The 55,409-nt window shown below is 67.5% G+C and carries 59 protein-coding genes and 1 pseudogene (1 of these 60 running past the window's edge); 39 read left to right on the plus strand and 21 right to left on the minus strand.

Going from position 1 to position 55,409, the window contains the following annotated elements:
- A pseudogene (locus E1261_RS02990) lies at window positions 1-517 on the plus strand (oxidoreductase); the annotation flags it as partial.
- Window positions 518-528: 11 nt separating this feature from the next.
- The gene (locus E1261_RS02995; RefSeq protein ID WP_132401403.1) at window positions 529-1,020 is read left to right on the plus strand and encodes a metallophosphoesterase family protein; all 492 of its coding nucleotides are present in this window, start codon (window positions 529-531) and stop codon (window positions 1,018-1,020) included.
- Window positions 1,021-1,167: 147 nt separating this feature from the next.
- Here the strand turns inward: E1261_RS02995 and E1261_RS45075 are convergent, their stop codons facing one another.
- The gene (locus E1261_RS45075; RefSeq protein WP_165952334.1) at window positions 1,168-1,323 is read right to left on the minus strand and encodes a hypothetical protein; all 156 of its coding nucleotides are present in this window, start codon (window positions 1,321-1,323) and stop codon (window positions 1,168-1,170) included.
- Window positions 1,324-1,443: 120 nt separating this feature from the next.
- Between E1261_RS45075 and E1261_RS03000 the strand changes: the two genes are divergently transcribed.
- From E1261_RS03000 to E1261_RS03010, 3 genes are all read left to right on the plus strand, one after another.
- Entirely contained in the window at window positions 1,444-1,977 is a 534-nt protein-coding gene (locus E1261_RS03000) for a hypothetical protein (RefSeq protein WP_238175978.1), read from the plus strand.
- Between the two features lie 88 nt (window positions 1,978-2,065).
- Window positions 2,066-3,304 (plus strand): exonuclease domain-containing protein, encoded by a 1,239-nt coding sequence (locus tag E1261_RS03005; RefSeq protein ID WP_132401409.1) that lies wholly within the window; start codon window positions 2,066-2,068, stop codon window positions 3,302-3,304.
- Between the two features lie 9 nt (window positions 3,305-3,313).
- Window positions 3,314-3,847 carry an orotate phosphoribosyltransferase gene (locus tag E1261_RS03010; protein WP_132401412.1) on the plus strand — a complete coding sequence of 178 codons (534 nt, stop codon included), beginning with the start codon at window positions 3,314-3,316 and terminating at the stop codon, window positions 3,845-3,847.
- Here E1261_RS03010 and E1261_RS03015 read toward each other — a convergent pair.
- From E1261_RS03015 to E1261_RS03030, 4 genes are all read right to left on the minus strand, one after another.
- A complete protein-coding gene (locus E1261_RS03015) occupies window positions 3,807-4,475 on the minus strand; it encodes a DUF6000 family protein (RefSeq protein WP_132401415.1) in 669 nt (222 codons plus the stop codon). The genes E1261_RS03010 and E1261_RS03015 overlap by 41 nt on opposite strands.
- A gap of 38 nt (window positions 4,476-4,513) precedes the next feature.
- Window positions 4,514-4,762: a hypothetical protein gene (locus tag E1261_RS03020; protein ID WP_132401418.1), complete on the minus strand. Its 249-nt coding sequence runs from the start codon at window positions 4,760-4,762 to the stop codon at window positions 4,514-4,516.
- A 24-nt stretch (window positions 4,763-4,786) separates the two neighbouring features.
- Window positions 4,787-5,275: an FBP domain-containing protein gene (locus E1261_RS03025; protein WP_132401421.1), complete on the minus strand. Its 489-nt coding sequence runs from the start codon at window positions 5,273-5,275 to the stop codon at window positions 4,787-4,789.
- A gap of 87 nt (window positions 5,276-5,362) precedes the next feature.
- Window positions 5,363-5,755 (minus strand): SRPBCC family protein, encoded by a 393-nt coding sequence (locus tag E1261_RS03030; protein WP_132401424.1) that lies wholly within the window; start codon window positions 5,753-5,755, stop codon window positions 5,363-5,365.
- Window positions 5,756-5,957: 202 nt separating this feature from the next.
- On the opposite strand from E1261_RS03030, the gene E1261_RS03035 reads away from it, so the two are divergent.
- A complete protein-coding gene (locus tag E1261_RS03035) occupies window positions 5,958-6,452 on the plus strand; it encodes a hypothetical protein (RefSeq protein WP_132401427.1) in 495 nt (164 codons plus the stop codon).
- A 100-nt stretch (window positions 6,453-6,552) separates the two neighbouring features.
- Here the strand turns inward: E1261_RS03035 and E1261_RS03040 are convergent, their stop codons facing one another.
- A complete protein-coding gene (locus tag E1261_RS03040) occupies window positions 6,553-7,107 on the minus strand; it encodes a hypothetical protein (RefSeq protein WP_132401430.1) in 555 nt (184 codons plus the stop codon).
- A 186-nt stretch (window positions 7,108-7,293) separates the two neighbouring features.
- Between E1261_RS03040 and E1261_RS03045 the strand changes: the two genes are divergently transcribed.
- Genes E1261_RS03045 through E1261_RS03060 form a run of 4 tightly spaced genes read left to right on the plus strand, consistent with a single transcriptional unit; the run spans window position 7,294 to window position 10,102 of the window.
- A complete protein-coding gene (locus tag E1261_RS03045; protein ID WP_132401433.1) occupies window positions 7,294-7,848 on the plus strand; it encodes a hypothetical protein in 555 nt (184 codons plus the stop codon).
- Between the two features lie 14 nt (window positions 7,849-7,862).
- Window positions 7,863-9,107 (plus strand): sensor histidine kinase, encoded by a 1,245-nt coding sequence (locus E1261_RS03050; protein WP_238175987.1) that lies wholly within the window; start codon window positions 7,863-7,865, stop codon window positions 9,105-9,107.
- Window positions 9,082-9,738 (plus strand): response regulator, encoded by a 657-nt coding sequence (locus E1261_RS03055; RefSeq protein WP_132401439.1) that lies wholly within the window; start codon window positions 9,082-9,084, stop codon window positions 9,736-9,738. Before E1261_RS03050 ends, E1261_RS03055 begins: the two co-directional genes overlap by 26 nt.
- Before the next feature lie 4 nt (window positions 9,739-9,742).
- On the plus strand, window positions 9,743-10,102 hold the full coding sequence (locus E1261_RS03060) for an MmcQ/YjbR family DNA-binding protein (protein ID WP_132401442.1): 360 nt from the start codon (window positions 9,743-9,745) through the stop codon (window positions 10,100-10,102).
- Here E1261_RS03060 and E1261_RS03065 read toward each other — a convergent pair.
- Complete coding sequence (locus E1261_RS03065; protein ID WP_165952335.1) at window positions 10,099-10,767, minus strand: maleylpyruvate isomerase N-terminal domain-containing protein; 669 nt, start codon at window positions 10,765-10,767, stop codon at window positions 10,099-10,101. The genes E1261_RS03060 and E1261_RS03065 overlap by 4 nt on opposite strands.
- An 81-nt stretch (window positions 10,768-10,848) precedes the next feature.
- On the opposite strand from E1261_RS03065, the gene pgm reads away from it, so the two are divergent.
- The gene (gene pgm / locus E1261_RS03070; protein ID WP_132401448.1) at window positions 10,849-12,474 is read left to right on the plus strand and encodes a phosphoglucomutase (alpha-D-glucose-1,6-bisphosphate-dependent); all 1,626 of its coding nucleotides are present in this window, start codon (window positions 10,849-10,851) and stop codon (window positions 12,472-12,474) included.
- Here pgm and E1261_RS03075 read toward each other — a convergent pair.
- Window positions 12,471-12,854: a DUF3037 domain-containing protein gene (locus tag E1261_RS03075; protein WP_132401451.1), complete on the minus strand. Its 384-nt coding sequence runs from the start codon at window positions 12,852-12,854 to the stop codon at window positions 12,471-12,473. The two genes, pgm and E1261_RS03075, sit on opposite strands and share 4 nt — an antisense overlap.
- Window positions 12,851-13,588, minus strand: coding sequence for a HipA family kinase (locus E1261_RS03080; protein ID WP_132401454.1), 738 nt, complete (start codon window positions 13,586-13,588; stop codon window positions 12,851-12,853). Before E1261_RS03080 ends, E1261_RS03075 begins: the two co-directional genes overlap by 4 nt.
- A 210-nt stretch (window positions 13,589-13,798) precedes the next feature.
- Here E1261_RS03080 and E1261_RS03085 point away from each other — a divergent pair, with 210 nt between their 5' ends.
- A complete protein-coding gene (locus tag E1261_RS03085; protein ID WP_132401457.1) occupies window positions 13,799-14,851 on the plus strand; it encodes a carboxylate-amine ligase in 1,053 nt (350 codons plus the stop codon).
- On the opposite strand, the gene E1261_RS03090 is transcribed toward E1261_RS03085, so the two are convergent.
- Window positions 14,852-16,633, minus strand: a complete 1,782-nt coding sequence (locus tag E1261_RS03090; protein ID WP_132401460.1) for a glycerophosphodiester phosphodiesterase family protein — start codon at window positions 16,631-16,633, stop codon at window positions 14,852-14,854.
- Window positions 16,634-16,838: 205 nt separating this feature from the next.
- On the opposite strand from E1261_RS03090, the gene E1261_RS45080 reads away from it, so the two are divergent.
- On the plus strand, window positions 16,839-17,006 hold the full coding sequence (locus E1261_RS45080) for a hypothetical protein (RefSeq protein WP_165952336.1): 168 nt from the start codon (window positions 16,839-16,841) through the stop codon (window positions 17,004-17,006).
- 9 nt (window positions 17,007-17,015) lie between these two features.
- Here E1261_RS45080 and E1261_RS03095 read toward each other — a convergent pair whose 3' ends face one another.
- The 3 genes from E1261_RS03095 to E1261_RS03105 all read right to left on the minus strand — a co-directional run bounded on the left by E1261_RS03095 (window position 17,016) and on the right by E1261_RS03105 (window position 19,691).
- Window positions 17,016-17,762: a hypothetical protein gene (locus tag E1261_RS03095; protein WP_132401463.1), complete on the minus strand. Its 747-nt coding sequence runs from the start codon at window positions 17,760-17,762 to the stop codon at window positions 17,016-17,018.
- 670 nt (window positions 17,763-18,432) lie between these two features.
- The gene (locus E1261_RS03100) at window positions 18,433-19,038 is read right to left on the minus strand and encodes a hypothetical protein (protein WP_132401466.1); all 606 of its coding nucleotides are present in this window, start codon (window positions 19,036-19,038) and stop codon (window positions 18,433-18,435) included.
- 212 nt (window positions 19,039-19,250) lie between these two features.
- Window positions 19,251-19,691 (minus strand): pyridoxamine 5'-phosphate oxidase family protein, encoded by a 441-nt coding sequence (locus E1261_RS03105; protein ID WP_165952337.1) that lies wholly within the window; start codon window positions 19,689-19,691, stop codon window positions 19,251-19,253.
- An 82-nt stretch (window positions 19,692-19,773) separates the two neighbouring features.
- On the opposite strand from E1261_RS03105, the gene E1261_RS03110 reads away from it, so the two are divergent.
- From E1261_RS03110 to E1261_RS03125, 4 genes are all read left to right on the plus strand, one after another.
- Window positions 19,774-20,268 carry a MarR family winged helix-turn-helix transcriptional regulator gene (locus E1261_RS03110; RefSeq protein WP_165952338.1) on the plus strand — a complete coding sequence of 165 codons (495 nt, stop codon included), beginning with the start codon at window positions 19,774-19,776 and terminating at the stop codon, window positions 20,266-20,268.
- A gap of 181 nt (window positions 20,269-20,449) precedes the next feature.
- On the plus strand, window positions 20,450-20,854 hold the full coding sequence (locus tag E1261_RS03115) for a hypothetical protein (protein ID WP_238175979.1): 405 nt from the start codon (window positions 20,450-20,452) through the stop codon (window positions 20,852-20,854).
- A gap of 146 nt (window positions 20,855-21,000) precedes the next feature.
- Window positions 21,001-22,113: a GNAT family N-acetyltransferase gene (locus E1261_RS03120; protein ID WP_132401475.1), complete on the plus strand. Its 1,113-nt coding sequence runs from the start codon at window positions 21,001-21,003 to the stop codon at window positions 22,111-22,113.
- Window positions 22,085-23,035: a potassium channel family protein gene (locus E1261_RS03125; protein ID WP_132401632.1), complete on the plus strand. Its 951-nt coding sequence runs from the start codon at window positions 22,085-22,087 to the stop codon at window positions 23,033-23,035. The genes E1261_RS03120 and E1261_RS03125 overlap by 29 nt, the downstream gene beginning before the upstream one ends.
- A gap of 895 nt (window positions 23,036-23,930) precedes the next feature.
- Here E1261_RS03125 and E1261_RS03130 read toward each other — a convergent pair.
- The gene (locus tag E1261_RS03130; RefSeq protein ID WP_132401478.1) at window positions 23,931-25,070 is read right to left on the minus strand and encodes an LLM class flavin-dependent oxidoreductase; all 1,140 of its coding nucleotides are present in this window, start codon (window positions 25,068-25,070) and stop codon (window positions 23,931-23,933) included.
- On the minus strand, window positions 25,067-26,383 hold the full coding sequence (locus E1261_RS03135) for an MFS transporter (RefSeq protein ID WP_132401481.1): 1,317 nt from the start codon (window positions 26,381-26,383) through the stop codon (window positions 25,067-25,069). The genes E1261_RS03130 and E1261_RS03135 overlap by 4 nt, the downstream gene beginning before the upstream one ends.
- A gap of 160 nt (window positions 26,384-26,543) precedes the next feature.
- Between E1261_RS03135 and E1261_RS03140 the strand changes: the two genes are divergently transcribed.
- The 15 genes from E1261_RS03140 to E1261_RS03210 all read left to right on the plus strand — a co-directional run bounded on the left by E1261_RS03140 (window position 26,544) and on the right by E1261_RS03210 (window position 41,715).
- Window positions 26,544-27,545: a LacI family DNA-binding transcriptional regulator gene (locus tag E1261_RS03140; RefSeq protein ID WP_132401484.1), complete on the plus strand. Its 1,002-nt coding sequence runs from the start codon at window positions 26,544-26,546 to the stop codon at window positions 27,543-27,545.
- Window positions 27,542-28,435: a carbohydrate ABC transporter permease gene (locus E1261_RS03145; protein WP_132401487.1), complete on the plus strand. Its 894-nt coding sequence runs from the start codon at window positions 27,542-27,544 to the stop codon at window positions 28,433-28,435. Before E1261_RS03140 ends, E1261_RS03145 begins: the two co-directional genes overlap by 4 nt.
- Before the next feature lie 14 nt (window positions 28,436-28,449).
- Complete coding sequence (locus E1261_RS03150; RefSeq protein ID WP_132401490.1) at window positions 28,450-29,283, plus strand: carbohydrate ABC transporter permease; 834 nt, start codon at window positions 28,450-28,452, stop codon at window positions 29,281-29,283.
- Between the two features lie 21 nt (window positions 29,284-29,304).
- On the plus strand, window positions 29,305-30,576 hold the full coding sequence (locus E1261_RS03155) for an ABC transporter substrate-binding protein (RefSeq protein WP_132401493.1): 1,272 nt from the start codon (window positions 29,305-29,307) through the stop codon (window positions 30,574-30,576).
- Window positions 30,576-31,718 carry an ADP-ribosylglycohydrolase family protein gene (locus E1261_RS03160; RefSeq protein ID WP_132401495.1) on the plus strand — a complete coding sequence of 381 codons (1,143 nt, stop codon included), beginning with the start codon at window positions 30,576-30,578 and terminating at the stop codon, window positions 31,716-31,718. Before E1261_RS03155 ends, E1261_RS03160 begins: the two co-directional genes overlap by 1 nt.
- Window positions 31,715-33,004, plus strand: coding sequence for an ADP-ribosylglycohydrolase family protein (locus E1261_RS03165; protein ID WP_132401498.1), 1,290 nt, complete (start codon window positions 31,715-31,717; stop codon window positions 33,002-33,004). The genes E1261_RS03160 and E1261_RS03165 overlap by 4 nt, the downstream gene beginning before the upstream one ends.
- Entirely contained in the window at window positions 32,994-33,893 is a 900-nt protein-coding gene (locus E1261_RS03170) for a ribokinase (protein WP_132401501.1), read from the plus strand. Before E1261_RS03165 ends, E1261_RS03170 begins: the two co-directional genes overlap by 11 nt.
- Window positions 33,890-35,893 carry an SUMF1/EgtB/PvdO family nonheme iron enzyme gene (locus tag E1261_RS03175; RefSeq protein WP_132401504.1) on the plus strand — a complete coding sequence of 668 codons (2,004 nt, stop codon included), beginning with the start codon at window positions 33,890-33,892 and terminating at the stop codon, window positions 35,891-35,893. The genes E1261_RS03170 and E1261_RS03175 overlap by 4 nt, the downstream gene beginning before the upstream one ends.
- Window positions 35,890-37,077 (plus strand): CaiB/BaiF CoA transferase family protein, encoded by a 1,188-nt coding sequence (locus E1261_RS03180; protein ID WP_132401507.1) that lies wholly within the window; start codon window positions 35,890-35,892, stop codon window positions 37,075-37,077. Before E1261_RS03175 ends, E1261_RS03180 begins: the two co-directional genes overlap by 4 nt.
- Window positions 37,078-37,092: 15 nt before the next feature.
- Window positions 37,093-37,914, plus strand: a complete 822-nt coding sequence (locus tag E1261_RS03185) for an HpcH/HpaI aldolase/citrate lyase family protein (protein ID WP_132401510.1) — start codon at window positions 37,093-37,095, stop codon at window positions 37,912-37,914.
- Window positions 37,915-38,128: 214 nt separating this feature from the next.
- Window positions 38,129-38,383, plus strand: coding sequence for a type II toxin-antitoxin system Phd/YefM family antitoxin (locus E1261_RS03190; protein ID WP_132401513.1), 255 nt, complete (start codon window positions 38,129-38,131; stop codon window positions 38,381-38,383).
- Entirely contained in the window at window positions 38,380-38,631 is a 252-nt protein-coding gene (locus E1261_RS03195; RefSeq protein ID WP_132401516.1) for a type II toxin-antitoxin system RelE family toxin, read from the plus strand. The genes E1261_RS03190 and E1261_RS03195 overlap by 4 nt, the downstream gene beginning before the upstream one ends.
- Window positions 38,632-38,696: 65 nt before the next feature.
- A complete protein-coding gene (locus E1261_RS03200; RefSeq protein ID WP_132401519.1) occupies window positions 38,697-40,292 on the plus strand; it encodes a phytoene desaturase family protein in 1,596 nt (531 codons plus the stop codon).
- Complete coding sequence (locus E1261_RS03205; protein WP_132401522.1) at window positions 40,289-40,690, plus strand: TIGR03668 family PPOX class F420-dependent oxidoreductase; 402 nt, start codon at window positions 40,289-40,291, stop codon at window positions 40,688-40,690. Before E1261_RS03200 ends, E1261_RS03205 begins: the two co-directional genes overlap by 4 nt.
- 11 nt (window positions 40,691-40,701) lie before the next feature.
- The gene (locus E1261_RS03210; protein ID WP_132401525.1) at window positions 40,702-41,715 is read left to right on the plus strand and encodes a DUF4037 domain-containing protein; all 1,014 of its coding nucleotides are present in this window, start codon (window positions 40,702-40,704) and stop codon (window positions 41,713-41,715) included.
- On the opposite strand, the gene E1261_RS03215 is transcribed toward E1261_RS03210, so the two are convergent.
- The gene (locus tag E1261_RS03215; RefSeq protein WP_132401528.1) at window positions 41,703-43,445 is read right to left on the minus strand and encodes an ABC transporter ATP-binding protein; all 1,743 of its coding nucleotides are present in this window, start codon (window positions 43,443-43,445) and stop codon (window positions 41,703-41,705) included. The two genes, E1261_RS03210 and E1261_RS03215, sit on opposite strands and share 13 nt — an antisense overlap.
- A gap of 96 nt (window positions 43,446-43,541) precedes the next feature.
- Here E1261_RS03215 and E1261_RS03220 point away from each other — a divergent pair, with 96 nt between their 5' ends.
- Both E1261_RS03220 and E1261_RS03225 read left to right on the plus strand, forming a co-directional pair.
- Window positions 43,542-44,159, plus strand: coding sequence for a TetR/AcrR family transcriptional regulator (locus E1261_RS03220; RefSeq protein ID WP_132401531.1), 618 nt, complete (start codon window positions 43,542-43,544; stop codon window positions 44,157-44,159).
- Between the two features lies 1 nt (window position 44,160).
- A complete protein-coding gene (locus E1261_RS03225) occupies window positions 44,161-45,396 on the plus strand; it encodes an RNA polymerase sigma factor (RefSeq protein ID WP_132401534.1) in 1,236 nt (411 codons plus the stop codon).
- On the opposite strand, the gene E1261_RS03230 is transcribed toward E1261_RS03225, so the two are convergent.
- Window positions 45,364-46,632, minus strand: a complete 1,269-nt coding sequence (locus tag E1261_RS03230) for a peroxidase family protein (RefSeq protein WP_132401537.1) — start codon at window positions 46,630-46,632, stop codon at window positions 45,364-45,366. The two genes, E1261_RS03225 and E1261_RS03230, sit on opposite strands and share 33 nt — an antisense overlap.
- Window positions 46,633-47,550, minus strand: coding sequence for a bacteriocin fulvocin C-related protein (locus E1261_RS03235; RefSeq protein WP_132401540.1), 918 nt, complete (start codon window positions 47,548-47,550; stop codon window positions 46,633-46,635). It abuts the gene before it with no gap.
- A gap of 169 nt (window positions 47,551-47,719) precedes the next feature.
- Here E1261_RS03235 and E1261_RS03240 point away from each other — a divergent pair, with 169 nt between their 5' ends.
- Window positions 47,720-49,036 (plus strand): acyl-CoA dehydrogenase family protein, encoded by a 1,317-nt coding sequence (locus E1261_RS03240; protein WP_132401543.1) that lies wholly within the window; start codon window positions 47,720-47,722, stop codon window positions 49,034-49,036.
- Window positions 49,036-50,247, plus strand: coding sequence for an acyl-CoA dehydrogenase family protein (locus tag E1261_RS03245; RefSeq protein WP_132401546.1), 1,212 nt, complete (start codon window positions 49,036-49,038; stop codon window positions 50,245-50,247). Before E1261_RS03240 ends, E1261_RS03245 begins: the two co-directional genes overlap by 1 nt.
- A 40-nt stretch (window positions 50,248-50,287) precedes the next feature.
- On the opposite strand, the gene E1261_RS03250 is transcribed toward E1261_RS03245, so the two are convergent.
- The gene (locus E1261_RS03250; RefSeq protein ID WP_132401549.1) at window positions 50,288-50,545 is read right to left on the minus strand and encodes a site-specific integrase; all 258 of its coding nucleotides are present in this window, start codon (window positions 50,543-50,545) and stop codon (window positions 50,288-50,290) included.
- 271 nt (window positions 50,546-50,816) lie between these two features.
- Window positions 50,817-51,347 carry an AAA family ATPase gene (locus tag E1261_RS03255; RefSeq protein ID WP_132401552.1) on the minus strand — a complete coding sequence of 177 codons (531 nt, stop codon included), beginning with the start codon at window positions 51,345-51,347 and terminating at the stop codon, window positions 50,817-50,819.
- Between the two features lie 230 nt (window positions 51,348-51,577).
- On the opposite strand from E1261_RS03255, the gene E1261_RS03260 reads away from it, so the two are divergent.
- From E1261_RS03260 to E1261_RS03270, 3 genes are read left to right on the plus strand one after another with little or no spacing between them, the layout of a single operon-like run.
- Window positions 51,578-52,396, plus strand: a complete 819-nt coding sequence (locus tag E1261_RS03260; RefSeq protein WP_132401555.1) for a tryptophan 2,3-dioxygenase family protein — start codon at window positions 51,578-51,580, stop codon at window positions 52,394-52,396.
- On the plus strand, window positions 52,393-53,508 hold the full coding sequence (locus tag E1261_RS03265) for an aminotransferase class V-fold PLP-dependent enzyme (protein ID WP_132401558.1): 1,116 nt from the start codon (window positions 52,393-52,395) through the stop codon (window positions 53,506-53,508). The genes E1261_RS03260 and E1261_RS03265 overlap by 4 nt, the downstream gene beginning before the upstream one ends.
- Window positions 53,505-54,527: a methyltransferase gene (locus tag E1261_RS03270; protein ID WP_132401561.1), complete on the plus strand. Its 1,023-nt coding sequence runs from the start codon at window positions 53,505-53,507 to the stop codon at window positions 54,525-54,527. The genes E1261_RS03265 and E1261_RS03270 overlap by 4 nt, the downstream gene beginning before the upstream one ends.
- A 2-nt stretch (window positions 54,528-54,529) precedes the next feature.
- On the opposite strand, the gene E1261_RS03275 is transcribed toward E1261_RS03270, so the two are convergent.
- Window positions 54,530-55,409 carry the 3' portion of an ATP-binding protein gene (locus E1261_RS03275; RefSeq protein WP_132401564.1) on the minus strand. It continues 1,709 nt past the right edge of the window, so 880 of the gene's 2,589 nt are visible here — the last part of the coding sequence; the start codon falls outside the window, past its right edge — the gene reads right to left on this strand; the stop codon is at window positions 54,530-54,532.

Here is a 55,409-nt window from a genome sequence, read left to right on the forward strand (position 1 = left end):
GGATCGGAGTGATCGGGCCGGGGCCTGGGTGGCGCGAGCCGCTCTGGAACCGTCGGAGCCGATGCTGGTTCCGGACACGCCCGAGCTGCCGACGGCGGTGGTCGATGTGCGTGATCTCGTCGCCTGGTTGCTGGACCTCGCAACCGAGGGCAGGACCGGCACGTTCGATGCCGTCGGTCCGGTCGTGCCGTTCAGTGAGTGGATCGAGCTCGCGCGGGAGATCGGCGGTCACACCGGACCAGTCGTGCCGGCGAAATCGGAGTGGCTCGAAGAGCAGAAGGTTGAGCCGTACATGGGGCCCGAGTCGCTGACGATGTGGATGTTCGACCCGGAGTATGCCGGTTGGTCCTGCCGGAGCGGGGCTGCGGCGCTGGCGGCGGGACTCGTGCATCGGCCACGGCGTGACTTCCTGGTCGACACGCTTGCCTGGGAGCGCGAGCTGGGGCTGGAGCGGGAGCGTCGGGCCGGCCTGAGCCTCAGCAAGGAGAAGGAGTTGATCGCGGCCCTGGAGCAGTAGAGGGTAGGAGGATGCGGCTGGTGCTGATTTCGGACACCCATCTGCCGGTGCGGGCGAAACGGCTGCCTGATCCGGTGTGGCAGGCGATCGACGAGGCCGATGTGGTGATTCACGCCGGCGACTGGGTGAATGTCGCGCTCCTCGACGAGCTGGAGGCGCGAGCCGCCCGATTGATCGGCTGCTGGGGCAACAACGACGGTCCCGAGCTGCGTGCCCGGTTGCCGGAGGTTGCGCGGGTAACGCTCGACGGGCTGGCCGTGGCCGTCGTACACGAGACTGGTACGTCGAAAGGTCGCGAGGAGCGCTGCGAGCGGGTGTACCCGGGAGTAGACCTGCTCGTCTTCGGGCACAGCCACATCCCGTGGGACACCACGACCCCGCGGGGAATGCGCCTGCTGAATCCGGGATCGCCGACGGATCGGCGGCGGCAGCCGTACTGCACGTTCCAGACGGCCGCCATCACGGCCGGCCGGCTGGAGAAAGTTGCCCTACACAACCTTTAGCCGAAACGCTTGATCACGACCGTGAGCCCTGCCCCGGCGTAGGATCTGGGCATGGCTTCGGCCGGGCGCGGAGGGGTGTCGCCGTACCACCGAGTTACGGCGTCCTCGCGCCCGGCCGATCGTCGTACCGGGTGCTGAGCTGCTGGATCAGGCGTGCGCAGCGTGCTTCACGCGCTCCTTGAGGCGGTCACGCACCTCTTCGGGCGTGTAGGCGCGACGCTTCCGCTCGCCCCGTGCGATCACCACGCCCGTAGCGGCCACGCCGACGAGCCCCGCAAGTCCTACGACCTTCCATACCTTCATGGCGACTAATCTAGCGACGTGGAAAGCCGGATTTCACTGGATGACGCTACGGATCTGACACGAACAGGTGACATTTGGCTGTTCCGCGGTGAGAGTGCCGCCGATCGAGCGATCCAGACGATGACGAACAGCCCTGTCAACCATGTCGGGATGGCGATCGTGCTCGACGATCTGCCGCCGCTGATGTGGCACGCGGAGCTCGGGAAGTCGCTGCCGGACATGTGGACCGGTACGCACCAGCGCGGTGTGCAGCTGCACGACCTGCGCGACTCGGTCACGGTGTGGGCGCGCAAGTACGGTCAGCGCGGCTGGCTGCGGCAGCTGGATCACCCGGTCACGCACGACATGGAGGACGCCGTACTGCGGACTGTCGCGCGCCTGGACGGTACGCCGTTCCCGTCGACGGCTCGGCTTGCTTCGCGCTGGGTGCGCGGGCGGATCCCGGCGCTGAAGCGCGGCCGGCGCGAGCTCGAGCTGGAGTTCGCGTACTGCGCCGAGGTCGTTGCGGTCACGTACGAGGAGATGGGACTGCTGATGCCGGGGAAGCGGCCGAACTGGTACGACCCGGGCCGGTTCTGGAGCGGTGACGAACTCGCGCTGATGCACGGCGCGAAACTCGGCGCCGAGATCGCGGTCGACGTCCCCGCCGAGTGAGTGCCCGCGGAGTGAGTGCACGGAAACTGTCGGTGGCCTCTGACAGGCTTGTTGTGGGTCGGGAGAACCGAGCTCGAGGAGGCCCGCGATGTATGCCGTGATCGACACTGAGACCACCGGCCTGTTGCCGAGCCATCGGCACCGGGTGATCGAGATTGCGGTTGTCCTGCTGGACGCGCGTGGGCAGGTCGAGGACGAGTGGGTCACGTTGCTGAATCCGCAGCGCGACCTCGGACCCCAGCACATCCACGGGATTCTCACTGCCGATGTGCTGGAGGCGCCGGAGTTCGTTGCCGTGGCGCGGCGGTTGGGAGAGCTGCTGGCCGGGCGGATGGTGGTCGGGCACAACGTCGAGTTCGATCTCGGATTCCTGCGGGCGGAGTTCGCTCGGCTCGGGTTCGTGGTGCCGCTGTTCACCGAGCGCTCGATGTGCACGATGGCGCTCGCGGGGCATCTGTATCCGGGAGCGAAGCGGACGCTCGGTGCGTGCTGCGCTGCGGCTGGGATCTCACTCGAGGGCTGGCACTCGGCGCTGGCCGATACGCGGGCCACGGCTGAGCTGTTTGGCCGGTATTTACAAGAGTTTCCGTCCCCGCCGCCCTGGCAGTGGGCGTACGAAGAGGTTCGCGGTTGGCGCTGGCCGGAGTTGCCGAAGCATGAGTTCACGCCGACTGTGCGGCCGGTGCATGCCGGTGGCCGGCACGGGTGGATGAGTCGCCTCGTCGACCAGTTGCCGCGGGTTCCGGAGCCGCCGCAGGCCGACTCCTACCTGGCGCTGCTCGACGGCATCCTGGCGAATCGGGAGATCACCGCGACCGACGCCGATCAGCTGGTGCAGGTCGCGACCGAGCTCGGGCTGACGCGGCTGGAGGTCCAGGATCTCCACTGTGACTACGTTTCCGGGCTTGCCGAGGGGATGTGGGCAGCCGGTGGGCTCACGCCGGAGCGGCGCAGCGATCTCGACCGGGTCGCGGTGATGCTGGGGTATCTCGAGTCCGATGTGGACGATGCCTTGCTCCGCGCAAGCTCGGGCCGGTACGTCGTGCCCTCGCGTCCCGGTGCGAACGGGTTTCCGCCGGGAAGCACGCTGGTGTTCACCGGCGACATGATCGAGCCGCGCGAGGTGTGGTGGGATCGCGCGGTCGCAGCTGGGTTCGCCCCGCAGGAGGCCGTGCGGCCGGACACGACGTTCGTGGTCGCGGCCGACCCGGACAGCCTGTCGGTGAAGGCACGAGCAGCCCGGGAGTACGGCGTACCGATCGTATCGGTGGATGCGTTCCGGCGACTGCTACCGCCTCCGGAGGAGAGACAGCAGCACGCGAGTTAGGGTGCGCACGTGGAGACTGCTGAGCTGGGGCGACGGATCTATCAGACTGCGCATTTGACCGGCGAGTTCCTGCTGCGGTCGGGACAGGTGACGGGGGAGTACTTCGACAAGTACCGCTTCGAGGCCGACCCGATGCTGCTCGACGAGGTCGCAGCGGCGATGGTCGCGCTGGTCCCTGCCGACACCGAGGTCCTGGCTGGCCTTGAGATGGGCGGCATCCCCGTGGTGACCGCCCTCAGCCGGCACACCGGCCTGCCCTGCGCCTTCGTCCGCAAACGCGCGAAGGAGTACGGCACCCGCCGGCTCGCCGAAGGAGCCGACGTGGCGGGCCGCCGAGTGACGATCGTGGAAGACGTGGTCACCACCGGCGGCCAGATCGTCCTCTCCACCCAAGACCTCCGCACAGCAGGCGCCACCATCACCCACGCCGTCTGCGTCATCAACCGCAACCCCACCACGCCCGACCCGCTGACCGAAGCCGGCCTGACCCTGCACGCATTGCTTACCCCCGCCGACTTAACCTCCGGCGAACACCTCGGCTGAACCACCACCACCATCGCGGACCGGCGAATTCCCAGGTCTTGAAATCTTCCTCCGCCAGTACCTGTCGACGGATACCTGGATCACCGCCGGTGGCGAGGGCGACATCGGATCGCACCCAGTCCAGGTCGTCGGCCCAAGCGCCGTCCTCGTTCCCAGGCCAGCGTTCCCAGGGCCCGTCGGTCGCGATGAACCGTTCGGAGTAGTCGGTGCCAAGTTGTTCGTCGAGATACCGCAACGTGCCGAGCGCCAAAGGCTGGCACTCGGTGATCGCCCACTCGGGTTCCTCGAGTGGCAGCGTGAGCGCGTGGTCCAGGTAGGCGACGAGGATCTGAGCGTCCTCCTCGGTGCCTAGGCTGGCCAATGCCCGGCAGTAGTCCCCGCGTAGCCTGTTCGGGCCCTCGCCCAGGAAGTCACGCCTGATCGTCGGGCGAAGGTCTGATCGGCGGCCGGCGGCGATGAACCAGGTCGCCACCCTGCCTGCTTTCAGCCCGCTTTCCAGCATCGCGTCCAGGGCCTCGGCCGGTATCCGGCGGCCGGTCCTTCGCAGTCGCCATTGGAACCAGCGTTGCTGCCACCGGGGCATCGCCTCGGCCCAGGTGAAGCCATACACCGAGTAGCGCCGCCGCATCCACCGCCAGGCCAATCGCTCCCGGCGGTCCTCGCCGTTCAGTCCTCGGCTTCTTCTATTTCGAAGCGGAGTTGTTTGCCGGAGCGGATGCGTTCGATGGCGGCCAGGCAGGCGGCTTCGCTCATGTGGACGCCGATCTCGGCGAGTTTGTGCAGGAGGACGCGGGCGGCGTCCTCGGCGGAGCGGGCGCTGGACTCGTTGATCGCTTCGATCGTGGTGGCGGTGAGACGCTCACGGATGTCCGGGTGGGCCTCGTGAATCTCGTGGGTGATCCTGAACTCCGTCATGGGATCAGCGTAGTGCCCGGACGGTCAGGTGAGGACTCGCGAAACGAAGGTGTCCAGGCGGTCGGCCAGGCGGTCGATGCGGCGTTCGGGGGAGATGGTCTCGCCTTGCGGTACGTCGAGGTCGCGGAGGCCGCGGAGGTAGAGGGAGCAGGCCAGATCGGCGCAGATGTAGGTGCCGACCGTGTTGCCCTCGCGGCCGGGTTTGCCGGCGCGGCGGGCGGCGAAGAGGGCGACGTCGGTGATCTGGTGGGCGGTGTTGCAGAGGTCGCAGAGGCCGGTGCCGCGGCGGGGTTTGGTGCTCGCCTGGGTGTTGAGTGCGATCCCGGTGACGCCGCCGTCCCGTTGGACAACGAGATAGCCGCGGTTCGGGGCCTTCGGGTCACGCCAGCCGAGGAAGTCGAGTGACTCCCACGGCAGCTCGGTGAGCCCCGGCGGCGGGGTCATCGCCTTGACCAGGCTCCTGGTCGAATTGACGAACGAGCCTCTGATCTCGTCGATGCTGAGCGGTTCCACCTCGGTCCTTCCGTTGATCCGGCCATCCATCAGACCTGGCCGGGCCCACCGCTCGCAACCGAAATACCGAGATAGTTGCCAATGGCATCAACCGTCGAGATAGCCCGTACTGCGGGTGTCGTCGTGGTTGCGGAGATCGACGCCGAAGTCGACCCAGGCCTTCAGCCGGAGCAGGATCGAGACGTCGTCGCTGAGGTGCGGACCGTCCTGGCCGATTACCGTGAGGTCGGTCCCGCCGTCCTCGTCGGGGGTGAGATTGAACGTGAGGACGCGGTCGTCGTACCAGGTGAAGCGGTAGCGGCGGTCCTGGACGGCCTCCTCGATCCGGGCCTGCGTCGTACTGCCGTCGGGGAAGGTGAAGCTGATGGTGCCGTCCGACTCGGGCGCGTCGGCCCAGTACCGCGAGCGGCCGCCCGGTGTGCTCAGGGCGCGGTAGACGTCACTCGGGCCGGACTTGAAGTGGAGTTTCCACGTGGGCAAACCGGAACACCTTTCACGGGGCGGGGCGGGCAATCGATTTCGCGCCAGGCTGCAGAGTGCGCAGACGGGCAGAGCAGGTGGTCTAGTCCAAGGTTAGACCCCGTTGTGTGGCGGTGCGATCACGATCGGAGTGGCCGGGTTCGGCCCGCGGCCCGGCTGGGGACACTGACGATGAGTGCCGACGAGGTCGAGGGGTCCGCCGATGATCGACACAAAAATCACCCGCTGGTTGTTCGGTCGCGCCCGGGTACAGCGACGGGTGCCGGAGCGCTTCCGGCCGCGCGGGACGAGTTCGAAGGTGAGCCGGCTCGCCGACCGGTACGACGCGGAGGTGGATACCGCTCTGCAGCGTCTCTGGCCGAAGGCGCGGATCTATCACGACCGCGAGTTCACCCGGGATCGGGCCGACTTCCTGCTCGTGGTGCGCGGGCGCGGGGTGATGGTCGAGACCAAGGTGAAGAGCGATCCGGGCGTGTTCCGCGGCTCCACGCTGCCGCCGCTGCTGGATCGGTTGCAGCGTGACGGGCGGCGGCTGGTCGTCGTCCTCAACCAGGGTGATCCCACGCCGGCCCGGGCGCTTGTCGCGGACATGCTCGGCGACAAAGGCTGTGTCGTCGTCTGGTCGGGTCCGCAGCACGACGCCGACCTGTACGGCGCCGTCGAAGCCCTCCTCCGGCAGATGGTCCGCCACCAGTAGTTGGAGGTAGTGAAGCAGCGCGGAGAGGGGCGTCTCCGCGCTGCTGGCTTCGGCACGCGAGGTGTGCCGAACGGCGGCGAACCGAAGGTCTAAGAACCGGCTAGCAAGAGGTCGCGGCGGTACGGCCGCCGTCGACGATCCAGCGGGCGTTCTGCTGCTGGACCCGCATCTGGTCGAGCCAGCGCGTAGGGGTGCCGGCCGGGAGGACCCGGCGGCCGGAGGCGTCCACCGTGCTGGCGGCGGTCGTGTCGTAGCAGGCGGTCACGATGACGCCGTTGGAGGCGAGGGTGCGCTTGGCCCAGAGGACCTTGGTGACGCCGGTGTTGCGCAGCTTCTTGGTCCGGTAGTACTTCGCCTGGACGCTGATCGACTGGAAGAGCTTCGTCGTCATCAGTGGTTTGAGTTGCGCGGTCTGTACGCCGCCGCTGCGCATCATCTCGTCGAGCGCGGCGCGGTAGTCGTAGTACGCGTTGACGACGGGGTCGGCGGAGCCGCTGGCCGGCCCGCTGACCTGCTCGGTGAGACTTTGTTTCGACGCCTTCTTGGCGCCGGGGGACGAGGCAGCGACGTCGGACGACGCCCCCTCGTTACCGCACCCGGCGAGAACCATCACCGGGACAAGTACGGCGGAAACTGCCAGACTCCGAATGCGCATGCCGAACCTCCACTCTGGCCGCGCGCCGCCGACGCAGAACGTCGTTCGGCACTGACCGTGTAACGCGATGGCACGGACCGTGGTCACTGTGACCTAGGTCACAGCAGACCCCCTACGGGGGTACGGGTCCCGAGTTGGCTCCGTGGCTGGAGGTGCCGGCAGCCCGAAATTTCTACGCTCGGTGACATGACACAAACGCTTGTGAACCACCGGATCCAGCCGCTGCCCAAGCACGTCGGCACGGCCGGGTTAAGGCAACTCGGGTACGGCGTTCGCCTCGTCCCGATCGGTATCCAGGCGATGGCGGACGCGATCATCGGCCGGCCGGATGACGCGAACGCCCGTTGGCAGCAGGTGCACTCCGAGCGCAAGGCGAGCGGCGTCGCGGTCTTCGGTGCCGGTCTGGCGAGCTCGGTACTGGGCCTGATGAGCTGGTTCCTGCTGCTCCTGCTCGTGATGTCCGTCATCCGCGGCCCGTTCTACGGCCTCGTCGAACCCGGCCCGTACGGCGCCGGCACCTGGGGCGGCCCGACCAGAGCAGGCGCGTGGGCGGTGCACGCGGCGGTGTCGATCCCGATCATCGTGCTGATCCCGTTCGTCCTGCGCGGGATCGCTGCCCTGCATGCCGCGCTGATCCGCAAGGTGTACGGCGTCAGCACCGCAAGGTGGGTGCTTCCGGCAACTATCGCGGTCTGCGCCGGCGGCATGCTGTTCTTCTGGTCCTGGATCCAGCAGCTGTGAAAGAGTCAATCGTGATGCAGACCGTCGGAGCCTGGCCGCAGGGCAAGTGGCGCTGGGCAGCTCCCCTGAGCGTCCTGCTCCTCTTCTTGTTCTCAACGCTCGACCTCTATCAGCACTACATCCTGGGCAACGGGCTGTTTGTCTCGGCGTTCGGTTTCGCCACGTCCGGTGGGCCGCTGGCGCTGGTGCTTGGTCTCGCCCGGGCGATCAGCCTGGCGCTGGCCTGGTCCCGGCCCCGGCTGGGGCTGGTGATCGCGCTGACGACCACAGCGGTCACCGCGGCACTAGGCGAGGCCGTCAGTTCGAGCGAGCCGTGGCCGTGGGCAGCCACGGCCGTCTTCGGGTACGCGGCCATCCTGGCGATCGCCGGCGCGCGGGGTCTGACGAGAGGCCAGCTCATCCGCTGGTGGCTCGTTGCCCAACTGCTGAGCGCCGTCGCCTACGTGCCGAACTGGGACCTGTCCAGCACCAACTTCGCCTCCGGGATCGTGATGGCCGTGGTCTCGGGGGTCGGGGCTGTGGTCGGCGACCTGCTCAGGTCTCGCGCCGAGGCCAGGCACCGGCTGGCCGAGCAGGAAGTCATCAGCGAGACCGAACGCGGTGAGCGGACCCGTCTCCAGGAGCGGGCCCGGATCGCCCGTGAGCTCCACGACGTGGTCGCCCACCACCTGTCGGTGGTCGTCGTCCGGGCCGACAGCGCGCCGCACCGGCTGGCCGACGTACCGGAGGATGTGCGGAAGGAGTTCGCCGAGATCGGGGAGGCGGCTCGGGCGTCGCTGACCGAGATGCGGCGGGTACTGCGGCTGCTCCGGTCCGACGAGGAACAGGGGCAGGAGCTCGAGCCGCAGCCCGGTCTCGACCAGCTGATCGACCTGGTCGACACCGCTCGGCAGGCCGGGGCAGTCGTCGAGCTCGTCACCGAGCCACTCGAGGGGATCGATCCGGCCGTCCAGCTCACCGCCTACCGAGTCGTCCAGGAGGCGCTGAGCAACGCGGTCCGCCATGCGCCCCGGTCCGCCGTACAGGTCGAGGTACGGCGGGTCGCCACCCGACTGCACGTAAGAGTGCTGAACGGGGCAGGCGCGCACCCGACGTCCGCCGCGGGCGATGGGCACGGGCTGAGGGGGATGCGCGAGCGAGTGGAACTGGTCGACGGCATCGTGATGACCGGGCCGACCCCTGAAGGCGGTTACCTGGTGTACGTCGAGATTCCGCTCGGGGAGGAGGTGGGTGGTGACGATTCGCGTGCTGATCGTTGACGACCAGGAGATGGTGCGAGCCGGGTTCGGTGCGTTGCTGAACGCGCAGCCCGATATCGAGGTGGTCGGTCAGGCCGGCGACGGCGCGCAGGCGATCACCGCAGCCGCCGAACTCCGCCCGGACGTGATCCTGATGGACGTGCGGATGCCCGTCATGGACGGACTCGCCGCGGCCCGCGAGATCCTGTCCGTCGCGGACGCGCCGCGCGTCATCATGCTGACCACGTTCGACCTCGACGACTACGTGTACGCCGCTCTGCGGGCCGGTGCGAGTGGCTTCCTGCTGAAGCACTCGACACCGGATGAGCTGGCCGGTGCGGTTCGGGTCGTCGCGGCCGGTGATGCCCTGCTCGCACCGTCGGTGACCCGTCGGCTGGTGGAGGACTTCACGCGGGCCCAACCCGCCAGCACGATCGCTCCGGACCAGCTCACGCCGCGGGAGACCGACGTACTGCGGCTGGTTGCGCGTGGGCTGTCCAACCGGCAGATCGCGGCCGAGCTGGTGGTCGCGGAGCAGACGGTGAAGTCGCACGTGAGCAGCATCCTGACCAAGCTCGACCTGCGGGACCGCGCTCAGGCCGTTGTCTATGCCTATGAATCCGGCGTTGTGGTCCCGGGTCCGCGACACTGAGGTCATGGACGTACTCGAGCGACTCAGAGCGTTGTGCCTGGCGATGCCGGAGACGACCGAGCGGTTGAGCCACGGCGAGCCGACGTGGTTCGTGCGGGACAAGAAGGTGTTCGTGATGTTCGCCAACCAGCATCACGACGACCGCGTCGGTCTGTGGTGCGCGGCGCCACCAGGCGTGCAGGAGTCCCTGGTCGCGGACGACCCCGAGCACTTCTACCGCCCGCCGTACGTCGGTCATCGCGGCTGGCTCGGGGTCTACCTGGACGTCGACAACGTGGACTGGGACCACCTGGCCGACCTCGTCGAGAACGCCTTCCGCCAGATCGCCCCGAAGACGCTGATCTCTCAGCTGGACCAGAACTAGTCCGTCAGAGGCTGCGCAGTCTGGGGGAGTCGTGGCAGCTCCACACTCCACGCGGCGGCGTACTCCGGCCTGCTCCACGACCACGCCTCGATCTGCGCCGCACTCCGGCGACCGAACAGGGCACGGAACAGCTCGTACGTCGACGTCCGCACCTCGGCGGTCGGCGCCTCACCCGCGAGGTGGAAGGTGCCGTCGGGGGTGATCACGGTCAGCGGACCGGGCTCGTAGCTCTCGACCCAGGTGACGGTCGCCAGCGCGAGGTCCGCCGGTGGACGGCCGGTACCGAGCAGCCCGTGCAGATCCGCCTCGTGGGTGCCCGCGTCGACCCACGGGTTGCAGACCAGCGGATGCGACGTCGTACCGCTCGTGACGACCTGCTCCACCGCGTGGCTGGCCAGAGCCCACTCGTCGAGCACGTGCTCGATCGGCCGGTCGCGCCGCGCGTCCACCTGGACGGCTGTCCACTCCGGCTCCGGCGCTCCGTCCAGGTTGCCGGTGGCGAAGTCGGCCGCCACTCCGGCGAGGTGCGAGACGAGGTTGTGCACCGTCCACTCCGGGCAGGCTGGCACGATCCGCTGTAGTTCGGCCGGGTCGAGATCGCGGACCAGTGCGCTGATCCGGTCGCGGGTGCCGGCGTACAGGGTGATGCTGGTTGTCGGGTCCATCATTGCCTCCTTTCTTCGACTGACGGATGAGCGTCGGCGAGATCGACACACACCAGGCAGATGTTGTGCTTGCATGTGGTCATGCACCCACGCGCAGGCCAGCCCGCCCAGCCCGGCGATCTCGTCGACGTCGACGCACTGCTCACGGCGTACGACAGCATCACGCCGGATGTCGAGAATCCCGCTCAGAAGGTCGTTTTCGGTACGTCGGGCCACCGTGGCTCGAGTTTGGACGGTGCCTTCAACGAGGCGCACATTCTGGCCGTCACTCAGGCGATCTGTGAGTACCGGGCCGGTGAGGGGACGAACGGCCCGCTCCTGGTCGGTCGGGACAGCCATGGCCTGTCCGAGCCGGCGTGGCGGACGGTCCTCGAGGTGCTCGCGGGGAACGACGTACAGACGCTGGTCGACAGCGACGACCGGCTGACGCCGACACCGGGTGTCTCGCACGCGATCCTGCGGCTCAACCGCGTCGAGGGCGCTGGTGCGGACGGCATCGTCATCACGCCGTCGCACAACCCGCCGCGGGACGGCGGCATCAAGTACAACCCGCCGCATGGCGGCCCGGCTGACTCTGACGCGACCGGCTGGATCGCCAACCGCGCGAACGAACTGATCGCGGGCGGCAACCGCGAGGTCCGCCGCAAGCCCTTCGAGCAGGCGCGGCAGCACGCTGGTTCCTACGACTTCCTCGGCCACTACGTCGACGACCTGCCGTCGGTGCTCAACCTGGATGCCATCCGCGAGGCCGGCGTCCAGATCGGCGCCGACCCGCTGGGCGGCGCGAGCGTCGACTACTGGGCCGCGATTGCCGAGCGGCATCGCCTCGACCTGACCGTGGTCAACCCGCGGATCGATCCGGCCTGGTCGTTCATGACGCTGGACCACGACGGCAAGATCCGGATGGACTGCTCCTCGCCGTACGCGATGGCGTCCCTGGTCGCTCAGAAGGACCGGTACGACGTCGCCACCGGGAACGACGCAGACTCGGACCGGCACGGCATCGTCACGCCGGACGCCGGACTGATGAACCCGAACCACTATCTCGCGGTGGCGATCTCGTACCTGTTCGCGAACCGGCAGTGGGGTCCGGAGGTTGCCGTCGGCAAGACGCTGGTGTCGTCCTCGCTGATCGACCGAGTGGTCGCTGACCTCGGCCGGCGGCTGTGGGAGGTTCCGGTCGGCTTCAAGTGGTTCGTGCCGGGCCTGATCGACGGGTCGGTCGGCTTCGGTGGTGAGGAGTCGGCGGGGGCGAGTTTCCTGCGGTTCGACGGCACGGTGTGGACGACGGACAAGGACGGGATCCTGCTCGCATTGCTGGCCAGCGAGATCACCGCGGTCACCGGCGAAACGCCTTCCCAGGCTCATGCGAAACTCGTCGAGCGATTCGGAGCATCGGCGTACTCGCGAGTGGACGCTCCGGCGACCCGCGATCAGAAGGCGAAGCTGTCGGGGTTGTCGGCCGACGCGGTCACCGCGACTGAGCTGGCCGGTGAACCGATCGTCGACCGGCTGACCAGCGCTCCGGGGAACGCCGCTGCGATCGGTGGGCTGAAGGTGACGACCGAGTCGGCGTGGTTCGCGGCGCGGCCGTCCGGGACCGAGGACCTGTACAAGATCTACGGCGAGTCGTTCAAGGGTGCCGAGCACCTCGAAGAGGTCTTCGTCGAGGCCCGCGACGTCGTGTCGAAGGCTCTCGAGAGCTAACGAACGAAGGCTTCGAGCAACCGGTCCAGATCCGCGGCGGGCGCATTGGTGAGCCCGCTGTGGATCGGACTCGGGTGTACGACGGTACTGCGCGGTGCCGCGAGCCAGCGGAACCGTTCACCGATCCGGGTAGCCGCCGCGGGACCGCCCGCCGGATCACCGGCGCAGATCGACCGGATGTGCTCCAGCGACGCGCACACCACGTCCACGTCGACGGCCGGATCGAGCGCGCGGAGCCGGGTCGGCTCGACGTCCCAGGCCGCACCGAGGAAGTCGAGTGCGCGGCAGTACAGCACCGCGCCGACGTTCACGAACTCGCCACGATGGATACGCGGCGCAGCGCGCAGAATCACATAGTCGAACGGCACGAGATCAGTCACGATGCACCACCCGGTTGCCAAGCGGACCGGTGTTCCAGCCGCGCCAGCAGGTGGCCGAGATAGCGCTCACGATCCCCTTCACCGAGCCACTCGTCCGGGACCAGACCGATCACCTCGGTGAGCAGCTCGGGCGTGATCGCCGCGGCCAGCTCATCCGCCACCGCCGGTACGCCGGGTGCTGCGATCGAGAACACGTGGTCATCGGCGTCGTACGCGAGGGTGGCGAACTTCTCCGCCGACATCCAGGAATGGTGGAAGTACAGCGCGGCACCGTGATCGATCAGCCAGAGGTTCTTGTGCCAGACCAGCAGGTTGGTGTTGCGCCAGGAACGATCGACGTTCGCGACGAACGCGTCCAGCCAGAGGATCCTGGCCATCGCCTCATCACCGGGGTTGCCGGCCGAGCCGTCGTACCCGAAGGAGCCCGGCAGGAGGTCGACCGCGAGGTTCAGTCCGGCGCTGCGGATCAGCAGTTCCTGGATCTCGAAGTCCGGCTCCGACTTGCCGATCGCCGGATCCAGCTGGATCAGCTTCAGCTCCGGCACCCGCAGCCCGAGCCGGCGGAACAGCTCACCGACCACCACCTCGGCGACCAGCGCCTTCGGTCCTTGCCCGGCGCCGTGGAACTTGATCACGTACGTGCCGAGGTCGTTGCCCTCGACAACTCCGGGCAGTGACCCTCCCTCACGCAACGGCAGCACGTACCGGGTGGCAGTGACGATCGGCAGACTCACGGCGCCGAGCTTAGGGCATGGTCGGCAACCCGGCACCTACTGCGCTGCACTCGGCACGGCACCTCGACGCACTGGTGCAAAGCCCACGATGAACACCGCATCGAGGACTTCGCCCCAGCACGCCGAGCTACCGTACCGAGCACATGCTCGCTACGGCGCCGGGTCACCGACCATGCCCTAACCCGTTTCCCCAGGGGGTACCTGCAAGGGGTGAAGCATCCCGCCATCGGCGTCGAAGAAGAACTTCTGCTGGTCTCCGTCACCGGCGACCCGCTACCACGGAGCCAAGCCGTCGTCGATGACCTGCCCGGCCTCGATGTCACGCTCGAACTGACCCGGGCCCAGATCGAGATCAACAGCCCGGTCTGCAACTCTGCGGCCGAACTGCACGGGCATCTGACCAGCATGCGCTCCGAGCTCGCCGGTGCGGCGCACAGCGAGGGTGCCCGGCTGCTGGCGACCGGTACGCCGCAGCAGGGGATGGCGGCCCAGTTGGTCACCAAGAAACCGCGGTACCGGGAGATGGCCGAGCGGTACGGTCTGCTCGCCCGTGAGCAGAGCGTATGTGGCTGTCACGTGCACGTGGACGTGCCGGACAAAGAGGCTGCCATCCGGGTGTCCAACCACCTGCGGCCGTGGCTGCCCGCGCTGCTGGGGCTGACCGCGAACTCGTCGATCTACCTCGGGCAGGACACCGGGTTCGCGAGCTGGCGCTGGGTGATGTGGTCGCGCTGGCCGAGCGCCGGACCGCCGCCGTACCTGGAGTCTGCCGAGCACTACGAAGCGTTGGTGGCGATGCACCTGGCCGCCGGCACGATCATGGACGAGCAGATGATCTATTGGGACGCCCGCCCGTCGACGCATCTGCCGACGATCGAGATCCGGGTGAGCGACATCCCGTTGACCGTCGCTGAGAGCGTCCTGTTGGCCACGCTCGTCCGCGCGTTGGTAATGACGGCGCTGGAGGACGGTGGTCCCGGGCCCACGCTGGAGACGCAGATCCTGCGCGCGGCGTACTGGCTGGCCGCTCGGGACGGGCTGACGGCTGGTGGGCTTGAGGTGACGACTGGCGAGCTGCTGCCGGTTGCGGACGTGCTGGCGAAGCTAGTTCAGTACGTCGGTCCCGCGCTGCAGGAGCTTGGCGACCAGGACCTGGTTGCCGACGGGATCGCGCGAGCGCTTTCCGACGGGAACGGCGCGTTGCGGCAGCAGCGGATGTTCCGTGAGGGCGGTGATGTCATCGCCCTCACGGAAGTCACCTAGCTAGCTTGTCCGAAGGAAGTCTTCGAGCCCGTGCAGGTCGTCGGTGTTGAGGTGGTCGACACCGGCGGCGGTCAGTTCGGCCCAGAGCGCTTCGCGGGCCGCACCGCGGGTGTCCGGAGTGGCCCAGAACCGGACGCGGTAGCCGGCGTGGTGGGCGGTCTGAACGATCTCCCGCAGCTTGGCCCGCTCGGCGGCCGGCATCGGGCCGACACCGACCCAGGTGAAGTTCTTCGTCCAGTTGTCGCTGACCAACGGCATCAGTGAGGCTGGCATCCCCGAGCTGAGGTCGCTCAGGCGGCCGTCGTACCCGGCGTACCGGATCTTCTGTGCCTTCAGGACGTCGAGCGGACGGTTGCCGCTGATCACCGAGGTCACCGCGCCCTTGAACACGTGGCCGTTGGCAAAGATCGTGCTGATCCCGCGGTACTTGCGCAGCGCCGCATCAATGGCTGCGTACGTCGACGGTCCGTCGCTCTTGATGTCGATCAGCAGCTGGAAGTCGCGACCGTGGCGATAGACCTGACCGTGGTTCGCCCGAACCCGATCGGCCAGCGGCTTCAGGTACAGGCTCTCCAGCGTGCGACCCGGCTTGACGTCCTCCAGGTCATGCGCGACCCGCAGCTCACCATCGACCAGCCAGACATCCGCCTCGACACTGTTGAACCCACGGTCCAACGCATCCTGCAACGGCCGCCGGTGCTCGTAGTCGTTGTGCGCATGCGCCGCGGGCAAAGCGCGGACGGCGGGAGCGTCGTACGTGCGCGGAAGCCGGAAGCCATTGTCCCGTACGACGGAACGCAGCCGATCGGGGTAGTCCGTGATGATCCCGTCGACGCCCTTGTCGATCAGCGACTGCATGGTCGCCGGGTCGTCGATCGTCCACGGGACCACCTTCATCCCGGCCTGGTGCGCCGACTTCACCATGTCCGCGGTCACGTACGGCCGGTAGGTCGGATCGGTGATCTTGCCGTTCTGCGGGAATCCGTGCACCGGCGAGATCGCCGACGCACCGAACGACTTGGTCGCCTTGACCAGGTCACCACCGAAGTCGTCGATGTCGATCCCGCCGAGCCACGGCGACTTGCCCGGCTGGCCGGTCTGCAGGAAGTCGTAGTTCGTCAGCGCGACCAGCGGCAGCTCGGGCGCGACCTGGCGCATCCGCATCAGTGCGCCCCAGTCGAAGCTCTGGATCGTCACCTGGCGAGCGATCCGCGCTTTGCGAACTTCCTGCGCGACGACCTGGACGAACTGCTCGCGCGGCGCGGTCTCGTTCGGCGCACCGGCCTCGACCTTGGTCTCGATGTTCAGCTTCACGTCGTTGGCGTGATAGCGGTGCACGAGCGCGAAAACGTCGCGCAGCTCGGGCATCCGAGCACCGGGATCAGGCTGCTGGGCCGGGTGTTCCGGCTGCGTCAGCGAACCGCAGTCGAGCTGCTTGACCTGGTTCAGGTCGAGCGTGTTGACGTACTTGCCGACATACGGGAACTCCGGGTCGTTCGGCGTGTACGGCGCGGTGTCGCGGCACTTGTTCCCGCCGACCTTGCGGTCGTGGGTGATCACGGCGTACCCGTCCTGGGTGATCTGGACATCGAGCTCGAGGGTGCTGACACCGACCTCGAGACCGTGGGCGAACGACGCGATCGTGCTCTCGACGGTCAGGCCGAGGCCGCCGCGATGACCCTGGATGTCGAAGCTGCCGCGCTGGGCGCTCGCCGGCGCAGCCGGCAGCAGCAGCCCGCCGACCAGGGCAAGCGGGAGCAGCACACGGGGAAGGCGGTGCATGAGGGATTCCTTCCGGGGGATGGTGGGCGGACGCCCCGAGAGTCTCCTGGGAAGGTAACCGACAAAAGGCTTACAGGTAACCGTCAAGCATTCACGGAATCGACGTGATGTCCTCCTCGGGCCATGACACGCCCTCACAATCAGTCACGGATCAAACGCATTCTGGGATCATCAGGGTCCGGTTCACTGATGAAGGAGAGCTCTGATGGTTCGTCGTCTACTCATCGCCGTGCTTGCGACTGGAGCCGCCGCTGTTGGCTTCGCCGCGATCGCAGGGGCCGCATCCGGCCAGGCGTCTGACTTGCAAACGAACGATTCGCTTGATCTCCAGGTGAGCGCCGTGGTCGGCGGCATTCCCTTCGAAATTCTTTAACTGCGCCGGTCACGGAATCGAGGTGATGTCCCGGGACGACTGGGCCTCGGCGACGACCGACCCGTCCTTGAAGGCCGGGGAGAGGGTGCCGTTCTCCCGGCGGAAGACCTTGATCGTGACCGTGCACGACGTGGTGGCGGTCTGACCGGCCGACGGCGACACAGGGCTCTGCTTGATCCGGCCGGCCGGGATGTGCCCGACGACGCTCCTGGGCGGCAGGCGGAGCTCGCCCTCCTGGATACACGAGCCGGTCCAGTTGACCGTCGTCGGCAGATAGCTCGGCCCCGAGATCCGGACGGTGATCGGCGACTGCCGCGACGCCCTCGTCCCCACGGCGGGTGCGATCAGCTGGAGCCGCTCGGGCAAGTTGACGTTCGACTGCGCAGACTCGTTGTCGCTGTCGCGGTGCAGGTCGAAGCTGACGTGGGTGACGGCTAGCAGTTCGTCTTCGAGGCGGCCGGAGTAGTTCGTCACGCCGAGGGACTTGTTGCGACGCAACTTCGTCCGGATGAACGTCGGGTCCTGCTCGGTCATCGAGTTGGTTCCCGCGACGTTGATCGCCTCGTCGTTGCCGAGTTCGACGTAGGTCAGCGTGCCGGCGCGCAGCGTCGCGAGGACGTCGACGCGGGTCTCGTTGTCCTTGACCGTGACCCGGAAGTCGGCCTTGATTCCGCTCGTGCGGATGTCCTTGGAGTCGGCTGTCGAGCAGCCGGTCACGATCAGACCGGCGACGACCACGCCTGCGATGAGCCTCACCCGCCGGAAGCTAGCACCGCGGCGGCTCACTCGCCGGCCGGTGAGTAAGGGCTCCCACACGAGCCGGTACGACGTTGTGCACGGCTCAGCCATGTACGCGGCCTGCCGGTGGTCGAGCGGTGCTCAAGGTCCGCTCGCCGGGCGACCTTGAGCACGGTTCAACCATGTGAGCGCCCGGAAGGTGGTTGATCGGTGCTCAAGGTGACCCGGCCGGGCGACCTTGAGCACGGTTCGACCGTTTCGGTGGGGGGCAGATGGTTGGTGGAGTCTCAAGGTGACTCCCGGCCCGCGATCTCGGGTCCCCGGGGATGGTTGGCGCGTTACGCGGTAGAAAAACGGCGGATAGGCCCGAAAAATTACCGACTAACGCAAGACCTCGGGCATCACGCACCTCAGCCACAGCTACCGGAATTCTCAGTCGCCGTAACGTCCGACGATCCGGAGACCAGGTGTGCGGGTTCTTCGGACGTTGTGGAAGCGGGAGCGGGAAAGTTTGGGGTGCCGGACCGGGAAGCGCCTCACGGCGCGTGGCCGCTCGTAGCGGCTTTATTTGGGACCCGGGGCTTGCACCGGTCCGACACCTCCAACAGTGTAACCGGTGCCCAAATCCCTTGTCCTGTTGAGATCTCGGGGTGCCGGACCATATAACATCTTGTCCGGCTGCACGCAACTACCAGAGTTGCCCGGCGCGTTCGGAGCGGGCCGCGGTCTGCAACTGGTCGGCCATCTCGACCAGTTTCGAGGCTGACAGCACTTCGTCGTGACCGTCGTCGGCCAGATGTGCACGGCCGGTCGCGATGATCCGCGCGAACGCGGCCGCCCGATCCAGCGTGGTGGCGAAGTCACCGGTCGCCACACCCCGCAGTACGGCGTCAACCATGTCCCGCACCTCGGCCGGTCCTGGCGGCTCCGCAACTCCGGCGACGACCGCGTGCACCTCTGCATACTTGCGGCCGGTGCTGAACTCGCGGGACACCTGATCCGCATTCGAGTGCACCCAGGAACGCAACAGATACAGCCGCCACAGTGCACCGGGCAACGAATCCGCCGGCGCGTCGGACCACAGCTCCGCGAGCTCGTCGAGACCGTAGTCGTCGGCCAGCTTCACGACCCGCGCATGCACCTCGGCGTCCTCCGACGACCGCACCCCGCGGACCAGCAGCTCGGCGGTCCGGTGCGCGACTTCAGTCACGGCCGCCGGGTCGGCAGCACCCGGCAACGACTCGAACAGCTTGTTGCCCGGCATGATCGGGCGGCGCGGATTCGTGGAGCTCACGGCCTCCATGGTGCCTGACGCGCGAAGCCCTCGCATCTCAAGCAGGCAGAGGCCATGTCTGGCGATCCCACGCCTACTGCGCTGCACTCGGCACGGCACCTCGCCGCACTGGAGGAAAGGCCACGATGAACCACATCGAGGCCTCCCCTCCAGCACGCCGAGCTACCGCACCGAGCACATGCTCGCTACGGCGCGGAATCACCAGACATGACCTAGTCCGACAGATCACTGCTGAACCACCGCTTCGGCTGCACTCTGTAGAGGACGGGTGCGGACTCGGGATGCGCGAACTCGTTCTGCACGAAACCCTGCGCATACTCGGCCGGCATGTAGCGCTGGGCGATCTTCTCCATCTCCTCCGGGGTGGCCGGGCCCGACTTCACGACGGCGCCCTCGATGGTGACGTACTTGTAGGGCATCTCCTCGGTCTGCACGGTCACGGTCAGCGCCTCGGCGGAGGTGAGCAGCTCGGCCTTGCGGGTCTTGCGGCCGAGGGTGTTGGTGAAGAACGTCAGCTCACCGCCGGGCTCGTAGTGGTAGAAGACCGGCGACGCCAGCGGCGGCCGCCCGTCCGGCTGGGCGATCGACAGGATCGCGACATGGGACGCGGCCAGGAAGGCCTCGCGGCCGGCGCTGCTCATCGGTCCAGGCATTCGACTACTCCTCACGGGTGGCATACACTTTGCTTGACCAAGAGTTTGACTCTCAAAGTCTATGACTGTCAAGGAGGGAATCGTGGCGGATTCCGTGGAGATCGAGCTCGACCACCATCTGGCCGGGCACGACGAGGCCGATCGGGTGATCGAGGCTGCCCTCTACCGGATCGTGGAGCTCGCCCGCCGGCACCGGGAGTGGCAGCGCGCGGTCGCCGCGGAGTCCGGCCTGACGCTGGCCGACTGCGAGGTGATCCTTCGGCTGGCCCACCTGGAGCCTGTCGAGAGCACGCCGAGCCAGCTGGCGCGGATCTTCCACATCACCGCGGGCAGCATGACCGCCCGCCTCGGCCGCTTGGAGTCCGGCGGCTACCTGACCCGGACCGTCCAGCCGGAGAATCGCGCGCAGATCCAGGTCGAGCTGACCGGGAAGGGGAAGGTGCTGCACCACCGGTTCGCCGACCAGATGGTCGAGATCCACCACCAGATGATCGCGGGCGCCCTGCCCGCCAAGGACCGCGAGACACTCAACGACCTGCTCAGACGCGTGCTGACCCACGTGGAAGCCACCACCTGATGAGGGCGGGTCTCTTAAGCCCACGCCTACTGCGCTGCACTCGGCACGGCACCTCGCCGCACTGGAGGAAAGGCCACGATGAACCACATCGAGGCCTCCCCTCCAGCGCACCGATGCACCGCACCGAGCACATGCTCGCTACGGCGCGGACTTAAGAGACCCGCCCTAGTAGGCTCGAGTCATGGTGGCTGGGCGAGGCCAATTGGCCAAGAACTTGATCAAGTACGGCGTGCGCTACGGACCGCTCGTCGCCGAAGCGGTCAAGCACGGCCGCGAACCGGCCCAGCAGGCGGTTCAGGCGGCGGTCGCCCGGCGGACCGCACGCAAGAAGGCGCTCGAGCATGCGCTGACCGTGCGCGACGGGTCGCTGCTCAAGGTGATCAAGGACGGACAGTCGATCTTCTTCGTCTTCTCCGGGGATGCGATCGTGACGACCTACCCGTCGGTGCCGCAGGCGACGTATCCGGAGCTGTTGCGGCATGCCGACCTGGACAAGCGGGAGTCGGCCGAGCAGCTCGCGGCGGCCCGGGCCGCGCGCAGGCCTCGGATCGGCCCCCGGCTGCCGAAGATGCTGCGCCGCAAATAGGTGGGCCGCAAGTAGGTGGGCCGCAAAGAGGTGGGCCGCAAGTAGCCGGGGCCAAGGTTGACGCGGGCGTAACATTCGCGACCCGGCGAGGCAACAGGTCGACCGCAGAGTAGAAGGACGAAGCTCCACTAGGGGAGGGCGTCCGCATGCTCTGGAAGATCAGAACCGAACTCGCCGACCGGCCCGGTGCTCTGGCCGAACTCGCTGCACGGTGTGGTGCGGATGACATCAATATCCTGAGCCTGGAAGTCTTCACCGCCGAATCCGGTGCTGTCGACGAGCTGGTCGTGTCCACCGGAGTGGGCTGGTCCGCCGAGGACCTGACCGCGCTGGTCGCCGAGGCCGGCTGTGTCCGCACCACGGTCCGGCCGTGTCAGGCCGACGTACTGAGTGATGCCCCGACCCGGTATCTGCGGGCCGTTCTGCGGCTCGTCGAGGACCCGTTGTCGGTGGACGACGTGCTGGAGGCATTGCAAGGGTTCGGCGAGTACACGCCGGCCGAGTGGGCCCGGGCTGACGTGCTGGTCGAGATCGCGGCCCGGCTGGCCGAGCGGTTGCAGGAGCCGGTGATCGACGGCCCGCGGCCGGGGAGCGGCGTACCGGAGTTGCGTCGTGCATCTGTCGCGGATGCTGACGCTGTGGTCGCGATGCACGAGCGGTGCTCGCACGAGAGCCGCACCCGGCGCTATCACGTGCCGATGCCGAAGCTGACCACCCGTACTGCGCGGCACTTGTCGGCCCCGGCCGGTGGCGTTTCGATCGTCGCGGGCATCGGCGAGTCCGTGGTCGGGATGGCGACGGCCGCTCCGTGGGAAGAGCTTGGCGGTACGACGATGGAGGTCGCCGTACTGGTCGAGGACGGCTGGCAGGGGCGTGGGCTGGGTGCTCAGCTCTTGCGTCAGGTGATCGGCGCGGCGCGCGATCTGGGCGCCGACCGAGCTGTCTGCGTGGTCCAGCCGGAGAACGCGGCGATGCTGCGCACGATCGAGGGTCTGCGGATGCGGACCAGGGTCGTCCACGACGGCGACAACCTGATGGTCACCGTCGCGCTGTCGCCCGAAAGCCTGTCGCATGCGGTGGATCGGCCGTCGGTGCAATATGGTCGGTCCCGTGCCATCCCTGCCCGGTCGCAATCCGCACGGCCTACTGGTCAACCTGCCCGCGAGCACACGCTCGCCGCTCTTTCAGCTCTTCAGCCGGTTGCTGATCGCGCTGGGGCTGTTGACCTTGATGGTGCTGATCGTGGTGATCGACCGTGACGGCTACAAGGACAGTTACGACGGCTCAGTCGATCTGATCGACAGCATCTACTACGCCACCGTCACCCTCACCACCACCGGGTACGGCGACATCACTCCGGTGACGCCGACGGCCCGGCTGGTGAACGCCTTCATCGTCACGCCATTGCGGATCTCCTTCCTGGTGGTACTGGTCGGCACGACACTGGAAGTCCTGGCCAACGAAGGTCGCCGCATCATGCGCGACACCCGATGGAGGAAGCGGATGAAGGACCACGTCGTTGTCGTGGGTTACGGCACCAAGGGACGGTCGGCGGTGCAAACCCTGCTCAGCAACGGGGTCAAGCGCGACAGCATCGTCGTGATCGACCCGCGCGCGCAGGCGATCGGTGACGCGGGCAACGACCAGATGGCCGCCTTCCACGGCGACGCCACGAACCGCACGGTGCTGCGCCGGGCCGAGGTGATGACGGCCCGCGAGGTGATCGTGACCACGGACCGCGACGACTCCGCGGTCCTGGTCACCCTCGCCGTACGGCAGCTGAACCCGACCGCGCACATCGTGGTCGCGGTCCGCGAGGAGGACAACGTCCCGCTGCTGCGGCAGAGCGGCGCCGACGCGGTCGTCACCTCGTCCGAAGCCGTCGGCCGCCTGCTCGGCCTGTCCGCGGTCAGCCCGAACCTCGGCGAGGTGATGGAGGACCTGCTCACGTACGGCGAGGGCCTCGAGGTCGCCGAACGCCCGGTCCTCGGCCGCGAGGTCGGCAAGCCCCCGTCCGCCCTGCCGGACCGTGTCGTTTCGGTGGTCCGGGACGGCAAGGTCCACCGCTACTACGACGCCAACGTCTCCGTCCTGGCCGCCGGCGACAAACTCATCGTCGTCCGCCCCGCCAAAGAAACCCCCTGGGCCGAACGCCCCGGCGCCGACGAAAACGACGACTAACCCAGCCGTAGGCCGCCCGCCCCGGCTGGGCGTACTGCGGTCATCAACTGGGGACCGCGGACATCTGATCAGTTGTCCGAGGCCCCATTAGGTGTACGCGGTTGGGCCGGATACGGAGCCCGTCAGCCGCAGGCAACGTTCGCCTCGGTCACCGGCCGCATCATCCACCTCAGGGCTTTCCACACGGTCCAGTACGACGTTGAGCACGGGTCAACCAGGTGCGCGCCCTTGAAGGTGGTTGAGGGGGTGCTCAAGGTGAGCCGGCCGTGCGACGTTGACCACGGTTCGACCGTCCCGGCGGGTGCCAGACGGTTGGTGGGTGCCTAAGGTGACCGCGGTTGCCGGCCTCGCCATCCGGTCCGGCCAGCTGCGTGGTGCGCCCTCTGAAGGTTGGGGTGGATGTTCGCCGCGCTTTCCTCCAACAAACCGGTTTGGGGAGGGCTGGCATCGTCCGGGAAGCGATGCGGGGAGGATCCACCCCCCGAATCCGTCGTGGATCCTCCCCGAACCGGTTTGGGGAAGGAGATTCGGCGTCCCGTTCGCTGCCGGTTCGCTAACGTCCGAACGACCGGAGGCGGGCCCTCCGTTCCTTCGGACGTTAGCTGGGAGCGGTGGCTAACGTCCGAACGTCCGGAGGCGGGCCCTCCGTTGCTTCGGACGTTAGCTGGGAGCGGTGGCTAACGTCCGAACGTCCGGAGGCGGGCCCTCCGGTCTTTCGGACGTTGTGGTGGGGACCGGGATGCCGTGGTCGGGCGGGGGCGCCACGCCGCCCCGGCCATAACTGGTGGCATGAGACACCTTCTGACGTCCGGAGACCTGTGGTGCGTGGTCTCCGGCCCCAACTGCCTGTCTCCGGCCACAAGTGGTGGCGTGGGACAGGAAGAGCGGGCGTGGGCTACGTCGCGAACGGTACGGCGGGCTGCGTGGTGCGGGTGGGCTCGGTGGGGTGGTGCCAGAGGTTGTCTCGGGCTAGGAGGGGGAGGACGGATTCGCCGAACCAGTAGGCTTCTTCGAGGTGGGGGTAGCCGGAGAGGATGAACTCGTCGATGCCCAGGTCGGCGTACTCCTTGATGCGGTCGGCGACTTCGCGGTGGCTGCCGACGAGCGCCGTACCGGCTCCGCCGCGGGCGAGGCCGACGCCGGCCCAGAGGTTCGGGTAGATCTCAAGGTCTTCGGGGCGGCCTTCGTGCAGGGCGAGCATGCGCTTCTGGCCCTCGGATTCGCTGCGCCGCAAGCCTTCCTGGACCCGGGCGATGGTTTCGGGTGGTAGTGCGTCGAGCAACCGCCGGGCTTCTCGCCAGGCATCCTCGGAGGTGTCGCGGGTGATGACGTGCAACCGGATACCGAAGCGGACCGTGCGTCCGGCGTCGGCCGCGAGCTTGCGGATCCAGGTGAGCTTCTCCGCGACCGCGGCCGGTGGTTCGCCCCAGGTCAGGTAGACGTCACTGTGTGCGGCGGCCACTGGTCCGGCAGCAGCGGAGGAGCCGCCGAAGTAGATGGGTGGCGTCGGGTCGGGTACCGACACCAGTCGGGCTTGCTCGACCCGCAAATGCTTGCCTGCATAGTCGAACGGGTCACCGTGCTCCCACAGCTTCCGCACGATCGCGAGGAACTCGTCCGTCCGCGCGTACCGCTCGTCCTTGCTCAGGAAGTCACCGAACGCCTTCTGCTCGGCCGGCTCGCCACCGGTCACCACGTTGAGCAGCAGCCGGCCACCGGACTGGTTCTGGAACGTCGTCGCCATTTGCGCAGCGAGAGTGGGGGAGAGCAGCCCGGGCCGGAACGCGACCAGGAACTTCAACCGATCGGTCGAGTCGAGCAAAGATGCCGTCGACAACCAAGCGTCGTCGCACCACAGCCCGGTCGGCGTCAATGCGCCAACGAACCCAAGTTCCTCGGCCGCCGTGACGATCTGGCGCAGGTAGCGCGTGGTCACCGGCCGATCCCGCTGTACGACGTCCGCGCCGTGGCCGCCGCCGACGATATTGCGCGAGTCGCCCGAGGTCGGCAGGAACCAGTGGAAGGTCAGGGTCATCGAACTGCTCCATCCAAAGCACGATTGTCAAAGTCGAGAGAACGGCCGAGCGTCTCCGGCAGAGCCCGAGCCGAAAGCAGGCTGATGATCGCGATCAGCACGTTGTACGTCGCCAGCCACCACAGATCGCCACCGCCGAGACTCACCAGCCACGCCGCGATCAACGGCGTCAGCCCGGACGCGACGATCCCGGAGAGCTGATAGAGCGCGCCCAGTGCCGTGTAGCGCACCCGCGTGCTGAACAGTTCGGCCCAGAACGCCGCGAGCGGTCCGTAGATCACCCCGTCCAGTACGCCGACGCCGACCGCGAGCGCGATGAACACGGTGACCGACGTACCGTGCTGGACCAGTGCCGCCGCCGGGAACGCGAACAGCAACGCGGCCCAGGTCCCGGCCCGGTACACGGGTTTTCGGCCGACGCGGTCCGAGAGCGCTCCCGCGATCGGGATCAGCGCGACGCCGATCAACGCGCCGACCACGATTCCGTTCAGCGCATAACTACGAGGCAGCTTCAGATCATTGGCGACGTACGAGAGCAGGTACACCGAGAACAGGTTGAAGGTGAAGCCCTCGATGTAGCGCGTGCCCATCCCGAGCAGCAGCGATCGCGGGTGCTCCTTCAGCAGGTCGAACAGCGGGACGCTGGACACCTCCTTGCGCTCGCGCACCTTCGCGAACGCCGGCGTCTCCAGCACCGACAGCCGGATATAGGCGCCGATGGCAAGCAATCCCGCGCTGACCAGGAAGCAGATCCGCCAGCCCCAGGCCAGGAACGCGTCCTCAGGCAGCAGGCTGGCCAGAGAGAACGCGGCCGACGCCAGGAACAACCCAGCCGGTACGCCGATATGCGCGAAGCTGCCGAAGAATCCGCGCCGGCCGGGCGGTGCGTACTCGACCGCGAGCAGCACCGCGCCGCCGTACTCACCGCCGACGCCGATGCCTTGCAGGATCCGCAGCACCACTAGCAGGATCGGCGCCCAGACGCCGATGCTGTCGTAGCTCGGCAGGAGACCGATCAGCGTGGTGCCGACGCCCATGATCACCAGCGTCAGCAGCAACATCTGCTTGCGGCCGATCTTGTCGCCGAAGTGCCCGAACACCAGCCCGCCGATCGGCCGCGCCAGGAACCCGACCGCGAACGTCGCGAACGACGCGAACGTGGCCGCCGAGCCGCTCAGCCCGGTGAAGAACAGCTTGTTGAAAACCAGCCCGGCGGCAGTGCCGTACAGGAAGAAGTCGTACCACTCGATAGTCGCGCCGACACAGGCCGCGATCGCGACCTTGCGCGGCGAGGGCGGGGGTTTGTCGGTCATCGAAGCTCCCGGGCGGTGGACAAGGGCTATTAAGTCGATGAGGTTAGTTGGATTTCGCGGGCGGGAGTGGCGATCCCACGATGTGAGCTGTTGACGGCATCGCCGCGGCGTTTTAGGGTCGCTCTGTAAACGATTACAAGAACGATTACAGGAGTACGCCGTGAGTCGTCCGACGATCGCTGGGGTGGCCCGGGCCGCGGGGGTCTCGGTGGCTTCGGTGTCCCGGGTGCTGAACGGGTTGCCGGCGACCGAGGAGATGGCCGAGCGGGTACGGCGTGCTGTCGACGAGCTCGGGTATGTGCCGGACTCGCGGGCTCGGTCGCTGAAAGTGGGGCGGACGTTTCAGCTCACACTGGCGGTGGCGGATGTCGGTAACCCCGTCTACGTGACGATGATGCGGGCCGTCGAGGAGGTCGTGTCCGCGGCCGGATACCGGTTGGTGGTGACGACGACCGGGCCGGAGATCGTCGACGAGGTCGCGCTGGTGCGCGGGATGGCTCGTGGGTACGCCGATGGGCTGGTGATCAGCCCGTTGCGGGTCGACGACGACCTGATCAAGTCGATCCAGGAGTGCGACGTACCGGTGGTCGTGGCCGGAAACGTGCCGGCGAAGGCCGGGGTGGATACGGTGCGGGCGAACTCACCGAAGGGGATGGCCCTGGCGGTCGAGCATCTGGTGTCGCGGGGGCGGCGGCGGATCGCGTTCCTGAACGGGCCGGCCGACACGGTGCCGGGGGAGGCCCGGGCGAAGGGTTTCGCCGATGCGCTGCGCACCCACAAACTGCGGGCTGTTGCGCAGGTGGAGGCGGTGGACTTCACGTTCGCGGCCGGCCGCGAGGGTGGTCGCGAGCTGCTCGGGGGTGCTCGCGACCACCGGCCGGCGTTCGATGCGGTGATCGCGGCCAACGACCTGCTCGCGGTCGGGCTGATGCACGAGCTGGTCGCCGCCGATCTCGCCGTACCGGATGATGTGGCACTGGTCGGGATGGATGACAGCGAGCTGGCTGAGCAGTGCTTCCCGACACTGACGAGTGTGAACCTGGGGTCGGCTGAGCGTGGTCGGCGGGCGGCCGAGTTGCTGCTGGCCCGGATCGAGGACGGAGAGCGCTCCCCGCGCCGGATCGTCGTTCACCCGTCGCTGAGTGTCCGGCGGTCGACATGAGCCAGGCCACCGTCGCCAGACCGAAGCAGAACAGGGAGGCGATCTTCCTCTTCCTGCCAGCACTGCTGCCGGTCCTGCTGCTGAGCGTCTACCCGCTGATCCGAGGCATCGCGCTCGGCTTCACCAACGCCCGCGCCGGGCTGCGCGTCGACACCGACTTCATCGGATTCGGCAACTTCGGCAAGCTGCTGCACAACGAGCTGTTCTGGGACTCGTTCCGGATCGGCGTGATCTGGACTCTCTCGGTGACGATCCTGCAGTTCGTGGCCGCGCTCGGTCTCGCGTTGCTGCTGAACACAGATCTCAAGTTCCGCGGGGTGGCCCGGACACTCGCGCTGATTCCGTGGGCGATGCCGCCGGTGGTGGTCGCGATCATGTGGCGGTTGCTGCTGCACCCGACCAACGGCCCCGTGAACAAGGTTCTCCAGGATCTGCATCTCACCGATCACCCGATCAACTTCCTCGGCGACTTCAGTACGGCGCTCCCGGCGGTGATCGTGGTCGGAATCTGGGTCGGCATGCCGATGACGACTGTGACCCTGCTGGCCGGCCTGCAGGGGATCGACCGCTCGCTCTACGAGGCGGCCGCGGTCGACGGGGCGAGCGCTTGGCGCCAGTTCTGGTACATCACGCTGCCGCAGCTCAAGACCGTGATCGTCGCGATCACAAGCCTGGACCTGATCTGGAACTTCAACTCGTTCGGCCTGGTCTACGTGCTGACGGCCGGCGGACCGGGCGGCAAGACCATGCTGCCGATGCTGTTCGCGTACAACGAGGCCTTCCGCTACGGAAACTTCGGAATGGCCGCGGCGATGGGTGACGTGATGGTCGTGGTGATCATCGTGTTCCTCGCCTTCTACCTGCGGAATCGGCTCCGGAGCCAGGCATGAGCGAGGCGAGCGGTATGAGAACACGTCCGGTGGCCCGCGTTCTCCAGTACGCCGCCGTTCTCGGCTACCTGGTATTCCTGGCCTTCCCGCTGCTGTGGCTGATCTCCAGCTCGCTGAAGTCGCCGCGCGAGTTCGCCGCGATCACGCCGACGCTGCTCCCGAAGAACGTCGACTTCTCGAACTACACCAACGCTCTCGAGGAACAGGGCCTGGTCCGCTCTCTCGGGAACAGCCTGCAGATCTCGATCCTGACCACGATCCTGGTCCTGATCGTCGCGCTCCCGGTCTCGTATGCGCTGGCCCGGTTCCGCAGCCGGCTGCGGCCGATCACGAACGGCTGGATCCTGGTCAGCCAGGTGTTCCCGGTGATCCTGATCGTGATCCCGCTCTTCATGATCTTGCGGCCACTGCATCTCACGAACACGATCCCGGGCGTGGTGCTGGTGTACCTGGTCTGGTCCCTGCCGTTCGCGCTCTGGATGCTCCAGGGGTACGTCGCCGCTGTCCCACGGGAGCTCGAAGAGGCGGCGGCGGTGGACGGCGCGAGCCGGATCCGGACCATCGTCGCGATCGTGATGCCGTTGCTTCGCCCTGGCTTGATCGCAACGGCGATGTTCACCTTCATCTCGGCGTGGAACGAGTTCTTCTTCGCTCTGGTCCTGTTGCAGGACCCGGAGCTCAAAACCCTGCCGCTGGTCCTGGCCCGCTTCGTCGGCGCCGAGGGTCAGGTGCAGTTCGGCCCACTCGCCGCCGCGTCGGTGCTCGCGACGGTGCCCAGCCTGGTCTTCTTCGCCTTCCTGCAACGCCGGCTGACCTCCGGCTTGCTGAGCGGTGCAGTCAAGGGCTGACGATCCCCTGAGGAGAAACACATGAGGAAAGTAGTAACCGCACTACTCGCGGCAAGCGCTCTGGTGACGCTCGCAGCCTGTGGCGGCAACAGCGACAGCGGCAGCGGCGGATCGACGGAGAAGGTGACCCTGAAGTTCCAGAGTCTCGCCTTCCAGAAGACCACCGTCGCCGCGACGAAGAAGATCGTCGCGGACTGGAACGCCGCCAACCCGAACATCCAGGTCGAGTACGTCCAGGGCAGCTGGGACTCGGTCCACGACCAGCTCGTCACCCAGTTCCAGGGCGGGACCGCGCCGGACATCATCCACGACGAGTCCGCCGATATCACCGGGTTCATCAACCAGGGTTACCTCGCGGACCTCTCGCCGTACCTGAGTCAGGCGACCAAGGACGCCGTACCGCAAGGGGTTTGGGACACGGTCTCCAGCGACGGCAAGGTGTACGCCGCTCCGACGCTCCTGCAGTCGTACGTCGTCTTCGCCAACAGCGCGGCGTTGAAGCAGGCCGGGATCAGCACGTCCAAAGAGCTCACCTGGGACGACCTGGCTGCCAACGCGAAGAAGCTCACCGCGGGATCGAAGTACGGCCTCGGCTGGGGTTTGAAGAGCCCGACCGCGACCGTCCTCAACCTCGGGATGAACTTCGACGGTAAGTTCTTCGATGGCACCGGACGCGATGCCAAGGCAGTCATCGGGGACGCCGAACTCGAGGTGCCGAAGCGGATCCACGCGATGGCCTATACCGACAAATCGATCGACCCGACCTCGCTGACGCAGAGTGGATCGGACGTGCTGCCGGGCTTCTACGCCGGCAAGTACGCGATGGTTGTCGGCGGCAACTACGCTGCTCAGCAGATCGTTGCCGAAGCCCCCAAAGGCTTCCAGTGGGAGGTGCTCCCGCCGCTGAAGGGCACTAGCGCCAAGCAGGCCGCCAACCCGCAGACGCTGTCGGTGCCCGAAGAGAGCAAGAACGTCAAGCAGGCGGCGCAGTTCATCGACTACTTCATGAAGGCCGAGAACCTGGCCGCCGTCGGCCAAGGCGACTGGCTGATCCCGACCACGCAGGCGGCACGGGACGCGATCCTGACGACGACCGGCGGCAAGGACGGCTGGCAGCAGACTCTGGCCAGCGGTGCCGAGCTGACCAAGGCGCCGTTCCAGAGCGTGGAGAACTACCCGAAGTGGAAGGATCAGATCGCGACGCCGGCGCTGCAGGAATACCTGGCGAACAAGACCGATCTGAGTGCCCTGGGCAAGAAACTGAACGACGGATGGGGTCAGGTCAACAGCTGATGCCCAATGATGCGCTGAGTAATAAGTCGACAGGTGCCCTTGTCGGTTCCGCCGTCGGTGACGCGATCGGCGGGGCCGTCGAGGGCTGGACCCCGGCCGCGATCCGGGAGCGGCACGGCGGCTGGGTGACCGGCATCGTCGGGCCCTGGTACGACGATTGGCGCACCGCGCGGCCGATTGCGCCGTACCACAAGGGCGATGGGCACATCACCGACGACACCTTGATGACGCACGCACTGGTCGAGGTGTACGACGAACGCCGTACTCACCTGGATGCGTACGCGATCGCGGAGTCGCTGGTACCGAAGATGATCACCGGCCGTCGCTGGGTACCCGAACTGGAGACCGATGCGTTGTTGCTGCAGCGCGTCTTCCTGGCCGAAAAGTGGCTCGTCACGCGGCTGCATTACGGACATGTCGACCCACGCGAGGCCGGCGTCGGCAACATCGTGAACTGTGGTGCCGCCATGTACATGGCGCCGGTCGGGATCGCAAACGCCGGTGATCCGCAGGGTGCCTATGCCGAGGCGATCGACGTCGCCGGTGCGCACCAGTCGAGCTACGGGCGGGAGGCGGCCGGCGTGTTCGCGGCAGCCGTCGCCGCCGCAATGGTGCCTGGGGCAACAACTGCGACAGTGATCGAAGCGGCGCTGACCCTAGCCAAGGACGGCACGCGGAAAGCCATCCAGGCCGTGGCTGAGGCAGCAAGCAGCGTGACTGATTGGGAAGAAGCGATTCCCCTGCTGCGACAGGCGATCGAGCCCTTCGACAGTGTCGGGCCGGACTATCGCGACCAGTCGCTGGACGCCCGACGGCCGAGCCGCACGAAGGCGATCGAGGAGCTGCCGGTTGCTCTCGGCTTCGTGCTGGTCTCCGAGGGCGACGTACGGCGGGCTGTCCTCGGCGGCACGAACTATGGCCGGGACGCGGACTCGATCGCGTCGATGGCCGGTGCGATCACGGGTGCCCTCGGCGGACTGAGCGGCGTACCGGAGGATTGGGCGAGTGAGATCGCCGAGGCGAGCCGGACCGACCTCGTCCGGCCGGGCGTGCTGATGGCGTCGGTGGCTCGCGACCTGCACGAAGCTGATGCGCGTCGATGGGCGCGGCGGACCGAAGTACTGGAGAATCTGACCCAATGAGATTGACCTGGGTGCAGCCGGAGGACCTGCTGCCGCATCAGCTGGTTCAGTCCCGGTCGGAAGGCGTCGAGGTCGCAGACGTCGAGGCCCGCTGGCGGAAGGCTGGTGGGGCGACCGAGGCACCGGTCTCGGGCGCATCCGACAAGCCCGCGAGTTCGGAACTACGCGCCTTGGCGCGTGACCTCATCGCGGAGCTGGATGCGCGGACCCCGGTATGGATCGAGCCCGAGATCCCGCAGTTGCCACGGCTCGAAGCATCGACCGATCGCATCGCGGACGCCTGGCTCGGGCGGGCCGCCGGGAACCTGCTGGGCAAGCCGGTGGAGAAGATTCCCCGCGAGGGGATCCGCGAGATCCTGCAGTCGTCCGGCCAGTGGCCGCTCACGCAGTACGTGACGGCCGTCGGCGTACCGGACGAGATCCTGCAACGCTGGCCGTGGAACCGGACCTCCGCACCGACCAGTCTCCGCGAGGTCATCGACGGGATGCCGGAGGACGACGACCTCAACTTCGCCCTCCTTGCGCTGCGGATGCTCGAACAGTACGGCGATGCCCTGACCACCGAAGATGTTGCCCAGACCTGGTTGCGGGACCTCCCGGCCGCCCGGGTCTTCACCGCCGAACGCGTTGCCTACCGCAATCTTCTGAACGGCGCCGAGCCGGCCCGGGCGGCCGTTGTCGGCAACCCGTTCCGCGAGTGGATCGGCGCGCAGATCCGCACCGACGTCTACGGCTGGACGCACCCCGGCGACCGTACGGCGGCCGCCCGGCTCGCGCTGGTCGACGCCCGGCTGAGTCACACCGGAGCGGGGGTGGACGGCGCGTTGTGGGTGGCCGCGATGTCAGCCGCGGCGATGGCGCTCGACTCGCCGATCGAGGTTGCGCTCGCCGGGCTCGAGGTGATCCCGGTGGACGGTGCGATCTCCCGCGCGGTCCGGTTCGGCCTCGCGCTGGCCGATCACCCGCTCGACGAAGCACTCGATGCGCTGCACGAGGAGTACGGAGGTTTGCACTGGGTACATGCCGTGAACAATTCGGCACTGACCGGATATGCGCTCACGGCGCCCGACTTCACGACGGCAGTTGGCCGCTCCGTCATGGCAGGGTGGGACACGGACTCCGTGGGTGCGACGGTCGGTGCCGTATTTGGTGCCGTCCGGGGAGTTCCGGCAGAGTGGTCTGTACCACTGAAGAACCGGCTGGCCACCAGCCTGCCGGGGCTGGACCGAATCGCATTCGACGAACTGGCGGACAGGACTGTGGAGGTGGCCCGGGGTGGAGCCTGACGTTGTCGTGGTGGGCAGTGCGAACGTGGACCTGGTGCTCCCCGTGCAACGCATCCCGCGCCCCGGCGAAACCGTGCTCGCGGGCGTGATGACCCGAGGCCCCGGCGGCAAAGGCGCCAACCAGGCGGCGGCGAGCGCGCGGGCTGGTGCACAGACGGCCATGGTCGTGTCGCTCGGAGCCGACGACGGTGGCGCGCTGCTCCGCGACACGCTGACCGGCGCCGGCGTCGACCTGTCGCTGGCGACGACCTCTGACGCCCCGACCGGTACGGCGATCATCACGGTCGAGGCGAGTGGTGAGAATTCGATCGTGGTCGCCCCGGGCGCCAACGGCGAGCTGGCGCTGACCCCGGAGGCCGCCCACGTCATCGGCGGCGCCAAGATCGTGCTGGCCCAGCTGGAGATCCCGATGGAGACCGTCCAGGAGGCCGCGGCGACCAGTTCGTACTTCATCCTGAACGCGGCTCCGGCGGCCGAGTTGCCGAGTGCGCTGCTCGCCGACATCGACCTGCTCGTGGTGAACGAGAGTGAGGCCGAGGTGATCGCCGGTCCGGACCGGGCCGCGTTGCTGAAGCTGGTTCCGGCCGCGGTGGTCACGCTCGGCGGCGCCGGCGCGGTGATCCTGACCCGCGGCAACGACGAGATCACGGTCCCCGGCGTACCGGTCGAGGTGGTCGACACCACGGCCGCGGGGGACACCTTCTGCGGGGTGCTCGCGGCAACCTTGTCTTCTGTGTCAGCCATCGAGCCGATTACACCCCGCGACCTGACGAATGCGGTCCGACGCGCTAACGTTGCTGCTTCACTGAGTGTTCAGACCGCGGGAGCAATCGCCTCGGTGCCTCACGGGGATGCGATCGACGCGCGTTATGCGGAGGTGTATCTGTGAGTCCGCTCGAACCGCGGCCCATCGATCTGCCCGCCCGGGTAGATCTGGCGTTCCGGGCCGATCTGTCCTTTCTCGACGACGCGAAGATCCTCGGTGCGCCCGATGACCCGGCGGAGCTGCCGCGCTGGCGCGCCAAGCTGGCCGAGTGGCTGATCGGGTCGTACGAGCGGTCGCCGTACGACGGCTCCCAGTACGAAACCCCCGGTCGCGAGTGGACCCAGACGGCGTACTCGGTGGCGCTCGTCTGGCTCTGGGACGACCTGCTGTACGACGTCTCGACCGGCCGGTTCACCCCGGAGAAATTCGTCCGGCACGGGGTCGAGCAGTTCGGCGGGCATGACGCGATCGTGTTGTGGCACGCGTACCCGGTGATCGGGATCGACTCGCGGAACCAGTTCGACTTCTACCGTGACGTGCCCGGGCTGCGCGAGCTGATCGACGAGCTGCATCGCCTTGGTGTGAAGGTTTTCTTCGACTACAACCCCTGGGATGTCGGGACGCGGCGGGCTGCCCGGTCGGACGCCGAGGAGTTCGCTTCACTGGTCAAGGACTATGACGTCGACGGGGTCTTCCTGGACACGTTGAAGGAAGGCGACCCGGTCCTTACCCGGGCGTTGCGGGCAGCCAATCCGGCGATCGCACTCGAGGGTGAGTCACGGTTGCCGATGGCAAGGGTCAGCGATCACGCGCTGTCGTGGGCGCAGTGGTTCGCCGACACGCACGCACCCGGTGTGCTGCGTGCGCACTTGTTCGAGCGTCGGCACATGATGCACCACACGCGCCGCTGGCACCGCGATCACAGCGCCGAGCTGCAGTCCGCGTGGATCAACGGCGTCGGCATCCTGGTCTGGGAGTCGGTGTTCTCCAGCTGGGTCGGCTGGAGCGCCCGCGACCGCGCGACCCTTCGCCGGATGGTGACCGCGCAGCGCGCGTTCGCTCCGGTGCTGATCGACGGCGACTGGATCCAGCTGACCCCGGAGATCCCGGACAAGGCCCGGGTGCACGGCATCTACGGTTCGCGGTTCGACCTGCAGGACATCACGTTCTGGACGCTGATCAACCGTCATGAGGACGACTTCGAAGGCATCGTGCTGCGGTCGGAGGATCAGGTCGGCGACTGGTACGACGTCACGTCGGGCGTGCCGATCACGGCGACCGACGACGGCGTGCACCTCGTCGTACCGGGTCGTGGGGTGACCGGCATCGTCCGGGTCGGCGCGACCGCGGGAGCGAGCTGCCGGACGACGGCCCGCAAGCTGGGAACGATGCCACGTCCGCACGATTCCGACTCCGCCTTCCCGATGCGGCCGGCCGAACGGTTGCCGGTGCCAACACCCGCCAGTACGACAACTGCCGGTACGGCGTCGATCGGGCCGGCGGTCGACGTACCGGCTGGGCCTTGTGTGCTGACCGTGCGGCATCGGCGGCGGGAGACCGGGCTGTACGACCAGGCGCCGTACGTGGACGAGTGGAAGCCGTTGCCTCCTCGCCTGCATGACATCCGCACGGTGACGCGCGAGGTGTCTCTGCCGGGGATCTCGGTGGCGGTCTCCGAGGTGACCAACGGCGAGTATTTCGAGTTCCTGACAGCGACTGGGTATCGGCCGCTGATCTCGAACCGGTTCCTGGCCCACTGGGTTGATGGTGCGCCGGCGGCCGGGACTCTCGACCAGCCGGTGACGTACGTCGATCTGCCGGATGCGCGGGCCTATGCGGCCTGGCGCGGCGGGCGGCTGCCGACCGAGGACGAGTGGCAGGTCGCGGCCGGGCTGGACGGATTCGTCCGCGCCGAGCCGCTGGTCTGGAACCTGACCGAGAGCGAACACCGTGACGGCCGCAGCCGGTTCTGCATCCTGAAGGGCGGCTCGCATTATGTTGCCCAGGGCTCCGATTGGTACGCCGACGGTGGGCCGCAGGAACCGGAAGTGAGCTTCAAGTTGGTGCTGACCGGTGGTGGTCTCGACCGGTCGGAGACCATCGGCTTCAGGTGTGCGGGATGAGGCCTGCTCCTCTCGACGGGGTGAAGGTGCTCGAGGCGGCGACGCTGTTCGCGGGCCCGCTGGCGGCGACGTTCCTGGGTGACTTCGGGGCCGATGTCACCAAGATCGAGCACCCTGTGCGACCGGATGCGGCCCGCACTCATGGTGCGTCGAAGGATGGCGTCGGGCTGTGGTTCAAGACGCTCGGCCGGAACAAGCGGCTCGCGACGCTCGACCTTTCTCAGGGCTCTGAGGTTTTTCTCGAGCTGGTACGGCGGAACGACGTACTGGTGGAGAACTTCCGGCCGGGGACGTTGGAGCGCTGGGGTCTCGGGCCGGACGTGCTGCTGGAGGCGAATCCGCGGCTGGTGATTGCGCGGGTGACGGCGTTCGGGCAGGTCGGGCCGTGGTCCGGGCGCCCCGGGTTCGGATCGTTGGCCGAGGCAATGAGTGGGTTCGCGGCTGTGACCGGTGAGCCGGACGGTCCGCCGACGCTGCCGCCGTTCGGGCTCGCGGACGGGATCACCGCGCTGGCCACCGCGTACGCCGTACTGGTGGCGCTGCGCGAGCGGGATCGGTCGGGGGCCGGGCAGGTGATCGACATGGCGATCATCGAGCCGATTCTGATGATGCTGGGTGGCGGGATCACGGCGTACCAGCAGACCGGGTACGTGCAGCCGCGGCTGGGGAATCGCTCGTCGAACAACGCGCCGCGCAATGTGTACCGGACCATGGACGGTCGGTGGGTGGCGGTGTCCACGAGTTCGCAGAGCATCGCCGAGCGGGTGCTCACGTTGGTGGGGCGTCCTGATCTGGTCGCGGAGCCGTGGTTTGCGACCGGGCGCGAGCGTGCTGAGCATGCGGATGAGCTGGATGAGGCGGTTGGATCGTGGATCGCTGCGCGGCCGCTCGACCAGGTGATGGACGCGTTCGAGAAGGCTGAGGCCGCGGTCGGGCCGGTGCACGACATTCGGGGGATCGTTGCTGATCCGCAGTACGCCGCTCTGCAGACGATCGTTGCCGTTGACGACGATGAGCTGGGTGGGTCGGTGCAGATGCAGAACGTGCTGTTCCGGCTGTCGGAGTCGCCGGGGGCGATCCGCTGGGCGGGACGGCGGCATGGTGCGAACACCGACGAGGTGCTGGCGGAGATCGGGGTCTCGCCGGAACAGCTTGCTGCACTGAGGGCAGCGGGCGTCGTCTAGGTTTTGGGGGAACGTGTGCTGACTGGGTTGTACGTGCCGGCGAATCGGCCGGATCGCTTTGCGAAAGCCGTTGCCGCGGGCCCCGATCTGGTCGTGTTCGACCTGGAGGACGCCGTACCGGTCGATGCGAAGGTGGCGGCGCGCGAGTGGGCGGTTGCCTGGATTGCTGCCCACGGGGTTGGCTCGGAGCTTCGGGTGAACGCGCCCGGGACACCATGGCACGCGGACGACCTGGCCGCGGTGGCCGCCGTACCGGAGATCCGGCTGCGCGTGCCGAAGGTGGAGAGCGCGGCCGAGGTACTGCGCATCCTCGAACAGGTGCCGTCGGCAAGCATTACTGCCCTGATCGAGTCACCGCTCGGCCTGGAGCGAGCCTTCGAGATCGCCACCGCGGATCCGCGGGTGGTCGCCGTCGCCCTGGGCGAGGCCGACCTCCGCAGCTCACTCGGCGTAGACGGTTCGGAGGGCCTGGCCTGGGCCCGCGGCCGGCTCGTGTCCGCATCCCGAGCGGCCGGACTCGGCGCCCCGATGATGTCCGTCCACCCCCGCGTCGACGACACCGACGGCCTCCGCCGTACCAGCCTGGAAGGCCGCGCCCTCGGCTTCGTCGGCCGAATGGCCATCCACCCCCGCCAGCTACCAACAATCCTGGAGTCCTTCACCCCAACCGCCATCCAGCTCGCCGAAGCGGCTGACCTACTGGCCGCCGTCGAGAAGGCAGGCGTCTCCGCCGGCGGCGTAACCGTCCTCCCCGACGGCCGAATGGCCGACCCCGCCATGATCGGCCGAGCCCAAGAGCTAACAACCCTCGCCCGCGAAATCGCCCACAGGTCATAACCGGCTCGTCTGCTCGATGTGTGGGGTGACTTGCCGTCATGCCCGTCAGCAACTGGGGTTTGAACAGGAACTGGTGGGTGTGAACAGGTCATTACTTGTTCACGCCCACCACGTGGTGTCCACACCCCCTCGGTAAAGCCGGCAGCAGCGGCGAGCAACCGGCGGCCCAGCCGGGCCTGTCCAGTGCTGGGTCATGAAGTGTACAGTTCTGTACATGAGTGTCACTTTGCCGATTACTGAGGCTCGCGGCCAGCTTGGGTCGCTGGTGCGCCGGGCCTCGACTCGTCGCGAACGGACGACGATCACCGATCACGGCGAGGCTGCCGCGGTGATCATCTCGGCTCAGGAGTTGGCCGACCTCGAGGACCAGTTGGCGGTCGCGTTGTATCAGGCCGCGAAGGCGACGGGGCAGGTGCAGACTGTCCCGCACGAGGAGGTTAGGCGCCGTCTTGGCATGAGCCAGGCGTGACCTATCAGGTCGTCTGGAGCGAACGTGCTCTGGATCAGGCCGCGGGATACCTCGAGGAGGATCCCGACGGGCTCGAGCAGCTCATGGCCGCGATCGACACGCTCGCAGACGAGCCGCGGCCGGATTGGTCGGTGGAGTTCGGATCGCCCGGGATACGCCGCCTCGATGTCGGCCGGTTCCGCGTCCTCTACGACATCTATGCCAGTTCCGTCGTGATCGTCGTCATCCACGCCGGTCAACTCGGCTGAGAGCCACCACCTCCGCGGGTGGGGGATCACCTCTATCCGCGGGTAGGCGAGTTAAGGTCGTAGGCATGTTGCCGCGCAGTGTTGATGCTGTGGTGATCGGTTCGGGGCCGAACGGGCTGGTGAGCGCGATCGGGTTGGCCGATGCCGGGTGGGACGTGCTGGTGCTGGAGGCCGCGGACACCTTTGGTGGTGCGGTGCGGTCCACCTCCAGTGACGGCTGGGTCAGCGACCGTTTCAGCTCGAACTATCCGCTTGGGGTCGCGTCACCGGTGATCCGGGCGCTTGAGCTTGAGCGGTTCGGGCTGAAGTGGGGGCACGCGCCGCTGCCGCTGGCGCATCTGCTGGATGCGGAGGACGGGACGGCGGTGGCGATCCACCCTGACCCCGAGGACACCGCGAAGTCGGTCGGCGCTGAGCATCCGGGTGATGGCGAAGCGTGGTTGCGGCTCTACCAGCAGTACGTCGCGCTTCGTGAGCCGCTGTTGAAGTCGCTGCTCACGACGTGGCCGCCGGTGTCGCCGGCGATCAAGCTGGTCCGCAAGCTCGGGTCGGCCGGGGAGCTGTTGCGGTTCGCGCGGTTCATGGCGATGCCGATGCATCGGATGGGCAAGGAGCTGTTCGCCGGTCCGCGAGGTGCTGCGTTGCTGGCTGGGAATGCGCTGCATGCCGACGCGCCGTTGTCGGGCAGTGTCAGCGGCACGATGGGCTGGTTGCTGGCGATGCTCGCGCAGGATGTTGGGTATCCGGTGGCAGTCGGTGGATCGAGTGCGTTCTCCGGTGCGCTGGTGGCTCGGGCCGAGCGGGCGGGTGTGCTGTTCGCTGCGTCGATGCCGGCGACCTCGGTCGAGGTGAGCGGTGGGCGGGCGACCGCCGTACTGACTGCTTCGGGGGAGCGGGTCGCGGTGGAGCGGGCAGTGATCGCGGACACCTCGGCACCTGCCCTGTACGACGGTCTGTTGTCGGAGGCAACTATCCCGGCCGGGTTGCGGCGGGATCTGGATGAGCGGTTCGAGTGGGACTACCCGACAGTGAAGTTGAACTTCCGGCTCAGTGGGGCGATCCCGTGGAAGGCGGCCGAGGCGCGGTCGGCCGGGGTGGTGCACCTCGGTGGCACGGCCGATGAGCTGGTGCATCTGGCGGCCGACCTGGATACCGGGCGCCTGCCGTCGCAACCGTTCTTGCTGATCGGGCAGACGACGAAGTCGGATCCCTCGCGATCGCCTGCGGGTACTGAGGCCGTCTGGGCGTACGCGCATCTGCCGCGCGGCGTGGCCGACGATGAGTCGGCGGAGAAGCTGGCCGGCCGGATGGAGCGTGCGATCGAGCGGTTCGCGCCGGGCTTCGGTGCGTTGATCATCGATCGGGAGCTGCAGAGGCCGAGCGTGCTCGAGGCGGGGAACGCCGCGCTGGGCTACGGTGCGCTTGGCGGTGGCACGATGCAGCTCCAGCAGCAGTTGATCTTCCGGCCGACAATCGGTCTCGGCAGCCCGCGCACCTTCGTCAGCGGTCTGTATCTGGGCAGCTCGGCGATTCACCCTGGCGGCGGCGTCCACGGCGCGTGCGGTCATCTTGCCGCCCGTACGGCGTTGCGCGACGCGTCCCTGCTCGGCCCGGTCACGCGGTCGATCCCGGCAGCCGCGCTGCGCCGCCTGCAGAAGTGAACCTGCCCGAGTCGACCTGCCGCTCCCGGTTCGCTGCCGCGCGCGTGGCTCGGCTCGCGACGGTCGGGGCTGACGGGGTGCCGCATCTGGTGCCAGTGACGTTCGCGGTGGCCGGCGACGAAGTGTTCATCGCGATCGACCACAAGCCGAAGACCACCTTGAACCTCCGGCGCCTGCGCAACATCGCAGCCAACCCCGCGGTCACGTTGCTGGTCGACGAGTACGACGATGACGACTGGACCCAACTCTGGTGGGTCCGCGCCGACGGAACCGCCCGCGTGCAGAACGAGGCGGTCGAGTCGCTGGTGACGAAGTACCCGCAGTACGTCGACAACCCGCCGCAGGGGCCAGTGATCGTCGTACGGATAAATCGCTGGAGCGGCTGGTCCTTCGCCTGAATGATGGCCGGGTGACTGGATTCAGATCGGCTCGGGAGCTCAGTGCGGCGTTCTACGAGGACGTGATTCGGCCGGTGGTCGACGTACCGCATGCTGCGGGCTTGCTCGGCTGGGGATCGGATGTCCTCGGGTACGACACCGCCCGGTCGATGGATCACGGCTGGGGACCGCGACTGCAGGTGTTCGTGGACGAGCCGGCGAAGGTGCGCGACGCGATCGAGCAGGCGCTGCCCGACTCGTACGACGGGCATCCGGTGCGGTTCGGGTGGGATACGCAGGAGCCGATCCACCACATCACGGTCACGACGCTCAGCGACTGGCTCGTCGGTCTGCTCGGGTTCGACGCCTCCACCACCAGCACCACGGATTGGCTGATCACGCCGCAGCAGAAGTTGCTGGAGGTTGTCGCCGGTCCGGTGTACGCCGATGACGGGCGGCTCGAGCCGGTTCGCGCGAGGCTGCAGTGGTATCCGGACGAGATCTGGCGCTGGTCGATGGCGTGCCAATGGTCGCGAATCGGCCAGGAGGAGACGTTCGTCCAACGCACCCACGAGGTCGGCGACGAACTGGGCTCGCGCGTGCTCGCGGCCAGGCTGACCCGAGACCTGATGCGGCTCGCGCTCCTGCAGTCGCGGGCCTACGCGCCGTACTCGAAATGGTTGGGTACGGCGTTCGCGCAGCTCGATCATGCGGACGGGTTGAACCGCGTACTGGCCGACGTAGTTGCCGCCGACAACTATCCTGCCCGAGAGCAAGCACTGACGACCGGCTATCAGCTGCTGGGGGAGCGGCACAACGCGCTGGCGATCACCCCGGCCGTCGACCCGACGCCGCGACCGTTCCACGAGCGGCCGGCGCTGGTGCTCGGCGCCGACCGGTTCGCGGCTGCGTGCCTGGCAACGGTGACCGACTCCGGGCTACTGGCGTTGCCGTCGATCGGGACGGTCGATCAGTTCGCCGACAACACCGATCTGCTCAGCAACCCATCGGCGTACCGGCGACTGATCGACGTCTACGCAACCTGAGTCGCGATCCGGAGCGCCGCGACCAGGTCGCGGTACAGGCTGTCGGTGGCCAGCAGTTCCTGATGGGTGCCTCGGGCACGGATCGAGCCGGATTCCAGTACGACGATCTGATCGGCGTCGATGACCGTGGACAGCCGGTGCGCGATCGTGAGGACGGCCCCGGTCTGCGCGACCCGGGCGATCACCTCGTGCACCGCAGCCTCGGTCAGGCCGTCGAGCTGGGCGGTCGCCTCGTCGAGCAGCAGGATCTCCGGCGTACTGACCAGAGCGCGAGACAACGCGATCCGCTGCCGCTCGCCACCGGAAATGACGGCCGTGGACAGCAAAGTATCCAGCCCGGAGGGCAGTTGGCGGACCCGCTCGTCGAGCCGGACTGCGCGGAGCGCCTCCCACAGGGTGGCTTCGTCGGCGTCCTGGTGGGTGTAGAGAAGGTTCTCCCGAAGCGTCCCCGGAACCAGCGGAGTGTCCTGCTCGACGTACACGATGCGGCGGCGCAGATCCTCGAGCGACCACTCGTCCAGCGGTACGCCGTCGAGAACGAGCCGGCCGCTGTCCGGGTTGAGGAAGCGCAGCAGCAGCGAGAACATCGTGGTCTTGCCCGCGCCGGACGGCCCGACGATCGCGGTGTGCCCGATCCGCGGGATCTCCAGCGTCACGTCGTGCAAGGCCGGTGCCGAGCCCGGTGCGTAGCGCGCGGTCACCGCTTCGAAGCTGAGCGCCGATCGGTTCAAGTCCCTGTTGGTACGGCGTTCGCCCGTCGCGTCGGCGGGTTCGAGTTCGAGCGCGTCGACCTCGCGGATCCGGGTCGCCGCCGCGATCCCGGACTGGAGCGAACTGACCGTCGTGGTCAGCGTGGACACCGGCTCCATCAGCTGGAACGTGTACAGCAGGAACGCGACGAGACCGGAGACGGCCAGCAGCCCCTCGCTGACCCGCCAGGCACCGAGGCCGAGGATCAGCAAAGTCGCGAGCCCGATCCCGAAGCCAGCCACGGTCATCGCGACCGCCTCGTACCGGACCGCGCGGACGCTCTGCCGCGCGGACTCGGTCGCCTCGACGATCACCCGCTCGCTCTCGCGGTGCTCGGCCCGGCTCGCCTTCACGGTTCGGATCGCCCGCAGCGCGCCCTCCAGTGCACCGCCGAGCCGGCCGACCGCTCCCTGGGCCTGCTCCTGCGCCTTCGCCATCGGCGGCATCAGCAACGCCACGATCACCCCGACCAGGGCCAGCGCTCCCAGGGTCGTTGCCAACAGCACCCAATCGAGCAGGGCCATCAGGACCAACGATCCGATCAGCGTGATCACGCCGTTCACCAGCTGCACCAGGCTCGACGCAGCCGCCTCCCGCAGCAGCACAGTGTCCGAGGTGACCCTCGTGACGAGCTCACCTGGTGACTTGCCGGCCAGCTCGCCGACCCGGACCCGCAGCAACCGCCGCACCATCGAACTCCGTGCGTCGAGCACGACCCGCTCGCCCATCCGCCCCAGCAGGATCCACTGCACCAGCCCGAGCCCCGAGCTGATCACCAGCAGCCCGACCAGGAGCCCGACGAGCGGTGCGATCGGCGACGACGCCGCCAACCCGTCCAGCACCGACTTCGACACCATCGGCGTCGCCAGCGCGGCCGCCGTCGTACCGAGTCCGAGCACCATCCCCACCATCAGCGTCCGCCGGTGCGGACGGACGAACGACCACAACATCCGCAGGTTCTGCCAGCGTTCGGGCTTCATCCCGTTCTCCCCTCGACCGAATCACCAGAGTAGCCGAATGGGACAAGCGTGTCCTATAAATAAACAACGGCGACTGATCGAGCTACAGTGCTGCTCATGGCGGAAAGTACTGCGGAGTCGGGGACCCGGAGCCGGACCCGGCGGGCGATCCTGGAGGCCGCGGCGGTCGTGTACGGGCGGCGGCGGAACGCGTCGCTCGGCGAGATCGCGGCCGAGGCCAAGGTCGCCCGGAGCACGCTGCACCGGTACTTCCCGGATCGCGAGGCGCTGATCCGGGCGATGGCCGACGACCTGCTGGAGCTGGTCGAGCGAACCATCCAGGAGGCGGATCTGGACGAAGGCCCGCCGCGGCTCGCCTTCCAGCGGCTGATCGCCGGCTGGTTCGAGCTGGGGCCGCGGCTGTTCTTCCTCTTCAACGAGCCGAGCTTCGGTACGCCCGAGCCGGCCCCCTGGGTGCAGGACTATTTCGCCCGGCTCGACCAGATCGGCAAGCCGATGGAGGGCCTGATCGCCCGCGGGCACGCCGACGGCGTCTTCGCGCAATCGCTCCCACCTGCCTGGATCAACCGCATGCTCTGGTGGTCGGTCTACATCGCCTGCGAGGCGGTCGCCGAAGGTGAAATCACCCGGTACGCCGCTCCCGGGATCCTCCTGCAGACCCTGGAGACCGGAATGCTGGCTCCTGGCACAGCTGGTGAACCCGGGAAGGGGTGAGATGGCCGGTATGGAGGAGTTGCTGCGCGAACTGACACCCCAGGTGCTCGGGTTCCTGACTCGGCGCTACGGGCAGTTCGATCTGTGCGAGGACGCCGTACAGGAAGCGCTGCTGGCTGCGGCAACGCAGTGGCCGACGGACGGCGTACCGGCTAATCCGCGCGGCTGGCTGATCACGGTCGCGACGCGGCGGCTGACTGATCAGTTCCGTAGTGAGAGCGCGCGGCGCCGGCGCGAGGACTCGGTCGCCGCGATGGGCGGAACGGAGGAGCTGGTCGCCCCTGCAGCCGACTCCTTGGACGCTCCGGACGAGGACGACACGCTCACGCTGCTCCTCCTGTGTTGCCATCCGGCTGTCACGCCGGCCTCGCAGGTCGCGCTCACGCTGCGCGCGGTCGGTGGTCTCACCACTGCCGAGATCGCGCACGCATTTATGGTGCCTGAGGCAACAATGGCGCCGCGGATCAGCCGCGCGAAGAAGAGCATCAAGGCCGCCGGGTCCTCCTTCGAGATGCCGCCGGCCGACGAGCTCGCGGAGCGGGTGCGCGTCGTACGACAGGTGCTCTACCTGATCTTCAACGAGGGCTACACCGCGAGCTCCGGTGAGTCCCTGCAACGCGTCGAGCTGACCGCCGAGGCGATTCGGCTGACCCGCATGCTGCGTACGGCGTTGCCCGACGACGGCGAGGTCGCGGGCCTGCTCGCACTCATGCTGCTGACCGACTCCCGCCGTACGGCGCGCAGCGCGGCCGACGGCTCGCTGATCCCGATCGACGAACAAGATCGCGCGCTCTGGGATCGCGATCAGATCGACGAAGGTACGACGCTCATCCTGGCCACGATGGCTCGTGGGGGAGTCGGCCCGTACCAGCTGCAGGCCGCGATCGCCGCCGTACATGCCGAAGCCGCCAGCGCCGAAGAGACCGACTGGCCGCAGATCCACGCCCTCTACCTGATCCTCGAGAAGCTGACCCCGAACCCGATGATCACCCTCAACCGAGCGATCGCCCTGGCCCAGGTCGAAGGCCCTCAAGCCGGTCTGGACCTGCTGGCCACATTGGATGACAACAAGAACCTCACGGAGTCGCACCGCCTGGACGCCGTCCGCGCCCACCTGCACGAACGCGCCGGCAACATCACCGAGGCCCACGACCTCTACCTCGCCGCAGCGCGCCGTACCACCAGCCTCCCCGAGCAGCGCTACCTAACCGCCAAGGCTGCTGCCTGCACGGTCTAGGACTCCGGCAAGGTCGAACAGGTCAGTCAGTGTGAACGACCCGGTCTCATGGCCAGGCAGAGTGGGACGCCAGTCGTCCGGCGCGGTGACCTGCGCGAGCAGGGCGTCGGCGAGCAGGCGACTTCCCAGCGGGCCGAGCGTGGCGCCGGCGGTCACGACCTCAGCTTCGGCGAGCAGGTAGTACCACAGGGGCGTGGAGCGATCGAGGCCGTACGGCTGGAGCTCCGCCAGGTCGGCTGGAGCGAGGACCGGTACGCCGAGTGTCTCGGCGATCGCCTGGCCGGACGGAACCTGCCAGGTGAGGTGCCGCAGCAGATCACGCTGGGGCAGCGAGACGGGAGCGTCGCCGCTCGGCAACGCTTCCCGCGGGAGCTGGAACAGCGGCGTACAGATGGAGCGGTCCAGCTTCTGCCCGCGGGCGGTCAGCAGGTGCCGCCAGTCGACGAAGCGCTGCGGATCGCGGCGGCCGCCGCGCAGGTCTGACCCATCGGGGTGGAAGAGATAGCAGGCCAGGTCGTCATGCACCCGATAGGCCGGCCGCAGCTGGGCATGGCCGATGCGGAGCGCGATCTGGAACTCGATCGGCAACGCATCGGCCGGTTGCCGCGTGAGCCAGGCCCAGGTGCCGGGCTGGATCAGCGCCGGCAGGTACTCGTGCTGCACGATCCACTGGTAGTGCCAGACGACCTCGCGGCGGTATTCATCGAAGCTCTCGACACCGGCCGACCGAAGCCGATCGACGACATGATTGTGGAACCGCAGCACCGCGGCATGCAGCCCGCTGAGAATCACAGTGTCGTCGTTCCGCAGATCCACGGACATCGTCGTACCGTCCGGAGCGCGCGGCACGTCCTCGTACCGGCCGCCGTCGCCGACCAGCAGTTTGGCGGGGTCTGCCGGGTCGAAGTGGAGTCCGGGTGGGCCGTCCGAGTACACCGAGTCCAGGTCCAGGCCAGGGGTGCGCTGGTTGGTGACCACGCGCGGATCGGCGGGCCGGCCGAGCCGCGAGCGCGGATCGAGGGACAGGTCGTGGCTGACGAACTGTCCGAAGAACGCGCTCACGGCGTCCTGTACGCCGGTCCCTGGCTGGTCGGCGAGGACCTCCGGACTCTGGCTGAGGTCGTCCCGGGCGTCGAGCGGACCGTTCGGGCGGCCGAGTTCGAGCAGTGCCGCGACAACCTCGGCCGTGTTGTCCGCGAACGGCGGCAGGGCAAACGCCCTCGTGTACGGCGTCATTCAGCCGCAGTGTCCATCGCAGTGGTACGACCAGGCGTCCCCGCAACCGAATCTCGTCCGCGTGCAGTTGTTCGCCCGGAACCAGCAGGTGCCATCGCACCAGTCGTCCCAGGTGGAGCACGAGCAGTCGCCGGCCGGGGCCATCCCGGCGTTGTCGGACGGACCGAGGGTACGGAAGAGTTGGTTGCCCTCGCGTTTCTCGTACGCCGAGTTCACCAGCTCGCCGAATTGATCCCGGCCGGCGAAGTCCTCGGCCGGGTACTCGAAACCACGCCGTACGAACGCCTCGAACTCGTCCAGGGCTGCCGCCTGGTCGCGCGTCACGACGCGGGCGCCTGCGCGGTAGCGGCGGGTCTGCTCCAGCCAGAGCTCCTGGCGCGCGGCCACGGGCAGCTCGCCGTACACGGCCTTCCGATACGCCATCGGCAGTCGCGTGAACTCGTCGTACCGGCGCGGGAGTTTGTCCTTGTTCGCTGCGATCCAGGCGGGGATGTCGCTGGCCTTGCCAGTCGCGAACGCGGGTGCGCGGCCGGTGAGCACGATGCCGGCGGCCATCCCGGCTCCGGCCCCGAGTCGCAGGAACTGCTTGCGGTTCAGCCCGGCGGCGGGCCGCGAAGATTGCTGCAGCTGGCCCAGACTGCGGAGTACGGCGAGCGTCGTCCGGATGCCGAGTGTGCGGACCAGCGGGGCGACCAGGGCAGGTCCGGTCCACGCGGCGACTGATTCCCGCACTCGGAGCAGGGTGGGCCGCCACGGCGCATCCGCGCCCAGCGTCTCGTGCCGCCAGCGGGTCACGTCGTCGTTCTGCAGCGGCAGGACATCGAGCCGGCCGGCGGTGGCCTCTTGTACGGCGGCGGCGATGGCTCGGCAGTTTCCGCAGGACGCGTCGAAGGCGAGGATCCAGCGTTCGTCGGGCATGGGGCTCCATCCGGTCTGGTTATGGAATAGACCAGATCAGGTTGGCCGTGTGGCCGGTTGGGCGGCAAGGAGTTCGACGAACGCCGAATCCCGGCTTCGGGGAGTCCTGAAGCGCACTGTGGTCTGGGTCACGTGACTCGGGTTGTAACTTCGGTTTACAGTGGCGGGTATGAGCCTTCTGGAGCGAACGCGTGGTCGGGAGCGGCGGCGGGACGTCATCGGGGTCGGGGTCGCCTGGCTGAACCGGCTGGCGAAGTCGCGCACGATCGACCGGTTCGGATGGCGGAAGCAGACCGAGCGGGTGGTGTTCGAGGCGACGAAGAGCGGCTTCCGGACGGCGGGAGCGCTCTCCCGGAGTTTCTCGGCCGCCTCGAAGCTGGCGAAACCGTCTCGGCTGCCGTCGGCGCGGGGGAGTGGGAAGTTCGACCTGACGCCGACCGAGGACCAGCAGACGGTCGTCGAGGTGGTGCGTGAGTTCGCGGCTGAGGTGCTGCGGCCGGCCGCAGCGGTCGCGGACACCGACTGTGCGACCGAGCCCAAGGTGCTGACCGCCTCGGCGGATCTCGGGCTGAGTCTGATCGAGGTCCCGGAGGAGCTCGGCGGCATCGTCACCGAGCGATCCGCAATGACCGGCGTACTCGTCGCGGAAGCGCTCTCGCACGGCGACATGGGGCAGGCCGTCGCGTGCCTGGCGCCGGCCGCCGTCAGTACGGCGATCTCCCTGTGGGGAGACGAGACCCAGCAGGCGACGTACCTGCCGGCCTTCACCGGCGACTCGGCCCCGGCCGCAGCGCTCGCGATCCTGGAACCGAGGCCGCTCTTCGATCCGTTCGATCTCCGCACTCGCGTGACCGGCGGCAAGCTGACCGGCGTGAAGTCGCTGGTGCCGCGCGGAGCCGAGGCCGAACTCTTCGTCATCGCCGCCCAACTCGAGGACCGCGGCCCGGCGTTGTTCCTGGTCGAGTCCGGTCACCCCGGCGTCACGATCGAGGCCGAGCCGTCGATGGGCCTGCGGGCGGCCTCACTCAGTCGCGTCATCCTGGACGACGTACCGGCTGTTCAGCTCGGTACCTTCGACGACTACATCGAATGCGTCCGGCTCTCGCGACTCGGCTGGTGCGCGCTCTCCCTCGGTACGGCGAAGGCCGTGCTCGACTACGTCACGCCGTACGTGAACGAGCGGATCGCCTTCGGTGAACCGATCAGCCATCGCCAGTCCGTCGCCTTCATGGTCGCGAACATCGCGATCGAGCTCGAAGGGATGCGCCTGGTGACGTATCGAGCCGGATCCCGTGCGGAGCAAGGGCTTTCGTTCGCCCGCGAGGTCGCGCTCGCCCGGCGGCTGTGCGCGGACAAGGGCATGCAGATCGGGACGGACGGCGTACAACTCCTTGGTGGGCACGGGTTCGTGAAGGAACATCCGGTCGAACGCTGGTACCGCGACCTGCGGGCCATCGGCATCATGGAAGGCGCGGTGCTGGTCTGATGATCAACCTCGAGACGCCCCGCAAGTTCCGGGCCTTCGTCAACCAGGCTCATCAGGTCGCTGCCGAAATGCTGCGGCCGAACTCCCGCCGCTACGACCTCGCCGAGCACGAGTACCCGGTCGAGCTCGACATGCTCGCCGCGATGGTCGACGGGTTAGGGGCCTCGGGCACCGGTTCCGGCGCCGGCGCATCGGGCGTCCGCCGTACCGAAGGCACTGAAGACACCGGTGTGAAGAACGGCTCGAACCTGTCCTCGGTGCTCTCCATCATGGAGATGTCCTGGGGCGACGTCGGCCTGCTGCTCTCGATGCCACGCCAGGGCCTCGGCAACTCCGCGATCGCCTCGGTCGCCTCCGACGAACAACTCCGCCGCTTCGAAGGTGTCTGGGCGGCCATGGCCATCACCGAACCGGAGTGCGGCTCGGACTCCGCCAGCATCCGCACCACCGCCCGCCGCGACGGCGACGACTACATCATCGACGGCGAGAAGATCTTCGTCACCGCCGGCGGCCGCTGCGACGCCGTCGTCGTCTGGGCCACCCTCGACAAGTCGGCCGGCCGCGCCGCGATCAAATCCTTCGTGGTCCCCAAAGACACCCCCGGCGTCACCGTCGAACGCCTGGAACACAAGCTCGGCATCCGCGCCTCCGACACCGCCACCATCCGCTTCGAGAACTGCCGGGTCCCCGCCGCCAACCTCCTGGGCTCACCCGACATCGACCCCGGCAAAGGCTTCGCCGGCGTCATGCAGACCTTCGACAACACCCGCCCCCTGGTCGCCGCCATGGCCGTAGGCGTAGCCCGAGCCTCCCTCGAACTCACCAGAGACCTCCTGGCCGAAGCCGGCATCGAGATCGACTACGACCGCCCCACCCACCTCCAACCAGCCGCCGCAGCCACCTACCTCCAACTGGAAGCCGACTGGGAAGCCGCCCACCTCCTCGCCCTCCAAGCCGCCTGGATGGCCGACAACGCCCGCCCCAACTCCCTCGAAGCCTCCATAGCCAAAGCCAAAGCCGGCCGAACCGCCAACGACATCACCCTCCGCTGCGTAGAACTCACCGGCACCCTCGGCTACTCCGAGAACCACCTCCTGGAGAAGTGGTCCCGAGACAGCAAGATCCTCGACATCTTCGAAGGCACCCAACAAATCCAGCAACTGATCATCGCTCGTCGGTTGCTGGGAAAGACCTCGGCCGAGCTGAAATAACCTTGTACGTAAGGGAATCGGGGCTGCCCTGTCAGGATCATCAGAGCAGCCCCGGACCCAGATCAGGGTCCTCGTATCCCGGCCCGTTTTCTGCTCTGCTCCGTCGCTGCTCCGTGAGCCGCAAACCGAGTCGCTCAAGCCGGCGATCCACGGCCTGACGAGCCCGGTCGTACGACGACGGCAGCATATGGGTGTACATCTGCAGAGTGAACCCCGGATCGTGGTGCCCGAGGTACTCGGAGAGCTCTTTGATGTTGACGCCGTCGGCCAGCGTGATGCTGGCGAAGTAGTGACGCAAGCATGCATCCCGGCGGTGTAGTCAGCCTTGTAGTGCTTGCGCCCCCGCTGGTCCTTCGTCGGTGGAGGAATGACGCCCGCGGCGACGATGGCCGGCTTCCAGATCAGCAGGTTGTACAGATCGGCCCGGAGCGCCCCGTTGTGAAGTAGGGCGGACGCAGAGCATCTGTGAGGCCGACGCACCGGCTCTGCGCGTCGCGGCCATGCAGGGGGTCACCGAGCGACCGAGGTCTCAACCTCGGGTACTGGCACTCGCGGTTGCTCGGCGGAGCTCAGGTCCCGATCACTGAGCGCACCTGGGCGACGCGGTGGGCCAGGTCGCCGGCCGGGATGTCGACGAGGTCGTAGCCGAAGAGGCGGTAGCTCTCTTCGTGGATCTTTTCGAAGGTCAGCGAGTCCTGGAAGCTGATCCGGCGGGCTGCGGTTGGCTGGACAAACCCTAGGTTTCGAACGAAGAGCACTTGTTGCTCGTAGATCCGCTCCGAGGTGACTCGTTCGAGTTCGTCCGACAGGGCTGCAGATACCGGCCAGCCCAGGTAGGTCGTGAGGGCGTGAGTGCAGACCGGAGACCGGTCGAACACCTGAATGGTTCCGGACGTCTCGAGCTGGCGTCGGCGCTGTAGGGCGACGATGTCGTCGATGAAGGATGCGCGTGACCATGGCTCGGACTCGCCTAGGGCCTGCGCTTGTGCGATGACCGTAGTCGCTGCCTCGTTGACTGTGTGACAGCCGATCTCCTCCAGACACTGGAGTATTGAGGTCTTACCGCTGCCGGGTGTGCCGGTCAGAACGTATCGCTGCATGTGAGAACTCCTCCGTACCCACTCAGTCATCAAAGCCGCCCGCGCGGCGTAGGACCTGCTGCAAAGGCTCCCACGGACAGGTCCTTCGTCGCTGCACAGATCAATCCACGCTTCCCTGGGCAAACGCTGGGCGCCGACGCGTTCCCTCATCGCTCCCTCATCCGGGCTGAATGGCACTGTGGCGCACTCGGAGGATGGAAGAACCGGCTGACACGGGGGATTCGTGGCCTATGAGGACATATGACGGCGCGTCTGCCCAGACGACGAGCGCGGCGGAGGAACTGCGGGACAGGTTGTCGAGGCCGCTGTTCAACCCGGTGCTGAAGACCGTGGTTGGGGACGGCAGTCTGGACTATGAGGTGTACGTACGCACCAAGGAGTTGCTGTCGCTGCAAACTTCTGCGGAGTTGCTGACGGATCCGGACGAGTTGATGTTCCAGGTCGTTCACCAGGCGCAGGAGGTCTGGCTCAAACTCCTGTCCCACGAGCTGACCGAGATCGTCGGCGACCTCGACCGTGACGACTTGTGGGAAGTAGCCGCGCGGCTCGAGCGCGTGAACCGGATCACCGCTTGTCTTGCCAACGAGATCAGGGTTCTGGAGACGCTCACTCCGGACACCTATCAGGTCATCCGTCGCAGTCTCGGCAACGGCAGTGGTCAGGAGTCGCCTGGCTTCAATACAACCCAGACGGCGGCCCAGTACGTCGCGGAGGCGCTCGATCGGATGCTGGCTCGGAGGAACATCCGGATCAGTGACGTCTACCAAGCCGCCGGGCCGACTGATCTGAAACGGATCTGCGAACTGCTGCTGGACTTCGACGAGCGGTACCAACTGTGGTTGATCGCCCATTTCATGCTTGTACGGCGGACGATCGGCGTCGGCCGGGATGTCAAGGCACTGGACGGGGTCTCGACCCGGATCCTGATCGGCCGGATGACCAAGCCACTGTTCCACGCGCTCTGGCGAGTCCGGGAAGAGCTCACCGCGGAGTGGAGCAGGGAAGGTGGCCATCAGCCGGGCTCGGATCGGAGCGTGCAGCAGGCATGAACCAATCGATCCGGGCCGAGTTCCCGCTGCTGGCAGACTCCGTCTATCTGAACAGCAACTCGACCGGCGCCACGCCCCGCGGCGTGGAGCAAGTCCTGCAGAACTACTGGCAGACGTTGAGCACTTGGCGTGACTCAGCCTGGGGCGGATGGCTGGCTGAGCTCAACGGCTACGTCGAGGCACTCGCGTCGTTCATCGGGGCCCCCGCGGGAACCGTGGTGACCGACACGAACGTCAGCACGCTGCTCGGCAGGATCGGCACCTGTTTCGACTTCCGCGGCGAGCGGAACAGAGTCGTCACCACCGACCTGGAGTTTCCCACTGTTCCGTTCTTCTGGCGTGGCTTCGCCCGCTACGGAGCTGAACTCGTGGTCACCGGGACCGGCGGACCCGTTTTCGACATCGAGGCGGTGGAGGATGTGATTGACGAGCGCACCCGGCTCGTCTGTGTATCCCATGGCAGCTACACGACCGGCGCGCTTCTCGATCTGGAACGAGTCGTCACTCGCGCCCACCAGTACGGCGCTCTGGTCGTGGTCGATGTCTTCCAGACCATCGGGGCAGTACCGCTTGACGTCGTCGCGCTCCAGGCAGATTTCGTCCTGGGTGGCGCGCACAAATGGATGTGTGGCGCTCATACGGCGTTTCTGTACGTGCGCCAGGAACTGATCGAGAGTTTGTACCCCGCGGCCACCGGGTGGTTCGCCGGCGCGGACCCCCTCTCATTCCAGGAGACAGGGTGGGCACCTGATGCCAGACGGTTCTCGGGCGGTACTCCGATCCCGATCACCGCCATGATGTCGCGGGTCGGGCTGGACCTGCTTGCCGAAATCGGTGCCGAGAAAATCCGGGCACATTCTCTGCGCTGCACCGACCAGCTGATCAGGCGCGCCGACGCAGCCGGGATCGAGGTGCGCACGCCGCGGACCCCAGAGCACCGCGGCGGCATGGTGAATCTCTGTTTCCCCGGCGACCGGACAGCGGCCGCGGACCTGGCAAGCCGTGGTCTGATCTGTAGCTGGCGGAACGGACTGCGAGTCGCCCCGCACATCTACAACACCATTGACGAGATCGACCTGTTCATGGACGCTCTGGCAGAGGTACGACGATGACGCCGAGAGCACTGATGAGCCTGCTGTTCAACGGAACCAAGGCAATCGACGTACTACAGACTGCGCTGGACCTCGGACTACTCGACGCCCTGGAGCCCGGCCCAGTCAGGCTCGGCGATCTCAGTGAGCGGTTCGAACTGGTACCGCTGCGCCTGTACAAGCTCCTCGACTGCTTGGAGTGCATCGGCCTGGTCGAACGGGTGTCCCAGACACCAGGCGAGCTCTGCGATGTCGGGTACCGCGCGATCGCCGGGACCAGACTTGCCGCATTGGAGGTTCTCGGACCAACTTCGATCGAACGCGACCGCGACCGGTACCCCTGGGCCAGCCTGCATGGCCGGCTGGCTGAGACCCTCCGCGGCGACTTCAGCATGCCGGGCGAAGCCTTCAGTTGGCCGCCCGCCGACGAAACACAGGTGACCGCCTTCGAGCGGAGTATGGCGGCAGGGCTCGGGCCGTTCATCGAGACCTTCCAGGCCAATGCCGAACGGCTCTGGAGAGATCGGGGCAACCTACGACTGCTGGACGTCGGAGGCGGCGACGGCACGCTGGCCGCCCGGCTGTTGCCTGGGGCACCAGGCGTGATGATCGACGTCTACAACCTGCCCGCCGTACAACCTCTGGTGAACAAAGTCCGCGATGAGCATGATTGCGCCGACCGGCTGGGGTTCGTCGGAGGCGACTTCCTCGCGGAGCCGTTGCCCACGGCATACGACGCTATGTCATTCGTTCGGGTTCTGCACGACTGGCCGGCGCCGGTAGCTCTCACGCTACTCCAGAAGACCTTCGATGCACTCGACACCGGCGGCCGAGTGATGATCTGCGAGGAGTTCCGGAACGCTGACCGTCTCGCCAAGCAGTTCTTCTGGTCATATTTCCTGATCGGCGTCGACAGTTGCTCCAGCATGCTCCGCGACGTGGAACAGTACGCCGACATGCTGATGGCCGTTGGTTTCGCCGACATCGAAGTACTCCCCGGACCTGTCGAAATCATCGTCGCCACGAAGCCATCAGCATGAATTTAGGGTTCGAGCCAGACCCGGGCCTGCTCGACGGCCTCGGAACGGGTGTGAACTCCGAGTCTGGCGAGGACTGCCGCTACGTGGTTGCTCGCAGTACGCACGGAGACGACGAGGCGGTCCGCGATCTCGGCGTCAGTCAGGCCCTGGTTCAGCAGCCTGAGCACCTCGAGTTGACGCGCTGTCAGACCGGCGGGGTTCTGCCGGGAGGTGAGGGCTCGACCACGCGGAATGGTGGTGGCGCCTTGCTCGCGCAGCAGACGTCGAGTGACCTTGGCCAAGGAGGTGGCGTTGATGGAGCCAAGTACGTCGAGTGCCTCGAGCAGATCAGCTGGATCCGGGCTCTCGGTCAGGGCCAACGCGTACTCGTAGCGGTAGCCTGCGGTGCGCCATCGATCGGCGGCTTCGCGCCAGCGTCCACTGGTCAGCAAGTCGAAGGGACTGTCCGTCTCGGGGGCCGCTACCTCGTGACCTGCCTTGGTGAGCCAGTACCCAAGCTCCGGCCAGGGCCAGCCGGTTCGGATTCGGCGTTGCCGGGCCTGGGCGTACGGGGCTGCAGCGATGTCTATGACCGCAGCAGCATCACCGCGCAGCCATGCCTCTTCAGCCGCGGCGGCCGCTGCGTGGCCGATCCATAGCTGTTCACCGATCCGATGGCTGAGCTCCAAGGCGGAGGCAAGAAGCTCACCGGCTGTTGGATCCCCGGTTCTGGTCTTGATACGTCCGAGCGTGACGAGTGCAGGGCAGCGGAAGAGTGTCTGGGCACCAACGGCTTGCTCGGCAGACCGGACGGCTTCGCTCCAGCGTCCTCGTGAGGTCTCGGCCACCGCTCGGAGGACGTGGAGCATGTCGAGCCAGCCGAACTGCTCTGCTCGTTCCGCC

This window comes from Kribbella albertanoniae, from assembly GCF_004348455.1.
Taxonomy (GTDB): Bacteria; Actinomycetota; Actinomycetes; order Propionibacteriales; family Kribbellaceae; genus Kribbella; species Kribbella albertanoniae.

Coding starts and splice junctions, on each gene's coding strand:
- E1261_RS02995 (WP_132401403.1), top strand. CDS start 529: ATGCGGCTGGTGCTGATTTCGGACACCCATCTGCCGGTGCGGGCGAAA.
- E1261_RS45075 (WP_165952334.1), bottom strand. CDS start 1,323: ATGAAGGTATGGAAGGTCGTAGGACTTGCGGGGCTCGTCGGCGTGGCC.
- E1261_RS03000 (WP_238175978.1), top strand. CDS start 1,444: ATGACGAACAGCCCTGTCAACCATGTCGGGATGGCGATCGTGCTCGAC.
- E1261_RS03005 (WP_132401409.1), top strand. CDS start 2,066: ATGTATGCCGTGATCGACACTGAGACCACCGGCCTGTTGCCGAGCCAT.
- E1261_RS03015 (WP_132401415.1), bottom strand. CDS start 4,475: ATGCGGCGGCGCTACTCGGTGTATGGCTTCACCTGGGCCGAGGCGATG.
- E1261_RS03020 (WP_132401418.1), bottom strand. CDS start 4,762: ATGACGGAGTTCAGGATCACCCACGAGATTCACGAGGCCCACCCGGAC.
- E1261_RS03035 (WP_132401427.1), top strand. CDS start 5,958: ATGATCGACACAAAAATCACCCGCTGGTTGTTCGGTCGCGCCCGGGTA.
- E1261_RS03040 (WP_132401430.1), bottom strand. CDS start 7,107: ATGCGCATTCGGAGTCTGGCAGTTTCCGCCGTACTTGTCCCGGTGATG.
- E1261_RS03045 (WP_132401433.1), top strand. CDS start 7,294: ATGACACAAACGCTTGTGAACCACCGGATCCAGCCGCTGCCCAAGCAC.
- E1261_RS03050 (WP_238175987.1), top strand. CDS start 7,863: ATGCAGACCGTCGGAGCCTGGCCGCAGGGCAAGTGGCGCTGGGCAGCT.
- E1261_RS03060 (WP_132401442.1), top strand. CDS start 9,743: ATGGACGTACTCGAGCGACTCAGAGCGTTGTGCCTGGCGATGCCGGAG.
- E1261_RS03065 (WP_165952335.1), bottom strand. CDS start 10,767: ATGGACCCGACAACCAGCATCACCCTGTACGCCGGCACCCGCGACCGG.
- pgm (WP_132401448.1), top strand. CDS start 10,849: ATGCACCCACGCGCAGGCCAGCCCGCCCAGCCCGGCGATCTCGTCGAC.
- E1261_RS03090 (WP_132401460.1), bottom strand. CDS start 16,633: ATGCACCGCCTTCCCCGTGTGCTGCTCCCGCTTGCCCTGGTCGGCGGG.
- E1261_RS45080 (WP_165952336.1), top strand. CDS start 16,839: ATGGTTCGTCGTCTACTCATCGCCGTGCTTGCGACTGGAGCCGCCGCT.
- E1261_RS03105 (WP_165952337.1), bottom strand. CDS start 19,691: ATGCCTGGACCGATGAGCAGCGCCGGCCGCGAGGCCTTCCTGGCCGCG.
- E1261_RS03115 (WP_238175979.1), top strand. CDS start 20,450: ATGGTGGCTGGGCGAGGCCAATTGGCCAAGAACTTGATCAAGTACGGC.
- E1261_RS03120 (WP_132401475.1), top strand. CDS start 21,001: ATGCTCTGGAAGATCAGAACCGAACTCGCCGACCGGCCCGGTGCTCTG.
- E1261_RS03125 (WP_132401632.1), top strand. CDS start 22,085: ATGGTGCTGATCGTGGTGATCGACCGTGACGGCTACAAGGACAGTTAC.
- E1261_RS03130 (WP_132401478.1), bottom strand. CDS start 25,070: ATGACCCTGACCTTCCACTGGTTCCTGCCGACCTCGGGCGACTCGCGC.
- E1261_RS03135 (WP_132401481.1), bottom strand. CDS start 26,383: ATGACCGACAAACCCCCGCCCTCGCCGCGCAAGGTCGCGATCGCGGCC.
- E1261_RS03145 (WP_132401487.1), top strand. CDS start 27,542: ATGAGCCAGGCCACCGTCGCCAGACCGAAGCAGAACAGGGAGGCGATC.
- E1261_RS03150 (WP_132401490.1), top strand. CDS start 28,450: ATGAGAACACGTCCGGTGGCCCGCGTTCTCCAGTACGCCGCCGTTCTC.
- E1261_RS03155 (WP_132401493.1), top strand. CDS start 29,305: ATGAGGAAAGTAGTAACCGCACTACTCGCGGCAAGCGCTCTGGTGACG.
- E1261_RS03160 (WP_132401495.1), top strand. CDS start 30,576: ATGCCCAATGATGCGCTGAGTAATAAGTCGACAGGTGCCCTTGTCGGT.
- E1261_RS03165 (WP_132401498.1), top strand. CDS start 31,715: ATGAGATTGACCTGGGTGCAGCCGGAGGACCTGCTGCCGCATCAGCTG.
- E1261_RS03180 (WP_132401507.1), top strand. CDS start 35,890: ATGAGGCCTGCTCCTCTCGACGGGGTGAAGGTGCTCGAGGCGGCGACG.
- E1261_RS03190 (WP_132401513.1), top strand. CDS start 38,129: ATGAGTGTCACTTTGCCGATTACTGAGGCTCGCGGCCAGCTTGGGTCG.
- E1261_RS03200 (WP_132401519.1), top strand. CDS start 38,697: ATGTTGCCGCGCAGTGTTGATGCTGTGGTGATCGGTTCGGGGCCGAAC.
- E1261_RS03215 (WP_132401528.1), bottom strand. CDS start 43,445: ATGAAGCCCGAACGCTGGCAGAACCTGCGGATGTTGTGGTCGTTCGTC.
- E1261_RS03220 (WP_132401531.1), top strand. CDS start 43,542: ATGGCGGAAAGTACTGCGGAGTCGGGGACCCGGAGCCGGACCCGGCGG.
- E1261_RS03225 (WP_132401534.1), top strand. CDS start 44,161: ATGGCCGGTATGGAGGAGTTGCTGCGCGAACTGACACCCCAGGTGCTC.
- E1261_RS03230 (WP_132401537.1), bottom strand. CDS start 46,632: ATGACGCCGTACACGAGGGCGTTTGCCCTGCCGCCGTTCGCGGACAAC.
- E1261_RS03235 (WP_132401540.1), bottom strand. CDS start 47,550: ATGCCCGACGAACGCTGGATCCTCGCCTTCGACGCGTCCTGCGGAAAC.
- E1261_RS03240 (WP_132401543.1), top strand. CDS start 47,720: ATGAGCCTTCTGGAGCGAACGCGTGGTCGGGAGCGGCGGCGGGACGTC.
- E1261_RS03245 (WP_132401546.1), top strand. CDS start 49,036: ATGATCAACCTCGAGACGCCCCGCAAGTTCCGGGCCTTCGTCAACCAG.
- E1261_RS03255 (WP_132401552.1), bottom strand. CDS start 51,347: ATGCAGCGATACGTTCTGACCGGCACACCCGGCAGCGGTAAGACCTCA.
- E1261_RS03260 (WP_132401555.1), top strand. CDS start 51,578: ATGAGGACATATGACGGCGCGTCTGCCCAGACGACGAGCGCGGCGGAG.
- E1261_RS03265 (WP_132401558.1), top strand. CDS start 52,393: ATGAACCAATCGATCCGGGCCGAGTTCCCGCTGCTGGCAGACTCCGTC.
- E1261_RS03270 (WP_132401561.1), top strand. CDS start 53,505: ATGACGCCGAGAGCACTGATGAGCCTGCTGTTCAACGGAACCAAGGCA.